47 protein-coding genes and 3 pseudogenes (1 of these 50 only partly in view) are annotated in these 57516 nt (G+C 73.7%); 22 read left to right on the forward strand and 28 right to left on the reverse strand.

The genetic code is table 11. From position 1 onward, the window contains the following. Positions 1–865, reverse strand: a pseudogene (locus AB0G08_RS04360) (hypothetical protein); the annotation flags it as partial. Positions 866–1010: 145 nt separating this feature from the next. Between AB0G08_RS04360 and AB0G08_RS04365 the strand changes: the two are divergent. Both AB0G08_RS04365 and AB0G08_RS04370 read left to right on the forward strand, forming a co-directional pair. After that, the gene (locus AB0G08_RS04365; RefSeq protein ID WP_132230849.1) at positions 1011–1649 is read left to right on the forward strand and encodes a TetR/AcrR family transcriptional regulator; all 639 of its coding nucleotides are present in this window, start codon (positions 1011–1013) and stop codon (positions 1647–1649) included. Between the two features lie 65 nt (positions 1650–1714). Beyond that, entirely contained in the window at positions 1715–1942 is a 228-nt protein-coding gene (locus AB0G08_RS04370) for a DUF3107 domain-containing protein (RefSeq protein WP_088960194.1), read from the forward strand. A gap of 61 nt (positions 1943–2003) precedes the next feature. On the opposite strand, the gene AB0G08_RS04375 is transcribed toward AB0G08_RS04370, so the two are convergent. Continuing rightward, a complete protein-coding gene (locus AB0G08_RS04375; protein ID WP_358082944.1) occupies positions 2004–2657 on the reverse strand; it encodes a ferritin-like fold-containing protein in 654 nt (217 codons plus the stop codon). A gap of 315 nt (positions 2658–2972) precedes the next feature. On the opposite strand from AB0G08_RS04375, the gene AB0G08_RS04380 reads away from it, so the two are divergent. The 3 genes from AB0G08_RS04380 (at position 2973) to AB0G08_RS04390 (ending at position 6646) form a co-directional block, all read left to right on the forward strand. Then, a complete protein-coding gene (locus tag AB0G08_RS04380) occupies positions 2973–4634 on the forward strand; it encodes a DEAD/DEAH box helicase (RefSeq protein WP_358082947.1) in 1662 nt (553 codons plus the stop codon). Between the two features lie 288 nt (positions 4635–4922). Further along, positions 4923–6095 (forward strand): SAM-dependent methyltransferase, encoded by a 1173-nt coding sequence (locus AB0G08_RS04385; RefSeq protein WP_358082950.1) that lies wholly within the window; start codon positions 4923–4925, stop codon positions 6093–6095. A 134-nt stretch (positions 6096–6229) separates the two neighbouring features. After that, positions 6230–6646: a helix-turn-helix domain-containing protein gene (locus tag AB0G08_RS04390; RefSeq protein WP_091627481.1), complete on the forward strand. Its 417-nt coding sequence runs from the start codon at positions 6230–6232 to the stop codon at positions 6644–6646. A gap of 82 nt (positions 6647–6728) precedes the next feature. On the opposite strand, the gene AB0G08_RS04395 is transcribed toward AB0G08_RS04390, so the two are convergent. Together AB0G08_RS04395 and AB0G08_RS04400 are read right to left on the reverse strand one after the other, a co-directional pair. Then, entirely contained in the window at positions 6729–7649 is a 921-nt protein-coding gene (locus AB0G08_RS04395) for a hypothetical protein (RefSeq protein WP_358083551.1), read from the reverse strand. A 382-nt stretch (positions 7650–8031) separates the two neighbouring features. Further along, a complete protein-coding gene (locus AB0G08_RS04400) occupies positions 8032–10227 on the reverse strand; it encodes a DEAD/DEAH box helicase (protein ID WP_358082953.1) in 2196 nt (731 codons plus the stop codon). Positions 10228–10386: 159 nt separating this feature from the next. Between AB0G08_RS04400 and AB0G08_RS04405 the strand changes: the two genes are divergently transcribed. Continuing rightward, positions 10387–11232 (forward strand): hypothetical protein, encoded by an 846-nt coding sequence (locus tag AB0G08_RS04405; protein WP_358082956.1) that lies wholly within the window; start codon positions 10387–10389, stop codon positions 11230–11232. A 76-nt stretch (positions 11233–11308) separates the two neighbouring features. Here the strand turns inward: AB0G08_RS04405 and AB0G08_RS04410 are convergent, their stop codons facing one another. Then, positions 11309–12472, reverse strand: coding sequence for a serine hydrolase domain-containing protein (locus tag AB0G08_RS04410; protein WP_358082959.1), 1164 nt, complete (start codon positions 12470–12472; stop codon positions 11309–11311). Between the two features lie 108 nt (positions 12473–12580). Here AB0G08_RS04410 and AB0G08_RS04415 point away from each other — a divergent pair, with 108 nt between their 5' ends. Continuing rightward, positions 12581–13057 carry a hypothetical protein gene (locus AB0G08_RS04415; protein ID WP_210832597.1) on the forward strand — a complete coding sequence of 159 codons (477 nt, stop codon included), beginning with the start codon at positions 12581–12583 and terminating at the stop codon, positions 13055–13057. A 153-nt stretch (positions 13058–13210) separates the two neighbouring features. On the opposite strand, the gene AB0G08_RS04420 is transcribed toward AB0G08_RS04415, so the two are convergent. From AB0G08_RS04420 to AB0G08_RS04440, 5 genes are read right to left on the reverse strand one after another with little or no spacing between them, the layout of a single operon-like run. Next, positions 13211–14338: a branched-chain amino acid ABC transporter permease gene (locus tag AB0G08_RS04420; protein WP_358082962.1), complete on the reverse strand. Its 1128-nt coding sequence runs from the start codon at positions 14336–14338 to the stop codon at positions 13211–13213. Next, the gene (locus AB0G08_RS04425) at positions 14335–15225 is read right to left on the reverse strand and encodes a branched-chain amino acid ABC transporter permease (RefSeq protein ID WP_358082965.1); all 891 of its coding nucleotides are present in this window, start codon (positions 15223–15225) and stop codon (positions 14335–14337) included. Before AB0G08_RS04425 ends, AB0G08_RS04420 begins: the two co-directional genes overlap by 4 nt. Then, entirely contained in the window at positions 15225–16007 is a 783-nt protein-coding gene (locus AB0G08_RS04430) for an ABC transporter ATP-binding protein (RefSeq protein ID WP_358082968.1), read from the reverse strand. The genes AB0G08_RS04425 and AB0G08_RS04430 overlap by 1 nt, the downstream gene beginning before the upstream one ends. A gap of 55 nt (positions 16008–16062) precedes the next feature. After that, positions 16063–16806, reverse strand: coding sequence for an ABC transporter ATP-binding protein (locus AB0G08_RS04435; protein ID WP_358082971.1), 744 nt, complete (start codon positions 16804–16806; stop codon positions 16063–16065). Between the two features lie 6 nt (positions 16807–16812). Continuing rightward, a complete protein-coding gene (locus AB0G08_RS04440; RefSeq protein WP_358082974.1) occupies positions 16813–18012 on the reverse strand; it encodes a substrate-binding domain-containing protein in 1200 nt (399 codons plus the stop codon). Positions 18013–18335: 323 nt separating this feature from the next. Here AB0G08_RS04440 and AB0G08_RS04445 point away from each other — a divergent pair, with 323 nt between their 5' ends. Then, positions 18336–19031, forward strand: coding sequence for a hypothetical protein (locus tag AB0G08_RS04445; protein ID WP_358082976.1), 696 nt, complete (start codon positions 18336–18338; stop codon positions 19029–19031). A gap of 274 nt (positions 19032–19305) precedes the next feature. On the opposite strand, the gene AB0G08_RS04450 is transcribed toward AB0G08_RS04445, so the two are convergent. Further along, complete coding sequence (locus AB0G08_RS04450) at positions 19306–20430, reverse strand: glycerophosphodiester phosphodiesterase (RefSeq protein ID WP_358082978.1); 1125 nt, start codon at positions 20428–20430, stop codon at positions 19306–19308. A 141-nt stretch (positions 20431–20571) separates the two neighbouring features. On the opposite strand from AB0G08_RS04450, the gene AB0G08_RS04455 reads away from it, so the two are divergent. Together AB0G08_RS04455 and AB0G08_RS04460 are read left to right on the forward strand one after the other, a co-directional pair. Beyond that, complete coding sequence (locus tag AB0G08_RS04455) at positions 20572–21906, forward strand: potassium transporter TrkG (protein WP_358082981.1); 1335 nt, start codon at positions 20572–20574, stop codon at positions 21904–21906. After that, a complete protein-coding gene (locus tag AB0G08_RS04460; protein WP_358082984.1) occupies positions 21896–22567 on the forward strand; it encodes a TrkA family potassium uptake protein in 672 nt (223 codons plus the stop codon). The genes AB0G08_RS04455 and AB0G08_RS04460 overlap by 11 nt, the downstream gene beginning before the upstream one ends. A gap of 11 nt (positions 22568–22578) precedes the next feature. Here the strand turns inward: AB0G08_RS04460 and AB0G08_RS04465 are convergent, their stop codons facing one another. The 7 genes from AB0G08_RS04465 to AB0G08_RS04495 form a co-directional block, all read right to left on the reverse strand. Then, a complete protein-coding gene (locus AB0G08_RS04465; RefSeq protein ID WP_358082987.1) occupies positions 22579–24258 on the reverse strand; it encodes a serine/threonine-protein kinase in 1680 nt (559 codons plus the stop codon). A 70-nt stretch (positions 24259–24328) separates the two neighbouring features. Further along, complete coding sequence (locus AB0G08_RS04470) at positions 24329–25882, reverse strand: fused MFS/spermidine synthase (protein ID WP_358082989.1); 1554 nt, start codon at positions 25880–25882, stop codon at positions 24329–24331. Between the two features lie 36 nt (positions 25883–25918). Further along, positions 25919–26965 carry a hypothetical protein gene (locus AB0G08_RS04475; RefSeq protein ID WP_358083554.1) on the reverse strand — a complete coding sequence of 349 codons (1047 nt, stop codon included), beginning with the start codon at positions 26963–26965 and terminating at the stop codon, positions 25919–25921. A gap of 194 nt (positions 26966–27159) precedes the next feature. Beyond that, complete coding sequence (locus tag AB0G08_RS04480; RefSeq protein WP_358082992.1) at positions 27160–27972, reverse strand: inositol monophosphatase family protein; 813 nt, start codon at positions 27970–27972, stop codon at positions 27160–27162. Beyond that, positions 27965–28417, reverse strand: a complete 453-nt coding sequence (locus AB0G08_RS04485) for a response regulator (RefSeq protein WP_358082995.1) — start codon at positions 28415–28417, stop codon at positions 27965–27967. Before AB0G08_RS04485 ends, AB0G08_RS04480 begins: the two co-directional genes overlap by 8 nt. Continuing rightward, on the reverse strand, positions 28414–30165 hold the full coding sequence (locus tag AB0G08_RS04490) for an ATP-binding protein (protein WP_358082998.1): 1752 nt from the start codon (positions 30163–30165) through the stop codon (positions 28414–28416). The genes AB0G08_RS04485 and AB0G08_RS04490 overlap by 4 nt, the downstream gene beginning before the upstream one ends. Then, on the reverse strand, positions 30162–31340 hold the full coding sequence (locus AB0G08_RS04495) for a fused response regulator/phosphatase (protein ID WP_358083002.1): 1179 nt from the start codon (positions 31338–31340) through the stop codon (positions 30162–30164). The genes AB0G08_RS04490 and AB0G08_RS04495 overlap by 4 nt, the downstream gene beginning before the upstream one ends. Before the next feature lie 307 nt (positions 31341–31647). Here AB0G08_RS04495 and AB0G08_RS04500 point away from each other — a divergent pair, with 307 nt between their 5' ends. Beyond that, positions 31648–34023, forward strand: coding sequence for a M28 family peptidase (locus tag AB0G08_RS04500; RefSeq protein ID WP_358083005.1), 2376 nt, complete (start codon positions 31648–31650; stop codon positions 34021–34023). Positions 34024–34115: 92 nt separating this feature from the next. On the opposite strand, the gene AB0G08_RS04505 is transcribed toward AB0G08_RS04500, so the two are convergent. The 6 genes from AB0G08_RS04505 to AB0G08_RS04530 form a co-directional block, all read right to left on the reverse strand. Next, a complete protein-coding gene (locus tag AB0G08_RS04505) occupies positions 34116–34583 on the reverse strand; it encodes a hypothetical protein (RefSeq protein WP_358083008.1) in 468 nt (155 codons plus the stop codon). Positions 34584–34713: 130 nt separating this feature from the next. Further along, entirely contained in the window at positions 34714–35361 is a 648-nt protein-coding gene (locus AB0G08_RS04510) for a response regulator transcription factor (RefSeq protein ID WP_358083011.1), read from the reverse strand. After that, positions 35358–36620 (reverse strand): ATP-binding protein, encoded by a 1263-nt coding sequence (locus AB0G08_RS04515; RefSeq protein WP_358083014.1) that lies wholly within the window; start codon positions 36618–36620, stop codon positions 35358–35360. The genes AB0G08_RS04510 and AB0G08_RS04515 overlap by 4 nt, the downstream gene beginning before the upstream one ends. 235 nt (positions 36621–36855) lie before the next feature. After that, positions 36856–37110, reverse strand: coding sequence for a Smr/MutS family protein (locus AB0G08_RS04520; protein WP_088987488.1), 255 nt, complete (start codon positions 37108–37110; stop codon positions 36856–36858). Between the two features lie 255 nt (positions 37111–37365). Continuing rightward, positions 37366–37734 (reverse strand): tetratricopeptide repeat protein, encoded by a 369-nt coding sequence (locus AB0G08_RS04525; RefSeq protein WP_358083017.1) that lies wholly within the window; start codon positions 37732–37734, stop codon positions 37366–37368. Between the two features lie 96 nt (positions 37735–37830). Further along, entirely contained in the window at positions 37831–38601 is a 771-nt protein-coding gene (locus AB0G08_RS04530; protein ID WP_358083020.1) for an ROK family protein, read from the reverse strand. A 75-nt stretch (positions 38602–38676) separates the two neighbouring features. Between AB0G08_RS04530 and AB0G08_RS04535 the strand changes: the two genes are divergently transcribed. The 3 genes and pseudogenes from AB0G08_RS04535 to AB0G08_RS04545 all read left to right on the forward strand — a co-directional run bounded on the left by AB0G08_RS04535 (position 38677) and on the right by AB0G08_RS04545 (position 41471). Then, positions 38677–40314 (forward strand): ABC-F family ATP-binding cassette domain-containing protein, encoded by a 1638-nt coding sequence (locus AB0G08_RS04535; RefSeq protein ID WP_358083022.1) that lies wholly within the window; start codon positions 38677–38679, stop codon positions 40312–40314. A gap of 38 nt (positions 40315–40352) precedes the next feature. After that, positions 40353–40598: pseudogene (locus AB0G08_RS04540) on the forward strand (hypothetical protein); the annotation flags it as partial. Positions 40599–40745: 147 nt separating this feature from the next. Further along, entirely contained in the window at positions 40746–41471 is a 726-nt protein-coding gene (locus AB0G08_RS04545; RefSeq protein ID WP_358083025.1) for a methyltransferase domain-containing protein, read from the forward strand. Positions 41472–41493: 22 nt separating this feature from the next. Here AB0G08_RS04545 and AB0G08_RS04550 read toward each other — a convergent pair whose 3' ends face one another. Beyond that, a complete protein-coding gene (locus tag AB0G08_RS04550) occupies positions 41494–42501 on the reverse strand; it encodes a LacI family DNA-binding transcriptional regulator (protein ID WP_358083557.1) in 1008 nt (335 codons plus the stop codon). A gap of 136 nt (positions 42502–42637) precedes the next feature. Here AB0G08_RS04550 and AB0G08_RS04555 point away from each other — a divergent pair, with 136 nt between their 5' ends. From AB0G08_RS04555 to AB0G08_RS04575, 5 genes are all read left to right on the forward strand, one after another. After that, positions 42638–44152 (forward strand): alpha-N-arabinofuranosidase, encoded by a 1515-nt coding sequence (locus AB0G08_RS04555; protein WP_358083028.1) that lies wholly within the window; start codon positions 42638–42640, stop codon positions 44150–44152. Between the two features lie 58 nt (positions 44153–44210). After that, positions 44211–45539, forward strand: a complete 1329-nt coding sequence (locus tag AB0G08_RS04560; protein ID WP_358083031.1) for an ABC transporter substrate-binding protein — start codon at positions 44211–44213, stop codon at positions 45537–45539. Between the two features lie 6 nt (positions 45540–45545). Next, complete coding sequence (locus AB0G08_RS04565) at positions 45546–46511, forward strand: sugar ABC transporter permease (RefSeq protein ID WP_358083033.1); 966 nt, start codon at positions 45546–45548, stop codon at positions 46509–46511. A 10-nt stretch (positions 46512–46521) separates the two neighbouring features. After that, positions 46522–47421, forward strand: coding sequence for a carbohydrate ABC transporter permease (locus AB0G08_RS04570; RefSeq protein ID WP_358083035.1), 900 nt, complete (start codon positions 46522–46524; stop codon positions 47419–47421). A 107-nt stretch (positions 47422–47528) separates the two neighbouring features. After that, on the forward strand, positions 47529–48431 hold the full coding sequence (locus tag AB0G08_RS04575) for a glycoside hydrolase family 43 protein (RefSeq protein WP_358083560.1): 903 nt from the start codon (positions 47529–47531) through the stop codon (positions 48429–48431). Between the two features lie 348 nt (positions 48432–48779). On the opposite strand, the pseudogene AB0G08_RS04580 reads toward AB0G08_RS04575, so the two are convergent. Continuing rightward, a pseudogene (locus AB0G08_RS04580) lies at positions 48780–50204 on the reverse strand (amino acid permease); the annotation flags it as partial. 320 nt (positions 50205–50524) lie between these two features. On the opposite strand from AB0G08_RS04580, the gene AB0G08_RS04585 reads away from it, so the two are divergent. Then, complete coding sequence (locus AB0G08_RS04585; protein WP_358083038.1) at positions 50525–52189, forward strand: family 10 glycosylhydrolase; 1665 nt, start codon at positions 50525–50527, stop codon at positions 52187–52189. 180 nt (positions 52190–52369) lie between these two features. Continuing rightward, positions 52370–52909 carry a phospholipase gene (locus AB0G08_RS04590; protein ID WP_358083040.1) on the forward strand — a complete coding sequence of 180 codons (540 nt, stop codon included), beginning with the start codon at positions 52370–52372 and terminating at the stop codon, positions 52907–52909. 76 nt (positions 52910–52985) lie between these two features. Here AB0G08_RS04590 and AB0G08_RS04595 read toward each other — a convergent pair whose 3' ends face one another. Then, positions 52986–55814, reverse strand: coding sequence for an adenylate/guanylate cyclase domain-containing protein (locus AB0G08_RS04595; RefSeq protein WP_358083043.1), 2829 nt, complete (start codon positions 55812–55814; stop codon positions 52986–52988). Positions 55815–56014: 200 nt separating this feature from the next. After that, entirely contained in the window at positions 56015–56236 is a 222-nt protein-coding gene (locus tag AB0G08_RS04600; RefSeq protein ID WP_357877936.1) for a zinc ribbon domain-containing protein, read from the reverse strand. A gap of 38 nt (positions 56237–56274) precedes the next feature. Here AB0G08_RS04600 and AB0G08_RS04605 point away from each other — a divergent pair, with 38 nt between their 5' ends. Beyond that, positions 56275–57516: the 5' portion of a lytic murein transglycosylase gene (locus AB0G08_RS04605; RefSeq protein WP_358083046.1), read on the forward strand. 471 nt of this gene lie beyond the right edge of the window; the window shows 1242 of its 1713 coding nt (coding positions 1–1242); its start codon is at positions 56275–56277; its stop codon lies beyond the right edge, outside the window.

Consider the following 57516-nt stretch of genomic DNA (forward strand, 5'->3'; position numbering starts at 1 on the left):
CGGCGACCCGGTCGCCGGCGGTCGCGCGGTCGCCGACGGCGGACGCGGCGTCGACCGGACGCTCGGCGACCGGACGCTCGGCGGGCGGCGGGAACTCGGCGGGCGGCGGGAAGGGGCGCGGCTTGGCAGCCGGCGGCTCCGGCGGGAGGTGGTCGCCCCAGCCGCGCGCCGTGCTCGCGGCGGACGGGGGGTCCTCGGCGGTGGCGCGGTCGACCGTCGGCGCGTGGAAGCCGGGCGGCACCTCGAAGCCGCTGGCGGCGGTGCCCACGGGCGGGACTTGGACGGCCGGGGGCGCCGACGTCGGCAGGCCGGGGTCGGCCCAGCGGGCCTGGCGCCCGGTCGACGGGTCGTCGGAGGAGCGCCGGTCGTCGGAGGAGCGCCGGACCGGACCGGGCTCGGGGTCGGTGAACCCGCGCCGCGGCCCCGGCGGCTCGTCGGCCGTCGGCGCCGGGCGCTGCACGGGCACCACCAGCCGGTCGTTGCCCGGGTCGCGGCGCTGCTCGCCGAGGATGCCGGGCGGGGCGCTCACCGGAGTCTGGCGGCCGGCCGGCGCGTCGTCGGCGTGGTCGACGCCGTTGACGTGGTGGCCGTTGACCCGGGCCGGCGGCTCGGCCCCGGCCCGCAGGCCGGGCAGCGGTGGCGGCAGGTCGCCGTGTCGCGGCGACGAGGCGGCCCACCCGGGGGTCGGATCGGGCGGCCCCCACGGCGAGGCCGGCTCGCGAGGGCCGGAGATGTCCCCGCCCCGGGACCAACTGGCCGCCGAGGGCGCCCACCCGCTGCCGGAACGGGCCAGGTCGTCCTGCGGACCCGTCCCGTCGCCGTGCTCTCCCGGGGTGGCGGCACCGGGTTGCCCTGTTTCACTCACCGCGCGCTCCTTGGTCGCCCCCGCTGAGGCTACCGTGTGGTGACAGTGGCGATAAGTTACAGCGGCGGGCCAATTCCGCGACGGGTCCCGGGCCCCGACCGGTTCGGGTGAAATGCCGGCTCGTACGAAGAACTCGGAGGTTCCCATGACCGCTGTGGGGAACGGTGCCCAGACCGCCGGCCGGCCCACCCGCCTGCCCCGTTCCGCGCGCCGCAAGCAGTTGCTCGCCGCGGCCCAGGAGGTGTTCGTCGCCCAGGGTTACCACGCGGCTGCGATGGACGACATCGCCGAGCGGGCGGGAGTCTCCAAGCCGGTGCTCTACCAGCACTTCCCCGGCAAGATGGATCTCTATCTCGCCCTGCTGGACACGCACTGCGACGCGATCCTCGCGAAGGTCGACGACGCCATGCGCGGCACCAACGACAACAAGGAGCGGGTCGGCGCGTCGGTGCGCGCGTACTTCGACTTCGTCGACCACGAGAGCGAGGCCTTCCGCCTCGTCTTCGAGTCGGACCTGCGCAACGACCCGGCGGTGCGGCAGCGCGTCGAGCGGGTGGAGCAGGGCTGCATCGCGGCGATCACCGACACCATCATCTCCGACACCGGGATCAGCCGGGCGCACGCCGAGCTGCTCGCCTCCGGCCTGGTCGGCGCGGCCGAGACCGCCGCGCAGTTCTGGCTGGCCCGGGGCCGGCAACTGCCCAAGGCCGAGGCCGAGGCACTGGTCGCCGCGCTCTCCTGGCGGGGCATCGCCAGCTTCCCGCTGCAAGGTGAGTCAGCCTGAACATCCGGCCCCGAGATCGGATAGCCTTCCCATCGGCGGCTCTTTCGCCCGAATGAGGAGGCACAGTGGAGGTCAAGATCGGCGTGCAGTACGCGCCCCGCGAGCTGGTCCTGGAGAGCGCGCAGTCGCCGGCCGAGATCGAGCAGATCGTGACCGACGCCTTCGGCAAGGACGAGGGCACCCTCTCCCTGACCGATGAGAAGGGCCGGCGGGTGATCGTGCCGGTCAACAAGGTCGCCTACGTCGAGATCGCCGAGGCGTCGCCGCGCGCGGTCGGGTTCACCGTCCGCTGAGTGGTCCGGTCGGCCGCGACGGGTGACCCGACGATCGCCCGTCGCGGACCGCCGGTCGCGGTCAGTTGTTCAGCCCGGCGGCGGCCATCCGCGTGGTGTGCGCCGCGGTCAGCCGTCGGAACAGCCCCGGCACGTCCACCCGCCCGCTCCGTGCGACGAGCGCGGTGAGCGCCCCCTGCTCGGCGGTGGCCACCCGGCCGGCCTGCGACAGCGCCTCGCCGACCAGTCGCCGCGCCCACATCGAGAGCCGGCCGGCCACCCTCGGATCGGCCTCGACGGCCGCCCGGATCTCCGCGACGGCGAAGTCGGCGTACGACGAGTCGTGCAGCACGTCGAGGACGAGCTGGCGGTCCGGCTCGGCCAGGGCCTCGGCGATCTCCCGGATGAAGTCGTCGGTGATGGCGTCGCCCACGTACGCCTTCGTCACTGCCTCCGCCCAGTCCCGCGGCTCGGTCGAGTCGTGGTACGCCTGGAGCGGCTCGACGTACGGCGCCATGGCGTCGTCGGGCAGCACGCCGAGCGCGGCGAGCCGGTCGGCCAGCCGCCGGTAGTTGCCGATCTCGGCGGCGGCCATCTCGCCCAGCGCCGCCCGCCGGCGCAGATCGGGGGCGAGGCGGGCGTCGACGGCCATCCGCTCGAAGGCGAGCAGCTCACCGAGGGCCACCAGGCCGAGCAGGTCGACGACGGCGCGGTCGGGCAGATCGGTCGCGGGCACGAGCGCAGGCTACCGCCCACCGGCAAACCGGTCCGGAGTGGCACAGGTCACACCGGTTGCCCCCGGCGTGTCGCGTGCGCATGGAATCAGGACGACACCGGGTCGGTTCAGGTAACATGGAGCAGTTGCCGCGGGCGCCGATTTGGCCAGACTGGTCCCACCGATCAGCCGGTCCGATCGAAGTGTGAGGCCCGCGGCGCGCGTGCGGCCCGGTCCGGCAAGGCGATCTGCCGCCGACCGTGTGGCCCGCGCCACACCGAACGCGCCCTGAGGACATGACGGGGCGCACCCACGAGAGGGCACCCCCAAATCCATATGAGCGAGCTGACTCAAGACCTCATGGACGGCCAGGAACTGGCCGCCACCGCTCCGGTGCGTCCGGAGGCACCCACCTTCGCCGAGCTGGGCGCGCGTCAGGAGACCGTCGACGCGCTGGCCGCGGCCGGCATCACCCGCGCCTTCGCCATCCAGGAGTACGCGCTCCCGATCGCGATGCGCGGCACCGACCTGATCGGCCAGGCGCCCACCGGCACCGGCAAGACCCTCGGCTTCGGCGTACCGCTGCTGGAGCGGGTCTTCGCGCCGGGCGAGGGCAGCGACGGCGTGCCGCAGGCGCTGGTCGTCGTACCCACCCGCGAGCTGGGCATCCAGGTGGCCAAGGACCTCGCCGCCGCGGGCAGCACCCGGGGCGTCCGGGTGCTGCCGATCTACGGCGGCGTGGCGTACGAGCCGCAGATCGACGCGCTGCGCAAGGGCGTGGAGATCCTGGTCGGCACGCCCGGCCGGCTGATGGACCTGCAGAAGCAGAAGCACCTGCGGCTGGACCGCGTCCACGCCCTGGTGCTGGACGAGGCCGACCGCATGCTCGACCTGGGCTTCCTCGACGACGTCGAGAAGATCCTGGCGATGCTGCCTGAGGACCGGCAGACCATGCTCTTCTCGGCGACCATGCCGGACCCGATCGTCACCCTCTCCCGGCGCTTCCTGCGCCACCCGGTGACGATCCACGCCGGGCACACCGCCGAGACCGGGCCCTCGCCGCAGACCCAGCAGCTGGTCTACCGCACGCACTCGATGAACAAGGTCGAGGTGGTGGCGCGCATCCTCCAGGCCGAGGGGCGCGGGCTCACCATGATCTTCACGCGGACCAAGCGGGCCGCCGACCGGGTCGCCGAGGACCTCGACTTCCGCGGGTTCGCGGTGGCCGCGGTGCACGGTGACCTCGGGCAGGGTGCGCGCGAGCGGGCGCTGCGGGCGTTCCGGGCCGGCAAGATCGACATCCTGGTCGCCACCGACGTGGCGGCCCGCGGGCTGGACGTCACCGGGGTCACCCACGTGATCAACTACGACTGCCCCGAGGACCAGGACACCTACACCCACCGGATCGGCCGCACCGGTCGCGCCGGGGCGACGGGCGTCGCGGTGACCTTCGTCGACTGGGACGACATGCCCCGCTGGCGCATCATCGACAAGACCCTCGGTCTGGAGATGCCGGAGCCGCCGGAGACGTACCACACGTCCCCGCACCTCTACACCGACCTGCACATCCCCACCGACGTCAGCGGCACCCTGCCGACCGCCGAGCGCACCCGCGCCGGGCTGTCGGCCGAGGTCGAGGAGGACCTCGGCGGCGGACGGTCCCGCCGGGGCGAGAGCGGCCGGGGCGCCCGGCGCGGCGAGCGCGGCGAGGGCCGTGGTCGCGGTGACCGCCGCTCGGGCCGCGCCGGCGGTGAGACCGACGCGCCGCAGGCCGACGCGCCGGCCAACGCCGCCGAGGAGGGCCCGCGCATCCCGCGTCGCCGCCGGCGTCGCCGCGCCGGCGAGACCGTCGCGGGCGAGCCGACCACGGTGATCACCGCCGAGGCCGGCGACACCCCGGCCGCCACCGAGGGCGAGGCCGCGAAGCCCCGCCGCCGCCGGCGCCGTCGTGGTGGTGGCTCCGCCGCCGGTACGCCGGCCGAGGCGACCGCCGACTGACCGTCGAACGTCACCCGAGATCCCCCGGACCGGTGCACCCGGTGCGGGGGATCTCCTCGTCCGGGCCGTGCCCCGCGCCCGGCGGGATCTCCCCGTCCGGGCCGTGCCCCGCGCCCGGCGGGATCTCCCCGTCCGGCCCCCGCGCTCCAGGCGCGGGCGGACTCGATCCGGCGGGCGGGCTCGATCCGGTCCTGCTCGCCGCGAACCACGCCGGGGAGAGCCCCCGTCGAACACCGTCGTCGGACCGCGCGCCGGAGAGACCGCCGGTCGACCAGGAAAGATGGAGCAATGCCCGAACCGCTGGACGCCGCCCTGACCGAGGTCCGGGCACTGCTGCTCGACCCGGCGCTCACCCGTGCGGTGGCCGCCGGACGCCGACGTGGACACCGCCCCTCGGTGGTCCGCGCCGAACTACGGCCGGTCGCGCTCAAGGCCGGCTCCCGGTTGCAGATCTCCACCTCCGACGGCTCCCGCCCGTACACCCGCAACGTGGCCCCCGGCCCGGAGGCGGACGCGGCGGTGGACGCGCTGCTGGCCGAGCCGTTCGGCAACTGGCACGTGGAGACGGCCGACGCGACGCTCCAGCTGCGGGTCACCAAGTCCGGCGAGGCGCAGGTGCACCGGGCCGCCGCGGCCCGGCCGGCCGCCGAGCCGGGAGGTCACGACCGGGCGAAGGAGTACCTGCTCGACCCCGGCGACCCGATCTTCGCCGAGATCGGCGGCTCGGCGGCGAAGCGGCGCCAGGTCGACGCGTTCCTGCGGGCGCTCGCGGCCACCCTCCCCGACGACCTGACCGGCCCGCTGCGGGTGGTCGACCTGGGCTGCGGCAACGCGTACCTGACCTTCGCCGCCTACCGCTGGCTGTCCCGGCAGGGGATCGACGTCGAGCTGGTCGGCGTGGACGTCCGGGAGGACCAGCGGCGGCGCAACACCGAGCTGGCCGAGCGGCTGGGCTGGGCCGACCGGGTCAGTTTCGTGGCCGGCACGATCGCCGACGCCGTCGTGGAGCCCGCCCCCGACCTGGTGCTGGCCCTGCACGCCTGCGACACCGCCACCGACGAGGCGCTGGCCCGGGCGGTGCGCTGGCAGGCCCGCTGGGTGCTCGCCGCGCCGTGCTGCCACCACGACGTCGCGGCCCAGCTGCGTGCGCGGCCGACCCCGGCGCCGTACGAGCTGCTGACCCGGCAGGGCATCCTCCGCGAGCGCTTCGCGGACGTCCTCACCGACGCGCTGCGGGCGGGGCTGCTCCGGCTGCACGGCTACCGGGCCGAGGTGGTGGAGTTCGTCGACTCCCGGCACACCCCGCGCAACCTCCTCGTCCGGGCCCGACGCACCGGCACCGCGCCGACCGCCGCCCAGCGCGCGGAGTACCGGGAACTCGTCGACCAGTGGGCGGTGACCCCACGGCTGGAGGCGCTGCTGCCGCCGGCGCCCACGCCGGAACCGGCCGCCCGGGTGTGATCCACGCCATGCCGCCCGGCGCGAAGTCCCGGCCACGGGCCGGTCTGGTCGATCAGTCAATTGCTTCCTTACCTTTCCGTACTACCCTCGGAGACGCACCGCCGGGTGCCGGCCGGGAGGGAAGGCCCGCAGGGATGGGTTCCGTAGAGGTTTCGCCGCAGATGGCCTTCGCACGTTTCGTGCGGCGCGCCATCGACGACGCCCGCGAGGAACGCGGCTGGACCGTCACCGACCTGGCGTCCCACACCGGCGTCGGTCGGTCGACCGTGTTCCGTTGGCTCGCCGGGGACTGGCAGGACTACCCCGAGCTGGCCAAGGTGCGCGGCTTCTGCGCCGCGCTGGACCTGCCGGTCGCGGCCGCGTTCCGCGCGCTCGGCCTGCCCGACGCCGGTCCCGCGCCCCGTCGGCGCGTCGACGACGGCCCGGTCGAGGCGGACGTCCGGGTGATCCTGCAGCGGCTGGCCGACCCGACCGTGCCGGCCGAGGAGAAGCACCACATCCGCGACCTGCTGCGCTACCTGGCCCGCCGCCCGATCCGCCGCGCCGGCTGAGCGTGCCGCCGGCACCGCGTCCCGCGAGCGGGGACATCCCCGTCGCCCGATCCGCCGCGCCCCCGGCGCCGACCCGGCGCCGTCAGGGCACGGTGAGCGTGAACTCGGCGGTCCGCACCACGCCGGCGACCTGGAAGTCCAGGTAGAGCCGGTACCGGCCCGGGTCGGGCGCGGTCACCCAGAACGTCACCGCCCCGTCGACCGGTTGCGGCTCGGGGTGGACGTGCAGGTAGCCGAGATCCCCCTCGCGCAGGGCGACCAGGTGCCCGTACGCGCCGAGGTAGCGCTCCAGCGCCGGGCGCCCGCCGGGCGATTCGACGCGGAAGGTCAGCGGCACGGTCACGCCGGCCTGCGGGGCGCCCTGGTAGCTGACGGTGAACCCGTCGGTCGTGGCCGAGGACGCCGCCGCCGGCAGCGGCCTCGGCTGGTAGCCGCCCGGCGCGGTCAGGTCGACCCCGAGGGTCACGGCGGTCTGCCGGCCGTCGTCGGCGAGCGCGGTGAAGTCGGCGTACGCCCGCCAGACCCCCGGCTGCGGCAGGGTCAACGGCACCGACCAGGTGCCGTCGGCCGCCATCGTCGGGTGCAGGTGCTGGTAGCCGGTCAGGTCGCGACGCACCACGATCAGGTGCATCGGCTTGTCGTGCACGACCGCGAAGCGGGTCACCGGACGGCGTTGCGCGTCCCGCACCTGGAAGCGCAGCTCGCCCGGGCGGCCGGCGGTGAACGCGGCGGCCACCGGGGCGAGGGTGTAGCCCGCCGCGCTGACCGAGAGGCCGCCGGCCTGCGCCGCCGCGGCCTGGTCGGCGCCGTGCTCGTGGGCACCCGTGCCCGGCGCGTGGCTGTGCCCGCCGAGGGCGCTGTCGGTTCCCGCCGCCGCGGACGGGCCGCCGCCGTCGAGCCGACCGAGGCCGAAGCCGAGCAGGACGGCGAGCACCAGCCCGCCGACGACCAGCGCCAGCCGGACGGTGCCCCGGTCCGGCACGGCCGACACGTGCTCCGGCAGGGCCGACACCTGCTCCGGGGCGGCCGTCGCACGCTCCGACGAGGCCGGCGCACCGTCCGGCGCGACCGATGCGTGGTCGGGCGCGGCCGACACCTGGTCAGGCACCGCCGCCGTCCCGCTCGCGGCCGGGCTGCTCATCGGTCATGCCGCCCACGCTACCGCCCCCCGGCGCCCCGCCCACCCGCCGGTGGCGCGGCGTGGCGACGGTCGCAGTCCGCTCCCGCCGGGAACTTTCCCGACCGGGCCGGCGACGACGTCGGCGCAGCTCAAGCGCCCGGCCGAGGGCTGCGCCCGACACCGTCGCCGCCGGTCGGGCCGTGTTGTCCCGGGGGCGGCTCCACCGGCCGCGACCCCGGCGACGGCCGGCAGGCGGACGGGTGGCTCAGCCGGCCACGGCCAGCGCGAGGGGCAGCACGTCGGGGGCGCCGGCCCGGCGCAGCTCGCGGGCGGCCATCGTCATCGTCCAGCCCGAGTCGACCAGGTCGTCGACGAGGAGCACCGGCCCGTCGAGCCCGGCGAGGGCGTCGGCCAGCTCGTCCGGCACGGCGAAGGCGCCGTGCAGGGCGCGTACGCGCTGGGCGCTGTTGCCCCGCGGGCCGCCGGCGGGCGCACCGGTCGGCGTCACCTGGCCGAGCAGCGGCAGCCGCCCCACGGCGGCGATCCGCTCGGCCAGCGAGCCGACCAGTCGGGGCCGGCGGCGCGAGCCGACCGCGACCACACCGACCGGGCGGCGCGGCCACCGCTCGTCGCCGTGCGCCCACGCCTTCAGCACCTCCACCACGGCGGCGGCCACGTCGTCGGGGACGACGACGTCCGCCGCCTCCGGCCCGACCAGGTCGCGCAGCCGGCCGCCCCACCCCAGGTCGGACAGCCGCCCCACCGCGCGCCCGGGCAGCGCCTGCTCCGCCGGGGCGATCCGCCCCTTCAGCGGTACGCCCACCGCCTCCAGCCCGGTCGGCCAGAGCTTCTTCGGCGCGATCTCCACCCCGGGCCGGCCGAGGAAGGTCTGCGCGGCGGTCAGCGCCACGTCCGACACGTCGGCCGTGAAGAGCGGGCCGGCGCAGCGGTCGCAGCGGCCGCAGTCGGCGGCCCCGGCGTCGTCCAGGCACTCGCGCAGGTAGCGCAGCCGGCAGTCGGGGGTCCTCGCGTACTCCCGCATGGCCTGCTGCTCGGCGGTGCGCGCCTCGGCGACGCGGCGTAGCCGGGCCTCGTCGTAGACCCAGGACTCCCCGGTGGCGAGCCAGCCGCCGCGCACCCGGCGGACCGCGCCGTCGACGTCGAGCACCTTGAGCATCAGCTCCAGTCGGGCCCGGCGCAGGTCGACGATCGGTTCGAGCGCCTGGGTGGAGAGCGGGCGGTCGGTGTGCAGGGCGGCCAGGACGGCGCGGACCTGCTCCTCCGGCGGGAAGGCGAGCGAGGCGAAGTAGCGCCAGATGGCGGCGTCCTCGGCACCGGGCAGCAGCAGCACCTCGGCGTGCGCGACGGCGCGGCCGGCGCGGCCGACCTGCTGGTAGTACGCGATCGGCGACGGCGGCGCGCCGAGGTGCACGACGAAGCCGAGGTCGGGCTTGTCGAAGCCCATGCCCAGCGCGCTGGTGGCGACCAGCGCCTTGATCTTGTTGTCCAGCAGGTCCTGCTCGGCGGCGCGCCGGTCGGCGTCCTCGGCCTGGCCGGTGTAGGAGGCGACGGCGTAGCCCCGGGACCGCAGGAACTCGGCGGTCTCCCCCGCCGCGGCGACGGTCAGCGTGTAGACGATGCCGGAGCCGGGGAGCCGGTCCAGGTGGTCGGCGAGCCAGCCCAGCCGGTGCGCCGGGCTCGGCAGCTCGACCACGCCGAGGCGCAGCGACTCCCGGTCCAGGCTGCCGCGCAGCACGAGGGCGTCGCCCAACTGCTCCGCCACGTCGGCGGTGACCCGGGCGTTGGCGGTGGCCGTGGTGGCCAGCACCGGGGTGCGCTCGGGCAGGTTGGTCAGGAAGGTGCGCAGCCGGCGGTAGTCCGGCCGGAAGTCGTGGCCCCAGTCGGAGACGCAGTGCGCCTCGTCGACCACCAGCAGGCCGGTGGTGGCCGCCAGCTTCGGCAGCACGGTGTCCCGGAAGTCCGGATTGTTGAGCCGCTCCGGGCTGATCAGCAGCACGTCCACGGCGCCGGCGTGGATCTCGGCGGTGATCTCGTCCCACTCGTCGAGGTTGGCGGAGTTGATGGTGCGGGCCCGGATGCCGGCCCGGGCCGCCGACTCGACCTGGTTGCGCATGAGCGCCAGCAGCGGCGAGACGATCACGGTGGGGCCGGCACCACCGCCGGGCCGCGCCCGCTCGGACGGCGGCGCGGCGGCGCCGCCCTGGTCGCCCGAGGGCGCCGAGGCGCCGCCCTGGTCGCGCTCGCGCAGCAGGGCGGTGGCCACGAAGTAGACCGCCGACTTGCCCCACCCGGTGCGCTGCACGCAGAGGACCCGACGGCGGTCGACCACCAGCGCCTCGATCGCCCGCCACTGGTCCTCCCGGAGCCGGGCGTGCTCGCCGGCCAACCGCCGCAGCACCGCCTCGGCCCGCTCCCGTACCGCCGTCCGATCCTGGCTCATCCGGCATTTCTACCAGTAACGACGGACGTTCCCGCCGGGCGAGAGCGGCCCGGGGAACGGCCGTCGGTCGGAGAACCGGACCAACGGGCATGATCCGGCGGCGCCGTCGTGCCAAGATCTGCGGCGGCAACAGTCGATCTGTGAAAGAGAGTCATGCGAATGACGCAGCGAACCGGCGCCGCCGGAAGGGTCCGGCGGGTCGCGACGGCCGCGGCCGCCCTGCTGGCCGCCACCTCCCTGGTGGCCGGATGTGGCGACGACGACTCCCAGGAGACCCCGACGGCCTCCTCCCCGACCCCGTCGGCCTCCCCGTCGGCCAACCCGAAGAGCACGCTCCTGGCCGCGGTGCCGACCGAGGAGGACCCGGCCTTCCGGTTCAGCGGCAGCGACCCGAGCGGCGCCGTCACCGGCGTGGTGGACCCGGCGGGCAAGGGCATGGACCTCACCGTGACCGAGAAGGACGAGGAACTCGACTTCACGATGAAGCTGTCCTTCCGCCTGATCGAGCAGCGCTCCTGGATGAAGGTGAGCTTCGACGGCGCCGAGCAGCTCAGCAGCATGCTGAAGCTGCCGAAGAAGTGGATGGAGCTCGACCACGCGAAGCTGACCGACCCGGCCAGCGTGCCGTACTACGAGGGCGCCGACCCGGGCAACACCGGCGCGATCCTCCGGGCGGCGGCAGACACCGTGACGGACCAGGGCGGCGGCACCTACGCCGGCACCGTGGACCTGACCCACGGCGAGCACGTGCGCCAAGCCATGGCGGACGCCGTGGACGTCGACGCGCTCGGCGCCGCGGCGAAAACGATCCCGTTCACGGCCGTCGTCGGGGCGGACGGGAACCTCACCTCGCTCGTCCTGGAGATCCCGGCGGCCGGCAAGAACAAGGCCACCAAGTACGTCGTGAAGTACTTCGACTTCGGCAAGGCCCCGGAGGTCGCCGTGCCGACGGGCAGCCAGGCGCAGAAGGCACCGGCGTCGGCGTACGAGCTGCTGAACGGCTGACGTACGAGGACACGGCGAGACGGGGTCGCGGTCGCACGAGGGGACCGCGACCCCGGTCGGGGCGAGCCGGCAGGGGTCAGGCCGGTTCGCGGGACACCACCGCCCGGACCGCCTCGACCAGGCTGGCCGTTCGGGGGTCCGGACCCATCGTGACGCGGAGCCCGCTCGTCACGTAGCCGAAGGCGATGCCGCTGGCCGGGTCGGCGTAGCCGAGCGAGCCGCCGTGGCCGGGAAAGCCGAAGGCGGTGGGCGACCACCACGGCTGTTCGGGCAGCGGCAGGCCGAAGCCGAGCGCCGGTCTGGTCGGCACCAGCAGCACCCGGTCGGCACCGCCGGCCTGTTGCCGGGTGGCGGCGTCGAGGGTGGCCGCGTCGAGGATCCGGACGCCGTCGACCTCGCCGATCAGCCCCGCGTAGAAGCGGGCCAGCGACGAGGCGGTGCAGATGCCGTTGACCGCGGGGATCTCGGCCGCCCAGGCACGCGGGTCGGCGAGGTCGAGCGGCGGGTCGGTCACCATCGTCGACCGGACCACCAACGAGGTCGGATCGGTGTACGCGGCGAGCGCCTCCGGGGCCGCCTCGGCGGCGGCGGGCGGGGCGACCGGCTGCTCGACGAGCCGGGCGACCCGGTGCGCCTCGGCGGCGGGCAGGCCGACCCAGAAGTCCAGGCCCAACGGTGTGGCGATCTCGTCGGCGAAGTACGTGCCGAGGCTGCGGCCGGAGATCCGGCGTACCACCTCGCCGACCAGCCAGCCGTAGGTCAGCCCGTGGTAGCCATGTGCCGTGCCCGGCGGCCAGGCCGGTGCCTGGGCGGCCAGGGCTGCCACGACCGGCTCCCAGGTCAGCGCCTCCGCCAGTGGAACCGGACGGTCGAGCACCGGCAGCCCCGCCTGGTGGGACAGGAGCCAGCGGACCGGGATTCCGGCCTTGCCGGCCGCCGCGAACTCCGGCCAGTACTCGGCCACGGGTGCCGCCAGGTCGAGCTGCCCGCGCTGGGCCAGCAGGTGCGCGCAGGCCGCCGGCACGCTCTTGGTGGCCGAGAAGACCACCTGGAGGGTCTCCTCCCGCCAGGCGCGGCCGGTGGCGGGATCGGCGAGCCCGCCCCACAGCCGGGCCACCTCCCGGCCGTGCCGGTAGACGCCGAGGGCCGCGCCGATCTCGGACCGCGTCTCGAAGTTCGCCAGGAACGCCTCCCGGACCGGCTCGTAACCGGGTGCCACGGTGCCGCTGACCACGGACATGCGCTCTCCTCTCGGGCATCGGGCCCGGACGACCATCAGCCCGGGCAGCCGCGTCAGGCTAGCCTGACGGAACCAGTCAGGAAACCCTGACGAGCATATGCTTGCGGGATGGCGGAGGCAGAGGTGCCGGGGCACGCGAACCTCATCGGGTTCCGGCTGCCGGACGGGACGCTGAGTACCGACGCCGCAGCACCCGCGACGGCCGTCGGCTACCGGGCCCGGTGCAGTTGCGGCTGGGTCGGCGCCAGCGACTATCCGGCCGCCGAGGAGGGCCGCTGGATGGCCACCTCCGAGTGGGGCGGACACATCCGGCCGGTCCTGGCCGCCACACCGCCCGGTTGGCTGCTGGGCCGTTCCGACACCCTCCGCGACAACGTCGCCGAGCTGGCCACCACCTGGCCGTTGCAGGCGCTCGGCATCCTCGCCGAGGTGGAACGCTGGCAGCGGCCGCTGATCGAGCGCGCCGTCGTGGCGGCGCGGGAGGCGGGGCTCTCCTGGGCCGAGATCGGCAACGCGCTCGGCATCAGCCGGCAGTCGGCGCACGAGCGGTTCCGCAACCTCACCCCGCCGAAGCCCTCCGCCTGATCGGATCCGCGGGCGCGACCCCGCGCACGGCGCAGAGCGGGCGCGGTCGACGCCTGCGGGCCGCCGGCCCCCGTCCACGCGCAGGCCCCGCCGATGCGGAGCTGTCGCCGGCCAGCGGCAGCTTCATCATCGACGGGGCCGGGGCCCGCGCCGTCAGGGGCGGCGGGACGGGGCGCGCAGGGAGTGCCGCAGGAGCGCCAGGCGCGGGGCGAGGCTGGCCAGGCCGCCGGGGAAGAAGTAGACGGCCAGGATGAAGACCGTGCCGAGCACGAAGAGCGGCTGGGACAGCGGGTTGCTCAGGAACGCCGGCAGGGCCTCCACCGCGTCGGACGTGCCGAACGCGACCAGCCGGTGGTCCAGGTACATGTAGAGGATCCCGCCGATCACCGGGCCCCACCGGGTGCCCGGCCCGCCCAGCACCACCATGACCAGCAGCGCCAGGGTCCACTCGGAGGAGGTGATGTGCGGCGAGGCGCCGCCGACGATCAGGACGTAGACCACGCCCCCCGCCGCCGCCAGGCCGCCGGCCAGGGTGAACGCCACCAGCTTGAACCGGTACGGGTCGAGCCCCAGCACCCCGATCCGCCGCTCGTCGTCGCGCAGGCCGGCGAGCACCCGCCCGGTCGGCGAGCCGGAGACCCGGTGCACCACGAAGACCACCACGACCAGGTACGCCAGCGCCAGCCAGTAGAGGTTGACGGTGTTGGTGACCCCGACCAGCCCCTCGGGCAGCCCGGACACGTCCAGCGGCAGCCCCTCCTCGCCGCCGGTCAGCCCGCCGAAGTCGCGGGCCACCAGGATCGCCCCGACCTGGGCGAAGGCGAGCGTCACCATGGCGAAGGCGATGCCGACGGTACGCAGCGCCACCGCGCCGAGCAGCGCGGCGAGGATCGTCCCGCCGGTGATGGCGAGCAGCGCGGCCTGCCAGAGCGGCAGTCCCGCCTTGGTGACGAGGACGTCGGTGCCGTACACGCCGGCGGCGAAGTAGAGGGCGTGCCCGAAGGAGAGCATGCCGGTCCGCCCGAAGAGCAGGTCGTACCCGGCGGCCAGGCCGCCGAACACCAGGCAGACGGCGAGCAGTTGCAGGGTGCCCGGGGAGTTCAGCGCCCCCTCGAAGACGCCCGGCAGGTGCAGCGTGGAGTAGGGCAGGATCAGCGCGACCACCAGCGCGACCAGCGGCAGGTACGGGCGCAGCCCGTGCCACCGTCGGCGCCCCGGCGTCAGCTCGTCGGGCACCGCCGCGGGCGGCGCCGGAACCTCGGGGCTCTTGACCTCGGTCATGCCGTTGCCACCTTTCCGGCGATGCCCTGCGGGCGCAGCAGCAGCACCACGGCCAGCAGCGCGACCACGCAGATGTCGCCCAGCCCGGAGGTGCCGTAGTAGTTGACGAACTGTTGGGTGAGGCCGACGGCGACCGCCGCGTACGCGGACCCGACGACCGAGCCCATCCCGCCGATGACCACGACGATGAACGCGAAGATCAGCAGCGAGCCGCCCTGGCCGGGCGAGACGGTGCCGAAGTAGACGCCGCCGAGCGCGCCGGCCAGCGCCGCCGCCGCCCCGCCGATCGCGAAGACCAGGGTGAACGCCTTGCGCACGTCGATGCCGAGCGCGGTGACCATCTCCCGGTTCTCCACACCGGCCCGGATCACCAGGCCGTAGCGGGTCCAGCGCAGGAAGGCCAGGATCGCGCCGAGCACCAGCACCGCGGCGATGATCAGCAGCAGGCCGCCGTTGGGCACGTTGGCGCCGAGGATCGGCGTGACCTGCCGGGTCCACTCGGGGCGCGGGAACGGCCGGGCGTCCGCGCCCCAGGTCGCCTGGAGCAGCGCCACGCCGGCCAGCGAGAGCCCGACGGTGACCAGCACCTGCTCGATGGTGCGGGAGTAGAGCGGCCGGATCAGCACCAGCTCGACCAGCACCGCCACCAGCGTGCCGGCGGCCACCCCGAAGGCGACCGAGACCACGAAGCCGAAGCCGTCCGACCCGGCGCCGGGCAGGTTGCCCGCCGCCCACCACGTCCCGTACGCGCCGACGCCGAGGAAGACGCCGTGCGCGAAGTTGAGCACGTCGGCGAGGCCGAATACCAGGGACAACCCGCTGGCGACCAGGAAGTAGAGCGCCGCCAGGCCGAGCCCGGTCAGCGTCAACAGGATGACGGTGTCCATCAGTGCTGGTCCTTCCTCGCGCCTGCGGGGCTCGCAAGCTCACTCCGCGCGCTCGGCGCGTGCCCCTCCGCCGAGCCCACGCCCAGCAGCGACCTGGTCAGGGCGGTCTCCAGCAGCAGTTCCTGCGCGTTGCCGGTCCAGGCGACCCGGCCGGCGGCCAGCACGACCGCGTCCCGGGCGAGCCGCCGGACCACGGCCAGGTTCTGCTCGACCAGCAGCACCGGCACGGATTCGGCGACCCGCTCCAGCACCTCGGCCACCTCGGTCACCACCTTCGGCGCGAGCCCCTTGGTCGGCTCGTCGACCAGCAGCAGCCGGTTGTCGTTGAGCAGCACCCGGCCGATCGCGAGCATCTGCTGCTGCCCGCCGGAGAGCGAGCCGGCCCGTTGCCGTCCGCGCCGGTCCAGCTCCGGGAAGAGCGCATAGACCTTGTCGTACGCCGGGGTGCTGCCCCGCCGCTCGGCGAGCCGGAGGTTCTCCGCGACGGTGAGCCCGGCGAAGACGCACCGGTCCTCCGGCACGTAGCCCAGCCCGCCGCGGACCAGCCGGTGGGTGGGCCGGGCCAGCAGGCTCTGCGCGCCCATCCGGACGGCGCCCCGCACCTCGCCGGCGGGCGGGGTGAGGCCGACGATCGCGCGCAGCGTGGTCGTCTTGCCCACGCCGTTGCGCCCGAGCAGGACGGTGACGCCGGTCGGGGCGACCGTGAAGGACACCCCCTGGAGGATGTGCAGCCCGGCGATCCGGACCGACAGGTTCTCCACGCTGAGAATGGGTTCCATCATGAGCCGCCCTTCGTTCGCGACTGCGGGACTCGCAAACCCGGCTCATTCCTCGCGCTCACAGAGCCTCCCCCAGGTAGGCCTCTTGCACGGTGGGGTTGGCCATCACCGTCTCCGGGGTGTCGCAGGCCAGCAGCGCGCCGTGGTGCATCACGGCGATCCGGTCGGCCAGCTCCAGGATGACGTCCATGTGGTGTTCGACCATCAGCACCGACCGGCCGCTGTCGCCGGTGAGCGAGCGGATCACCGAGACCAGCTCGGGCACGTCCTCCGCGCTGACCCCGGCCATCGGCTCGTCGAGCAGCATGACCCGGGGCTCCCCGGCGAGCAGCAGGGCGATCTCCAGCTTCCGCTTCTCGCCGTGGGCGAGGGTGCCGGCGAGCGCCGTACCCCGGTGGGCGAGGCCGACCCGGTCGAGCGCCGCGTCGGCGGCGACGGCGACCTCCCGGTCGGCCGCCGCCCGCCGCCACAGCTTCATCGAGCCCCCGCGGTGCGCCTGCACGGCGAGCCGGACGTTCTCCCGCACGCTGAGCGAATCGAAGACCGAGGATGCCTGGAAGGTACGGCCGAGGCCGAGACGGGCCCGCTTGTGCGGCGGGAGGGAGCCGATGTCCGCCCCGTCGAGGGTGATCCGACCTTCCGTGGCCCGGCGTACGCCGGTGATCAGGTTGAACAGTGAGGTCTTGCCGGCGCCGTTGGGCCCGATGACGCCGAGGAACTCCCCGGGCGCCAGGTCGAGGTAGACGCTGTCGACGATGGCGACCTCACCGATCCGCCAGGTCAGACCGCGGGTGGCGAGCATCCGGTGTCAGCCCTTCATCGCCACGGCCGGCGGCGCGGACTCGTCCCCGGTCAGCGCCTTCTGGGCGGTGGCCGTGAACGCGGTGCCGCTGCCGGTCAGCTTGGCCTGGAACATCGGCTGGAGCAGCGCGTGGTCCTCGGCGCGGATGGTCATCTTGCCCTTGACCCCGTCGAAGCTCCAGCCCTCCAGCGCCTTGACCATCTTTTCGACGTCGTCGCCGCCCTCGGAGATGGCGCGGACCACCATCTGCGCGGCGGCGAAGCCGTCCGGGTGGAACAGGTCGACGGTGCCGACCTTGGCCTTCAGCGCCTGCACGGCCTCGTTGTCGGAGGCCCCGTCGAAGTAGTGCGACAGGAAGGAGATCTTGCTGCCGGCGGCACCGAAGGTCGGCCACGAGGCGCGGATGTCCAGGCCGGTGACGACGGTGGTGGAGGAGAGCACGCCCTGCTGGTCGAGCGTCTGCCACATGGCGGGGGCGGTGGTGCCGGCCCAGGCGACGAAGAGCAGGTCGGGCTTGGCGGACTTGATCTGGCTGGCGAACGGGGTGAACTCGGTGGCGCTGGCCGGCGCCCGGACGCTGCTGACGGCCGCGCCCGCGCCGCCGATGACGGCCTTCACTGCCGCCTCGTTGGCGTCGCCGAAGGCGCCGTCCTGGGCGAACACCACGACCTTCTTGCCGGCCGGGTCGCCGATGAACGACTTGGCGGTGACCACGTCCTGGTACGACTGCCGCCCGGACCGGAACGTGTACTTGTTCGCGCCGGTCACCGCGTCGGTGGCGGCGGGCCCGGAGATGAAGAGGACCTTGTTCTGCGCGGCGATCGGGGCGACCTGGAGGGCCACACCGGAGGCGGTCGAGCCTGCGATGATCTTGTTGCCCTTGCCGATCAGGTCCTTGGCGGCGGAGACCGCCTTGGCCGGGTCGCCCGCGTCGTCGACCTCGGTGACCTCGACGGCGCGGTCGCCCACCTTGTTGGTGCCCTTGGTGGCGAAGTCGAGGCCGGCCCTGAAGCCCTCGATGTACTGCTTGCCGTAGCTGGCGAGGGCTCCCGACTGGGAGTAGACCAGGCCAACCTTCACCGGGGCGGCGCTGTCGCCGCCACCGGAGGCGGTGTCCTGCGGGCTGCCACAGGCCGTGGCGGCGAGCGCCGCGGCCATCATCGTGGCGGCGGAGAGGAACACCCGCCGCGTCGTCCGGACCGTCATTGCGACTCCACGTGAGGACTCGGAGGTAGGGAACTCATATGACGGCTCACGCTAGAAGTGACGTCACCCACGGGCTATGTGGTCGAAACACACAAGTAACAGGGGTGGGGTGGTCACCCGTACCAGCGGTCGGCACGCGGCGCGGGGAGCGCGGGATGCCGGTGGCGGCCCCTGCCATCGGCGAATCCCCTCATGTGTCGGGCCCGGACACCGCGACGGATGAGCCTTCCGAATATCGCGAAAGGGATAAGTCGGCGGGAATCGGTGGCTTAGCCTCGATCGGAAAGCCCATCAACCGTATAAAACTCGCATGGGGGACGAAAGTGAGAGTTCGACTCGTTCGGCTGGTCGCCGTGGGGGCGGCGGCCGGCGCGATGCTCCTCGGCGCCGCCGGGACCGCCCAGGCGCAACCGCAGCCGCAGCCGGGTACGCCGATCAGCATCAACCCGGGCAACGTGCCGACGACGGCGGCCGAGGCCTCGCAGATGTGCGACGAGGAGCTGGGCGGAGGGCCGTACGAGGACCGCGACGTCTTTGTCTTCAACCTCCCCGACGTCGAGCGTGACTTCCTCTCCGTGACCGCCACGTTCGACATCCCGGACGACGGCACCGCCACGATCACGATCCCCGGCGACGACAGCGCGATCGTGCGGCAGGGCACCAGCAAGGCCTGGGTGATCGTGCCCGAGGGGTGGACGCTCGTCAGCGCCACCGCGGTGGTCACCGGCGAGCCGGAGCCAGGGTTGCAGTTCGTGCTCTCAAACGCCTGCGCGGCGAGCCCCAGCCCGACGGCCAGCCCCACCGGCAGCCCGACGGCCAGCCCGACGGCCAGCCCGACCGTCAGCCCCACGGCCAGCCCCACAGCCAGCCCGACGGCCTCGCCGACCAGGAGCGAGCTGCCCATCACCGGTGTCTCGGGCACCGGCAGCCTGCTCCCGATCACCGCGCTCGGCCTGGTCGCGGTCGCCCTCGGGGCCTTCTTCCTCGTCACGCACCGCAGGCGGAACACCACCGGCTGACCCGTCGGCCACACGTTGGCGACGGCGTCGTGCGAACGACCCGGGTGACGGGGGCGGTTCCTCAGGGAGCCGCCCCCGACCTCGTCCGCGCGTCCGCCCGTCCCCGCTGGATCGCCTGCGACATCAGCTCGACAGGCGCGAGGCGGGGCACGCCGTGCTCACGGCCCGGCACGTCCGTCACGTCCGCCGCCACCCCCCGGGCGGCGATCCGGGTTGCGGCACCGGCCCGCCGCCCCGTGACAGGGGGCGACGGGCCGGCGAGGGCGGCGGGAGGTCAGCGCCGGGCGAGACCCTCCCGGGCGGCGACGGCGGTGTCCGGGTGGTCGGTGAAGACGCCGTCCAGGCCGAGGCCGAGGAACAGCTCGTACTCGGCCTGGATGTCGCCACGGGCGTTCGGGTCGGTGCCGATCCGCAGGTCGGCCGGCAGGAACTGGTTCTCCGCCCGGAACGTCCAGGCGTGCACGATCAGCCGCTGCCGGTGCGCGTCCCGGACCAGGGTGGTCGGGGCGAGCAGCTTGCCGGCGGCGTCCCGCGGGACGATCAGGTTCTTGTGCGCCCCGACCCCGTCGGCGTACGAGGCGATCCACTTCAGGCCGGCCGGCTTCGCCAGATCCTGGTAGGTGCGGGCGTCGCCGGCGGCGGTGAAGTCGTACGGGCGGCCGGTGGCGTCGAGGAGCTGCGCGAGCTTGACGTCGATCATCCGGTCCAGCTTGCGGAGGTTCGCCGTCTCGAACGACTGGATGATCACCGGGGAGTGCCGGTGGGTCAGCCCGTTGCGCCGCAGCACCTCGACCAGCGGCTCCTCCAGCGGCAGCCCGATGGACGCGAAGTAGGTCGGGTGCTTGGTCTCCGGGTAGACGCCGATGGTCCGGCCCCGTGCCCGCCCCTCGGCCCGGGCCAGGTCGACGACCTCCTGGAGGGTGGGCACCTGGAACCGGCCGTCGAAGGCGGTGTTGGCGACGCGCACCTGGGGCAGCCGCTCCTTGGCCCGCAGCGTCCGCAGCTCGGCGAGGGTGAAGTCCTCGGTGAACCAGCCGGTGACCGTGACGCCGTCGATGCTCTTCGTGGCCCTGCGCGCGGCGAACTCGGGGCGGGCGGCCACGTCGGTCGTACCGCTGATCTCGTTCTCGTGCCGCGCGACCAGCGCGCCGTCGCGGGTGGCGACCAGGTCCGGCTCGATGTAGTCCGCGCCCTGCCGGATCGCCAGCCGGTAGGCCTCCAGGGTGTGCTCGGGCCGGTAGCCGCTGGCGCCCCGGTGGGCGATCACGAGGGGTCGGTCCGTCGCCCGGGCCCGCTCGGCGGCGGGCGCCGGGGCGGCCGAGGCGGTCACCGTCGGCACGGCCACGGCCGCCGCGAGCAGGGCGCCGGCAACACCGAGGGCGGAAAGGGTACGTCGCAACGCCGTCTCCTTGTCGTCGAGGAATCCGCCTCAGCAGACAGGCCCGGATTGACGGCGAGTTGGTCGGCGCCTGGCCGGCGGGTGAACCCTCGGGATGCGGGTTTCCACACCGGAATCACGGCGGAAAAGGAAGATTGTCTGGTGCGCCGGCTTCTTCGTCACCCCGTGCGGCTCGTGCCGCTCGGCTTCCTGGTGACGATCCTGGTCGGCACCGTGCTGCTGATGCTGCCCTGGGCCACCAGCGAGCACCGGCACACCCCGTTCATTACCGCCCTGTTCACCGCCACCTCGGCGGTCTCGGTGACCGGGATGTCGGTGGTGGACACCCCGAACTACTGGAACGAGTTCGGTCGCGTGATGATCACCGTGCTCACCCAGGTCGGTGGCCTCGGCATCGTGACCGGTGCGACCCTGGTGATCCTCGTGGTGGCCCGGCGGCTGGGGCTGCGCAGCCGGCTGCTGGTGCAGGCCGAGACGGCCGAGTTCGGCATCGGCGACGTACGCCGGCTGCTGCTGCGCATCGCCGGCCTCGCGCTGGTCTGCGAGGCGGCCATCACCGCGGTCCTGACCGCCCGGCTGTGGATCACCTACGACTACCCGTTCGGCCGGGCCCTCTGGAGCGGCGTCTTCCACGCCGTCCAGGCCTTCAACAACGGCGGATTCGCCCTCTACACCGACAGCCTGATCGCCTTCTCCACCGACGCCTGGGTGACGGTGCCGCTCTCGGTCGGCACCATCGTCGGCGGGCTCGGCTTCCCGGCGTTGTTCGAGGCGGTCCGGGAGTGGCGACAGCCGAGCCGGTGGGCGATCGCCACCAAGCTGACCGTCTGGGGCAGCCTGACGCTGCTGGTGGTGGGCTTTTCCGGTCTGCTGGTCATCGAGTGGGCCAACCCGCGCACCCTGGGCATCTACGCGTGGCCGGACAAGCTCCTGGTCGCGTTCGCCCAGAACGCGTTCATCCGCACCGGCGGCTTCAACGTCGTCGACGTGGACGGCCTGGAGGAGGAGAGCTATCCCCTGGTCATCGCGCTGATGTTCATCGGCGGCGGCAGCGCCAGCACTGCCGGCGGGATCAAGGTGACCACCTTCTTCCTGCTCGCCTTCGTCATGTGGGCGGAGCTGCGGGGAGAGCCGGACGTGACGGTCGGGCACCGCCGGGTGGCCACCGCCAGCCAGCGGCAGGCCATCACCGTCGCCCTGCTCAGCGTCGCGCTGGTGGCCGCGGGCACGGTGCTGCTGATCTTCATCACCGAGGGGCTGCCCTTCTACGCGGCGCTGTTCGAGGTGACCTCGGCGCTCACCACCACCGGTCTCAGCGTCGGGGTCGCCACGTCGCTGCCGGAGAACGGGCAGCTCGCCCTGATCATCCTCATGTTCGTCGGCCGGATCGGGCCGCTGACCCTCGGGTCGGCGCTCGCCCTGAACACCCGCCGGCGGCTGTACCGCTACGCGGAGGAGCAACCCATTGTCGGCTAGGAAGAAGACGGACGAGGGCAGCGTCGTGGTGATCGGACTGGGCCGGTTCGGGTGCCACCTGTCCGGCGCGCTGACCGCGCTGAATCACGAGGTGCTGGCCATCGACCGCAACGCGGACCAGGTGCAGCGGTGGTCGGCGCGGCTCGACCGCGTCGTGCAGGCCGACGCCACCGAGGAAGGGTCGCTGCGTCAGCTCGGCGTGGCGGACTTCGGCCGGGCGGTGGTCGCCATCGGCGCCTCGCTGGAGGCGAGCGTGCTGACGGTGCTGGCGCTGGCCGAGCTGGGCGTACCGCAGATCTGGGCCCGGGCCACCTCGACGAAGCACGCCAAGATCCTGGACTCGGTCGGCGCGCACCACGTGATCTTTCCCGAGGCGGAGACCGGCGAGCGGGTGGCCCACCTCATCGTCAGCAGGATGCTCGACTTCATCGAGTTCGGCGACGACTTCGCCATCGCCAAGGTGTGCACCCCGGAGTCGATGGTCGGTCGGCCGCTTGCGGAACTGACGCCCACCGAGCGCCACGCGGTGCGGGTGGTGGGCGTGAAGCTGCCCGGGGAGCGCTTCCGGTACGCCACGGACGCCACCGTGATCGCCCCGGGCAGCATGCTGATCGTCGAGGGGGACATCGAGCAGGTGCAGCGGTTCGCGGAGCTCAGCTGACCCCGGCGGGCTCAGTCGTCGTCACCGTCGTCACCGTCCTCGTCCCTTTCCCTTTCCGTTTCCTGGCTTACTTTTTTTCCACCACCCGACCCCTTGCCCTTGCCGGAGTTGTCGGACTTGGCCTTCGACCCGCCGGAGCTGCCGCCCGAACTCCCGGCGGACGTGCCGGCCTTCTTCGCCGGGGTCCTGGCGGCCGGAGCCCTGGTGGCGGGCGCCTTGGTGGGTGCGACGGCGGGTGCCGCGCCGGCCACCCCGGCGACCTGCGCCGCGCAGGACTCGTCGCCGAGGCGGAACTCCAGCGGCAGCGGGTTGACGCCGGTGTGGCGGCCGGTCAGGGTCAGCTTCTCCGACGCGCCGGAGGCCAGCGCGGCGCGTTCCGGGGCGGGCTCCACGAGCACCGTCTGCCCCTGCTGGCGCACCGCGACCGGCGCCGCCTTCGTCACCGTCTGCTGGCCCGGGAAGGTGAAGCTCAGCCGCCAGTCGCGCAGCTCCCGCCGGCCGGTGTTGGTCAGGGTCAGCTCGGCGGCGAAGTCCTTGCCGGAGTCCTTGTTCAGCGTGTACGCGACCCGGCAGGACGGCGGCGCCTCCGCCCCCATCCGCGCCTCCGTCGGCTGGTCGATGCCGCCGCTGGCCGGGCTGCGGGAGGTGAAGCCCCACAGCCCCGCGGTCACCGCCACCAGCCCGGCGGCGGCCACCCCAGCCTCGATCCGCCGGCGCCGGGTCGCCGCGCGCCGGTTGCGCGTACGCGAGAACGGCAGCGCGTCGGTCGCGGCGGACCAGGGCAGGATCGTGGTGCCGGCGGCGGCCAGCGCGGCCTCGTCCACGGGCCCCGCCGGGGAGACCGGCACCGGGGCGATCATGCCGGCGGCCTCGGCGAGCGTCCGCGCGACCTCGGTGGTGGCGGGGCGTTCCCCGGGGCGCTTGGCCAGGCAGCGGCCCACCAGCTCGCGCACCTCGTCGGGCAGCCCCGGCACCGGCGGCATCGGCTCCGGGTCGTTGTACATGTGCGCGCGCAGCATCTGGGTGGTGGTGCTCGCCTGCCAGGGCAGCCGGCCGGTGAGCATCCGGTAGAGCAGCAGGCCGACCGCGTACACGTCGGTGGCCGGGGAGACCTGACCGTTGTCGAGCCGCTCCGGGGCGAGGTAGGCGGGCGTGCCGAGCAGGGTGCCGTCCGGCCCCTTCTCCTTCTCCCCCACCAGGGCGGAGATGCCGAAGTCGACCACCTTCACGCCGGTGACGGTCAGCATGACGTTGCCCGGGGTGACGTCGCGGTGCACCACGCCCCGGGCGTGCGCGGTGGCCAGCGCCGAGGTGACCTCCGCGCCGATCGTCACCGCCTCCCGCCAGGGCAGGCTGCCCCGGCGCAGCCGGCCGGTCAGCGACTCGCCGTCGACCAGCTCCATGACGACGTACGGCACGGTCAGGCCGACCTGCTCGGACTCGCCGTAGTCGTAGACGTTGGTGATGTTGGGGTGGCACAGCCGGGCGGCGGCCTGCGCCTCGATCCGGATGCGGTGCCGGAACGCGCGGTCGGCGGCCAGCCGCGACGCGAGCACCTTGACCGCCACCTGCCGGCCGAGCACCTCGTCGTAGCCGCGCCAGACGACGGACATCCCGCCCGCCCCGAGCTGCTCGATCAGCCGGTACCGCTCACCCAGCAGTTGTGCGCCGTCCCGGATTGCTCCACCCATGGGAGTCGTTGTTGCCCTCCAGCGCCCCGGCTACACCTCGACGGTCGGAATCGGTCAGCGATTCACCCGTTCAGGCGGTGGCGAGGAGCTGGTCCACGGGCGCGTAGTCGTCGGTCAGCACCAGCGCCTCGCCGACGAACGCGGTGAGGTCGGCGCCCGCCAGCAGGCTGACGTCCTCCCGCAGCTCGGCCAGCCGGGCGCGGGTCGCCGCCAGCGGCAGCGGGGCGTCGGAGGCGACGATGAGGAAGTTCGAGCCCTCCCGCCCGGCGAGCGCCGCCGCCGGGGCGATCAGCGCGACGTGCCGGAACTCGGCGGCGACGGTGGCCAGCTCGCTGCGGATGAAGCGCAGCGGCGGGTAGTCGATGACGTTCTGCACGTAGACGCCGCCCGGGCGGGTCACCCGGCGGACCTCGGCTGCCATCTCCCGGGTGGCGAGGTGCCAGGGCACCACCAGGTGCCCGAACGCGTCGCCGACCACGAGGTCGCGGCTGTCGGTGGCCTCCCCGGCGACCAGCATCCGGGCGTCACCCACCACCGCCCTCAGGTCCGGCCCCTGGCGTACGCCGAGCTGACGCTCGCCCAGCTCCACCAGCCCGCCGTCGATCTCGAACACGACGTTGTCCGTGCCCGGCCGGGTGGCGGTCAGGTAGCGGGGCACCGTGAACCCGCCGCCGCCCAGGTGCAGCGCGTCGAGCCGCTGCCCCTTCGGGGCGACCACGTCGGCCACCGCCCCGATCCACCGGGTGTACGCGTACTCCAGGTGGGTGGGGTCGGCGAGGTCCACGTACGAGTGCTGGGCCGAGTTGAGCAGCAGGGTGCGGCCGGAGTCGCGGCCGGGGTCGGCCTCCACGCTGGCGCAGTGGTAGGCGGTCTCGATGTCGCAGGGGTTCGGGGCGACCGTGGTCAGCCCGGCGCCGACGAGGCCGAGCACCGCCAGGGCGGCCTTGGCGCGAGCGGGGCCGGGCAGCCCCGCGGCGTCCTGGCGGCGCAGCCACACCCCGAGGCCGAGCCCGGTGAGCCCGAGCGCGGCCGCCAGGGCGAACAGGATGACCGTGCTGGGCAGCGCGGCCACCAGCACGAACCCGGTACCCAGGGTGGCCGTGATCCCGCCCAGCGTGCCGATGCCGGAGAGCCGGCCGACCACCTGGCCGGTGCGCCGCAGGTCGGCGAGCTGGAGCTTGACCACCAGCGGGGTGACCGCGGCGAGCAGGGCCGCCGGCACGAAGACGGCGAGCGCGACGAGCAGCAGGATGGCCGAGGCCGCCCCGCCGCGCAGCACCTCACCGGCGTACCGGACGACGGGCAGGGTGACCGCGGTGGCGATGCCGGCCAGCACCAGCGCCGGGGCCAGCAGGGCCCGCGGGTTGCGCCGGTCGGCCAGCCAGCCGCCCGTCCACGCCCCGTAGGCGATCGCGGCCAGGGCGATCCCGATGACCGAACTGGTCACCTGGAGGGTCACCCCGACGTACGGCCCGACCAACCGCAGCGCGACGGTCTCCAGCACCAGGACGGCGCCGCTGGAGAAGAAGACCAGGAACGCGGCGAGGCCGTTGGGCAGGGCCAGGGCGGACGTCGCCGCCGGCCGGGCCGGCGGGACCGTGACGTCGGAGGATGGGGAGCTCACCCGCGCGATGGTACGCAGGAAAACTGGGCCGTCGGGTCAGTACATCGAGAGATGAACATGGTTCGTGTGGTCGGCGGCGGGGCTGCCGCTGCCGCCGTACGCCCGCCAGCCGGTGCCGGGGTGCCAGATCTGCCGGTACCAGATCACGTAGAGCACGCCGAGCCGGCTGGCGTTGCGCACGTGCCAGGCGGCGAGGCTGTCCCCGTACGCCTTGTCCCCGCCGGTGGCGGTCTTGTCCTCGAACCCGCCCGTGGCGGCCGAGAAGTCGCAGGCCCGACCCTTGGGGTGCTCGCCGGAGCCGCCGCTGCGGAAGCAGGAGACGTGCCGCTTGTAGCCGGCGGCCTGGGTCTGCTTGAGGGCGTTGAGCGTGCGCGGAGTGATGCAGCCGGAGGTGGTCGGGTCGTTCACGGAGCAGGACTCCGACGGCCAGGAGCCGTCCGAGTTGCGGGGGGCCGGCCTCGCCGAGGAGGAGTTGGCGCCGCTGAAGCCGCCGCTGCTGCCCGAGCTGACCGCCGCGAGCGCCGCCTCGGCCTCCTTCTTCTTCTTCGCCATCACCGCGAGCTGCTTCTTCTGCTCCCGGACCTCGGTGTCGATGCCGATCTTGGCCTGCCGCGCCTGCTCGCGCGCCTCGGTCAGGCTGCGCAGCCGCCTGCCGTCGCGCTGGGCCATCAGGTCGAGGCTGGCCGCCCGCTCCAGGAACATCTCCGGCGAGGCGCTGTTGAGCAGCATCGACGTGGGCGTCAGCCGGCCCAGCCGGTAGGACTGGGCGGCCACCTCACCGACCTGCGCGGTCAGCTCGACCAGCCGGGCCTCCAGTGCGCCCAGCTGCCCGGTCAGCTGCTTCTGCCGGGCCTTGGAGTTGTCCAGCTTGCCCTTGGCCTCGATGTGCGCCTTGGCGGTGGCCTCCAGGGCGTCCCGCAGCTTCTTGGTGCCCCCCTCGTTGGGCTCCGCGTACGCCGGCACGGCACCGCCGCCGCCGAAGAGCAGCGCCACGGCGACGAGCAGGGCGATCAGCGGGCGGCGGGCACGCCGCCCGGCCGGCAGGGCGATCAGCGGGCGGCGGCCCTGACGCCCGACGGGCATGGTCCTGCGCACGAGAGCATCCTTCCGTCGGCCGCCGGCCCCGGATGACAACACACGGCGCGGCGGCGGCCCCCGCCGGGCGCCGGTCGGCGGCCTGCTGGCGAAGACCGGCGGTCAGGATACCGGACGGAGCACGGCGGACCAGGCCCGCGAACACCCCGGCGGCCGAACATCCACGCGGTGTCGCGACGGCGTCACGTACCGCCGAGCAACGCCTCGCGTACCTCTGCCCAGATCCGCTCGCTCGCGGCGACCAGGAGGCCGTGGCCCTCGTCCGCCGGGCGGTAGTCGGTGCCGTCGAAGCGCCGGGCGACCCCGCCCGCCGCCCGGACCAGCAGGGTGCCCGGGGCGTGGTCCCACGGCAGGGTGCTCCAGAAGAGCACGAACTGCTGGTCGCCGGTGAGCACGTCCAGGTATTCCCGGCCGGCGCAGTGCTGGCCGGGGAGCAGCTCGCCCAGCCGCTCGCCGCCCGCCTCGACCCGCGCCCTCGACGCCGCCGGCAGGAAGCGGGACATCGCGACGCCGCGCAGCGTGTCGAGCGCCGGCGCGCCCTCGTCGGTCCGCACCGGCCGGCCGTCGAGCCAGGTTCCCTCGCCGGCCCGTGCGACGGCCAGCGTCCCGGCGAGCGGGTCGAGCACCCAGGCGGCGGCCGGCTCCCCGTCGGTCAGCAGCGCCACCATCAGCGCGAAGGGCTGCCGGCCGGCGGCGAAGTTCGAGGTGCCGTCGACCGGGTCGACCAGCCAGACGTCGCCGGAGCCGCGCAGGTGCTCCAGCAGGGCCGGGTCGTCGGCGACCGCCTCCTCGCCCACCACGACCGAGCCGGGGCGCAGCCGGCGCAGTGCCACCGAGATCACCTCTTCGGCGCGACGGTCGGCGACGGTGACGAGGTCGCCCGGCGCCTTCTCGCTGACGTCGGCGTCGTCGAGCTTGCGGAAGAGCGGAAGCACGACCTGGTCGGCGGTCTCGCGCAGCAGACCACCGACGTCGTCGAGCAGGGTGTCAGCCACGCGGCGGCAGCTTGACCACGCTGACGAAGAACTCGTCGATCTGCCGGACCACCGAGATGAAGCGCTCGAAGTCCACCGGCTTGGTCACGTACGCGTTGGCGTGCAGCTGGTAGCTGCGCAGGATGTCCTCGTCGGCCTGGGAGGTCGTCAGCACCACGACGGGGATCCGGCAGAGGTGCTCGTCCTTCTTGATCTCCTCCAGCACCTCCCGCCCGTCGCGGCGGGGCAGGTTCAGGTCGAGCAGGATCAGGTCCGGCTGCACCACGTCGGCGTACTGGCCCTCCCGCCGCAGGTAGGCGAGCGCCTCGGCGCCGTCGGAGACGACGGTCAGCCGGTTGCGGAGCTTGTGCTCCTCGAACGCCTCCTGGGTCATCAACACGTCACCCGGATCGTCCTCGACCAGCAGGACCTCGATCGGGCTCTTGCCGTCCGCCGGCGCGGTCATCCCACCGTCTCCCTCATGTCACCCGTTCTACCGCCTTCCGGCGCCCGGTCGGGCCCGTCCGTGGTCTCCGTCTCGTCGGCACGCCGGCCGGCCTGCTCCGGGGTGCCGCCCGTGCCGGCCTCGTCGCCGTCCCCGGTCGCGGCCTCCCCGGTCACGGCCTCCCCGGCCGCCGGCTCCTCCGCCGACGCGGCAGCCGCCTCGACGTCCTCGGGGAGCGCCGGGAGGGTGAAGCGGATCGCCGTGCCCTCCTCGGTGTCGGTGTCCACCCAGACCCGGCCGCCGTGGTATTCCACGATCTTCTTGACGATCGCCAGCCCGATCCCGGTGCCCGGGTACGCGTCCTTGGCGTGCAGCCGCTGGAAGATGACGAAGATCTTGTCGGCGAACTCCGGCTCGATCCCGATGCCGTTGTCCTGGCAGCTGATCTCCCACTCGTCGCCCACGAGGCGGGCCGAGACGTGCACCTTCGGGGGCACGTCGGGGCGGCGGAACTTGACCGAGTTGCTGACCAGGTTGGCCAGCAGGTTGGTCAGCAACGGCTCCTCGCCACGGATGACCGGCAGTTCGTCCCAGGTCAGCTCCGCGTCGGCGTACTGCCGGGCCGCCTCGGTCTGACCCGCCACGTCGCCCATCACCTTGTTCATGTCGACCTCGGTGAAGCCGGTGGTGAGCCGGCCGATCCGGGAGAAGGCGAGCAGGTCGTTGATCAGGCGCTGCATCCGCTGCGCGCCGTCGACCGCGAACGCGATGTACTGGTCGGCCCGCTCGTCCAGCTGCCCCGCGTAACGGCGCTGGAGGAGCTGGCAGAAGCTGGCCACCTTGCGCAGCGGCTCCTGGAGGTCGTGCGAGGCGACGTACGCGAACTGCTCCAGGTCACGGTTGGAGCGGGTGAGTTCCTCGGCCTGCTTCTGGAGCTGGCCGTTGACCCACTCGATCCGCTCCCGGGCCTCCCGTACCTCGGCCAGGTCCTTGGCGATCTTGCGCCGCATCGCGTCCACGTCCTCGGCGAGCCGGAGGAACTCGGGTGGACCGTCGCCGGCGATGCCGTGCTGATAGTCGCCCTCGGCCACCTCGCGGACCTGGTCGGCGAGCCCGGTCAGCGGGCGGATCACCATCCTGTCCAGGGAGACCAGCAGCATGCTGCCGGCGATGATCACCACCGCGACGGCGACGATCAGCAGGACGACCAGCAGGTTGCTGGTCCGCCTGACGTCCTCGGCGCTCTCCTGCCGGGCCTCGAAGATCTCGAACTGGAGGCTGTCCAGCGCGCCGCGGACCTCGTCGAACTGCTCCCGGGACCGGTCGGTGATGAGCGCCTGCCCCGCGGCGGTGCCGTTCTGCTGCGTCGTGGTGACCACCGGCACCGCCACCGCCTGGCGCCACTCCTCGGCCCGCTCCTCGACCACCCGGAGTTGCTGCCGGATGTCCGGGTAGTCGCCGAGCAGCCGCTGCATCGAGGCGACCAGGTCCTGCTCCCGCTTCCGCCCGGCGTCGTACGGCGCCAGGTCGGCCGGGTTGCCGCTGACCGCGTAGCCGCGCACCGCGGTCTCCTGGTCCAGCAGCGCGTTCAGCACCTCCTGCGCCTGCACCCGCAGCGGCCCGGTCTTGTTCAGGATCGCGTCGATGTGCGTCCGGTTCTTCGCCGCCACGGCCACCGCGCCACCCGCCAGCCCGATCAGCAGGAAGGCGACGACGGTGAGCAGCGCGACGACCCGTTGCCGCAGGGTCCAGTCGCGGATGCCCGTCACCGGCCACCGCCCCGGCTGACCAGCAGCATGGCGACGTCGTCGGCGAGCGGACCGCCGTTGATCTGCTCGGCGCGCCCGACCAGCCAGGCCGGCAGCTCGGCCAGCGGCACGGCGAGGGTCGCCTGGTCGGCGAGCAGTCCGCTGAGGCCGGGCACGTCGAGGCGCTCGTCGCCCTCGCCGATCCGGCCCTCGATCAGGCCGTCGGTGTACATCAACAGGGACCAGTCATCGGTGTCGAACTCCAGGTCGTAGGCCACGGACCGGCGGGGTCGTACGCCGAGCAGCAGGCCGCCGGGTGCCGGAACCGGCACCACCTTGCCCCCGGCGAGCAGCAGCGGCGGCGGATGCCCGGCCAGCCGGACGGTGGCCCGGTTGGCGTCGAGGTCCAGCCGCACGGTGGCGACGGTCGCGAAGATCTCCTGGAGCCGGCGCTCGCTCATCAGCACCTGTTCCAGCGCCGGGAGCACCTCGTCGTCGGGCACGCCGGCGAGGATCAGCGCGCGCCAGGCGACCCGGAGCTCGACGCCGAGGGCCGCCTCGTCCACGCCGTGCCCGCAGACGTCGCCGACGATCAGGTCGAGCCGGTCGGGTCGGGTCTGCACCACGTCGTAGAAGTCGCCGCCGATCAGGGCGGCGTGCCGGCCGGGCCGGTAGAAGGTGTGCACCGCGACCTCGTCGGTGGTCATCAGCGGCTGGGGCAGCAGTCCCCGTTCGAGGCGGGCGGACTCGGCCTGGCGCAGCTCGACCTCACGCAGCCGCCGGGCGTTCTCGTCGGCCCGCTTGCGCTCCACCGCGTAGCGCAGCGCCCGGGTCAGCAGCACCCCGTCGACCTGGCCCTTGACCAGGTAGTCCTGGGCGCCCTCGGCGACCGCGACGATGCCGAGGTGCTCGTCGGAGCGGCCGGTCAGCACGCAGACGGCGGCGCCGCTGGACATCTCCAGCACCTGACGCAGCCCGTCGAGGCCCTGCGCGTCGGGCAGGCCCAGGTCGAGCAGGACGCAGTCGACGCCCATCACGCGCTGCCGCGCCTCGCTGAGGCTGGTCGCCACCAGCAGGTCGATCATCGAGTTGGTCTCGGCGAGCAGCTCACCGACCAGGAAGGCGTCGCCCTCGTCGTCCTCGACCAGCAGCACCCGCAGCCGCTCGCCGGGGGGCAGGTTGGGATGACGTCCCATGCCGCCGTGCGGATACGGCACGACGGAGGAACCGGCCAGGCCGGTCCCCCGGTACGGCCGGGTCACCGCCGCGAGACGCGGGAGATCGCTGGTGATGTCGGGCTCCTTCCGAGTGCCCTGCTGATCCTGTATTAGACAACGTTCGCACACAACACGACGGGCTCCGCATGCGCGGGAATGGGTCGGATCACTACGCGGCGAGGGGCAAAGCGGACGTGTGCGCTCTCCCGCCGTCGTCGGGAGTCCCGCTGACGGCCGCCGGGGTGCAGGATGATGCCCACCTGAGACCCGTTTTCGAGGAGACCCCGTGGGCGCACCCCCCACCCGCCCCGCCGACCGGGCGCTGGCCCGGCCCCGTCGCCGGTTGACCGCCGCCGCGGCGGCGCTCGCCGCGCTCGTCGCCGTCGGCGCCGGCACCCTGCTCGACCTGCGCACCCCCGCGCCGCGCCCGGCCGACGCGCCGCCGGGCGAGTTCAGCGCCGCCCGGGCGTACGCGCACGTCGAGGTCGTCGCCGCGCGGACGCACGTGGCGGGCAGCCCGGCGAACGACCAGGTCCGCGCGCACGTCGAGGGGGTGCTGCGCGGCCTCGGCCTGGAGACCGAGGTGCAGGACACCGTCGCGCCCGAGGCCGGCCAGCTCAGCGGGGCGGCCGGCGGGGCCACCCTGGCCCGGGTGCGCAACGTGGTGGCCCGGCTGCCCGGCACCGCCCCCACCGGGAAGGTCTTCCTCGTCGCGCACTACGACTCGGTGCAGTCCGGGCCGGGCGGCAACGACGACGCCGCCGGCACCTCGGCCATCCTGGAGGTGGCCCGCGCGCTGGCCGCCGGCCCCCGGCCGCGCAACGACATCGTCTTCGTGCTCACCGACGCCGAGGAGGCGTGCCTGTGCGGGGCGGCGGCGTTCGCGTCCAGCCACCCGCTGGCCGCCGACGGCGGCGTGGTGCTCAACCTGGAGGCACGCGGCTCCACCGGCCCGGTGATCATGTTCGAGACCTCGCGGGACAACGCCGCCCTGGTGGACGCCTTCGGCCGGGCCGCGCCGCACCCCGTGGGCACCTCGTTCGCCGTCGAGATCTATCGCGCGCTGCCCAACGACACCGACTTCACCGCGTTCCTCGACAACGACTTCGTCGGGCTGAACTCGGCGTACATCGACGGCGGGGCAATCTACCACACCCCGCTGGACACCCCCGCCGCCATGGACCGGGCCAGCCTCCAGCACCACGGCGACAACGCCCTCGGCCTCGCCCGCGAGTTCGGCCGGGTCGACCTGACCGCGTTGGACTCCGGGCACGACGCCACCTACTTCCCGGTCCCGGGCGGGCTGGTGCGCTACCCCGGCTGGCTGGTCCTGCCGCTGGCGCTGCTGGCACTCGCCGCCGTGGTGGCCCTCGGCTGGCTCGCCCGGCGGCGGGGCCGCGTCACCGGGGGCCGGCTCGCCGCCGGGTTCGGGCTGGCGCTGCTGCCGCTCGTGCTCGCCCCGCTCGCCGCGCAGCTGCTCTGGGCGGCGGTCAGCGCGCTGCGGCCCGGCTACGCCGAGCTGCTCGACCCGTACCGGCCGACCTGGTACCGGCTGGCCGTGGTGGCGCTCGCCGCCGCCGTCCTGTTCACCTGGTACGCGCTGCTCCGCCGCCGGGTCGACCCCGCCGCCCTCGCCATCGGCGGGCTGGGCTGGCTGGCCGTGCTCGGGGTGCCGCTCGCCGTGCTGGTGCCCGGCGGGGCGTACCTGGTCACCCTGCCGGCCCTGGCCGGCGCGCTGGCCGGGCTGGTCGCGCTGCGCACGCGGATCGACGGTCCGTGGCCGGTGGTCGCGTCGACCCTGGCCGCGGCGGTGGCCGTGGTGATCCTGCTGCCCACCGTCGTCCTGCTCTTCCCGGCGCTCGGCATGGCGATGGGCGGGGTAGCGGCGCTGGTCGCGGTGCTGCTCGGCCTGGCCGCGCTGCCGGTGGTCGACCTGCTGCACCCGCAGGCCGGCGGGCAGCGCGGGCTGGTCGCACTGCGCGCGCGCCGGCTCGGCGCGCTGCCGGCCGTCGCCGCCACGCTGGCGGCCGTGGTCCTCGCCGGGGTCGGGTTCGCCGTCGACCGCTTCGACGCCGCACACCCCGCGCCCACCCACCTGATGTACGCCCTCGACGCCGGCACCGGACAGGCCCGCTGGCTCAGCCACGAGGAGGACCCGCAGCCCTGGACCGACGGCTACGTCGACGGGGTGACCGAGGTCACCGACTTCCCCGGCCTGGGCGACGCCGAGCTGCGCGCCGGCCCGGCGCAGGCGGCGAACCTGCCCGCCCCGAAGCTGGAGGTGCTCGCCGACGCCACCGCCGGCCCCGAGCGCACCCTGCGCCTGCGGCTGGTCCCCCAGCGCCAGGTCCGCCTGACCACCCTGCACGTGGACGCGGCGACGGCGACGGTGCTGCGGGCCGAGGTGGCCGGCCGCGCGGTGCCGGTGGAGCCCGGGGAGGGCCGCTGGGGCTTCGGCCTGGTCTTCCACGCCCCGCCACCGGAGGGCGTCGAGGTGACGCTGACCGTCGCGCCGAAGGCGGGGCAGGTGGCGCTGCGCGCGATGGACGCCAGCGACGGCCTGGCCGCCCTGCCCGGCTTCCGGCCACGCCCGCCGGACGTCGGGATCGTGGGCTCGCACAGCTCGGAGATGCTGGCCGTGGCCCGCACCTATCCGCTGTAGGTGGCGGACGGCTCCGCTCCGGGGCAGGCGGCGGGTGTGGCTCGGGGATCGGTCGTTGCCGAGCCGCACCCGCCGCCTGCCACGTGACCAGCTCAGCCGCGGGTGACCGTGACCTCGGCGGTGAAGGCACCGCTGCCGTTGCCCGGCGCGTCGTCGTTGATCCGCAGGTACAGCGGGCTGCCGGAGCCGTAGTAGGTGAACGTCGTGCCGGTCCCAACGTAACGGTAGTTGCCGTTGGTCTTGGCCAGCAGCGAGAAGGCGCGGGCGTTCGTCATCGGGAACTTCGAGTCGCCGGCCATGTTCGTCCAACCCTGTGGCCCGTTCTGCCCGGTGAGCCACACCCCGGACCAGATCGACCCGTAGGCGCTGATCTGGACCCGGTCGCCGTACTGCAGCCAGCAGCCGGAGTTGACGTCGTACGACGCCTCCTCGACCTGCTTGGTCTCCTCGCAGACGACGGTGCTGGTGACCGCCGCCTGTGCCGGCGTCACACCGACCAGCGCGCTGCCTGCCACGGCCGCCGCCACCGCGAAGCGGGCCGACACCTTTGCGAACCTCACGTTGTCCCCCTTCAATTGCTTGCCCTTACTGAGATCAACAGTAGGAATCCGAAGGTCAGGGCACCTCAGTGCCAGCACGTAATTGATGTCGGCCCAGCGTCATTGCTGTCGGCCTGGCGTCGGTGCGAGGTCAGTCCGACAGGAAGGTCAGCACCGCGAGCACCCGCCGGTGGGTGTCCGGCTCGTCGACCAGCCCGAGCTTGGCGAAGATGCTGCGTACGTGGGTCTCGACGGTGCGCTCGGAGAGGTGCAGGTCGGCGGCGGTGCCCAGGTTCGTCCGGCCTGCCGCCATCCGGGCCAGGATCTCCCGCTCACGCGGCGACAGCATGCCGACGCCACCTGACACGCGAGGGCGGCGCAACAGCCGCTCGACCACGATCGGGTCGATCGCCGTGCCTGCCGCCGCGACTTCGCGCACGTCCCGAAGGAACCTGGCGACATCGGTGATCCTGTCCTTGAGCAGATAGCCGACCCCGCCGCCGGGCTTCTGGAGCAGGGCCAGAGCCTCCCGGTGCTCCAGGTGCTGGGACAGCAGCAGCACGGCGACACCGGGGTGACGACGGCGTACGGCCAGCGCTGCGCGGACACCCTCCACGGTGAAACTTGGCGGCATGCGGATGTCGACGATCGCGATGTCCGGCTGGTGCTGGGCGACAGCGGCCAGCAGTTGCTCGCCGTCGCCAACCTCAGCCACGACGGTGATGCCGTGCCGCTGAAGCAACAGCGCCAGGCCGCTGCGCAGCAGTACGGAGTCGTCGGCCAGGACGGCCCGGGTCATGACGCCGCGAGGGGCAGGACGGCGCGTACCGCCGTGCCACGCCCCCGGGTGCTCGACACCCGCAGGGTCCCGCCGCACGACTCGACACGCTCCCGCAGGCCGTGCAGCCCTCCACCCGGCACCGCGAGCGCGCCGCCGATCCCGTCGTCGTGGACGGTGACCTCGACCCGGCCCCCGCTGGCGGCGAGCGTGACGGACACCCGACCCGCCCGGGCGTGCTTCTGACTGTTCGTGACCGCCTCCATGGTGACGAAGTAGGCGGCGACCGCGACCGGTTCGGGCAGCGTGAGGTGGCTGACCCGATCGTCGACCAGGACCGGGAGCGCGGCCCGCTCGGCGATGGCGGCCACTGCCCCGGACAGGCCGTGGCACACCAGGGCCGCCGGGTTCATGCCCCGGACGAGATCACGCAGATCGGCGATCGCCTGCTCGACCTCCGACGCGCCGCGCGCAACCAGCGCGGGATCGTCCTGCCGCAGCATCATGGCGGCGGCGAGCAGCCGCTGTTGCACTCCGTCGTGCACGTCACGCTCCACCCTGCGGCGCTCCCGATCGCGAGCCCGGCGCAGATGGCGGCGCTCGACGCGGTGCATGCTGAGCGCGGCCCCGACCGGGATCAGCGCCGCACCGAGGGCGTAGAGGGCGGTCGGCCAGTGCCCGGAGCCGTAGGTGACAGTGCTGAGCATCGCCGTACACAGGCCGTTGGCTGCCAACGCGGCCCAGAACGGGGCGTACACGTGCCGTTCGGCGCGGTCGGCCTGGCGATACCGCACGATGAACAACCCGGCGAGGAACACGCCGACCAGCGGATAGGACAACGCCCGCAGGTGCAGGAGGTGACCGATGCTCAGCGTCCCGGCTGCCAGCGCCCCGGCGACGAGCACCGGCCAGTAGGCGTAGCCGGCCGCGGCTATGAGCCGCTCCCACCGTCCCCGCAGTCGGCCCGACGACACGACGAGACCGGCGTGCAGGTGCATCGGGTCGTGCACGATGCTCAGCATCATGCCGGCGGCGAACAGGGAGGGCAGGGTGACGCGACCCCAGGCGTCCAGCAGCCACGCCAGGCCGCAGGCCACCAGCAGCAGCCCGATGCGGTTGTCGGGGCGCTCCCGCCACAGCCGCAGTCCCACCTCGACGTGCAGGACCCCGGTGACCGCGAGACAGGCCAGCTCCCAGGGATCCATCCAGTACAGCGCCAGCAGCGGTCCGCACAGCAGCGTTGCGGTCGCAACGCGGAGCGGCCACCGTAGAAGTTCCATGGATCATGATGTTGCCGCGTGGTCGCAAGCATCGGTGAAGCTGCGTCGGCAGCCCGACTCACGGCGATCGGCTGGTCGGCTTCGTCACGGCCTCCCCGACATACCGTGGGGCAGGGCCCTGGCCTCTGGCGGCTGAACATCGCCGCCGACGCGCAGCGCGACGGTTTACGGCCGGTTCGCCACCGAGGTCGTGTGCGGAAGATCCGCGCCCGGGGCAGCACCCGGGCTCTTCCAGCTACTTCCAGCGGAAGTGGACGAAGAGGCGGCCGAAGTTCTTCGAGTCCTTCTCGACGCGGTGGTAGAGCTGCTTGACGTCCTTCTGGTCGAGGAAGCGCAGCACCCGCTTCTTGAGCTGGCCAGAGCCCTTGCCGGGGATGATCTCGACGAGGGTGGCCTTCTTCGCCACCGCCTCGTCCATGATCCCGCGCAGGGCCCGGTCGATGTCCTGGCCCTTGTTGAAGATGTCGTGCAGGTCCAGCTTCAGCTTCATCGCGCACCCGCCGGCAGCTCACGTCCCATGCCGCCGATGGTAGGCCGCCGACGGTGTCGACCGCGATGGACGCCAACACGCACGGGTGGAACACCACGAGTGTCATCAGGCCCGTTCGACAGCCATGGCGTTCCACTCGTTGCGAAAGCTAGCCGCCGGCGCCCGGCGTTGCGCTGCGCCCGGTGACGACGACGGGGCAGCCCTGTCGAGCTGCCCCGTCCGTGCGCCCGCGCGTGGGCGCCGATCCCGCCGCCGTCAGCGGTTGCCCTCGACGCGGGTCTGCACCCGGTCCAGGGCGGCGCGGTAGTCGTCGTTGCCGCTGTGCATGGCCGCCGCGATGCGCAGGTGCCGCAGCGCGTCGGCGTGCCGGTTGAGCCGCTCCAGTGTGCGGCCCAGCACGTGGTGGGCGTAGTGGTCGGCGGGGTCCCGGTCGATCAGCTCCCGCAGCTGCGCCTCGGCCCGGTTGAGCTGGGCCGACTGGAAGTACGCCCGGGCCAGCAGCTGCCGCACCGAGGCGTTGCCGGGCTCGGCCGCCACGATCGGTTCGAGCAGCCGGGCCGCCCCGGTCGGGTCACCGGCCTCGAAGAACATGGTCGCCCGCCGGTACTCGGCCAGAAGGTCCATCCGACCCACCCCCCTCGTGTCGCGCCACTGTCCCGACGCTGGCACAACATCCGCCGTACCGCGACTGTTCCCGGCGGGGAACCGCGCGGCGGGGGGTCAGGTGGAGGCGCCGTGCCGGCCGGCGGCCAGCTCCCAGGCGCGGACGCCGCCGACGATGCCGGCGGTGTTGGGCACCACCACCACGTCGTCGCCCATCCGGGCGAGCTGCTCGGGGCGGATCAGCCGGGAGTTGCCCCCGCCCAGGTAGAGCCGGTCCCAGCGGAACACCGGGCGCAGCCCGTCCACGACCTGCCGGATCCGGCGGGACCAGAACGCGTCCCCGAGCCGGCGCCGCTCCGGCTCCCCCACGTAGGTGTCGTAGGTGGTGTTCCAGCGCACCGGGGCGTGGGACAGCTCCAGGTGCGGGGCGAGCACCCCGCCGTCGAAGAGCGCGCTGCCCAGCCCGGTGCCGAGGGTCAGCACCAGCTCGCAGCCGGTCCCGGCGACCACCCCGGCGCCGTGCACCTCGGCGTCGTTGAGCACCAGCGCCGGCACCCCGAACGCCTCGGCGAGGGCGGTCCGGGCGTCGTACCCGGTCCACTGCGCGACCAGGCCGGGGTCGACCTTCGAGCGGGGGCCGGAGCGGGTCACGTAGTGCGGGGTGGCGACCACCACCCCGTGCCGGATCATGCCCGGCAGGCCGACGGTGAGCCGGTCCGCCGTGGGCAGCCGGCCGCCCAGGTCCAGCAGCGTCTTCACGAAGAGCGCCGGCGGCAGGGGGTACGGGGTGGGCACCCGCAGCGGCCGGGCGCGCATCGTGCCCGTCTCGTCCAGCACGGATGCCTTGATCCCGCCGCCGCCACAGTCGATCGCCAGAGTGGTCACCACCCGAGCAGTGTGCCGCGTGCCTCCGGGACGTGGCGCCTGGGTGGGTGATCGGGGGCGGGATAGGGTCGGGGGTTGATGAGCGCGACGATGATCGTCAAGGGGCTGGCCGCGGGGCACGGGGACCGGGCACTGTTCGCCGGGCTGGACCTGGTGGTCGCACCGGGGGACGTGGTGGGGCTGGTCGGTCCGAACGGGGCGGGCAAGTCGACGCTGCTGCGTACCCTCGCCGGATTGCTGCCGGTGGAGGCGGGCAGCGTGACGCTCAGCCCGCCCACGGCGAGCGTCGGGCACCTGCCGCAGGAGCCCGAGCGGCGGCCCGGCGAGACCGTGCGGGACTTCCTGGCCCGGCGCACCGGGGTCACCGCCGCGCAGGCGGCGCTGGACGCGGCGACGGTGGCGCTCACCGACGGCGCCCCCGGCTCCGACGACGCCTACGCCGAGGCGCTGGAGCGCTGGCTCGCCCTCGGCGGGGCGGACCTGGAGGAACGGGCCGAACAGGTGGCCGCCGAGCTGGGCCTCACCGTCGACCTGGAGCACCCGATGACCGGCCTCTCCGGCGGTCAGGCGGCCCGGGCCGGGCTGGCCTCGCTGCTGCTCAGCCGCTACGACGTCTTCCTGCTCGACGAGCCGACCAACGACCTGGACCTGGCCGGCCTGGAGCGGCTGGAGGAGTTCGTCACCGGGCTGCGCGCCGGCACGGTGCTGGTCAGCCACGACCGGGAGTTCCTCGCCCGCACGGTCACCCGCGTGCTGGAGCTGGACCTGCACCAGCAGCAGATCCGGCACTACGGCGGCGGCTACGCGGGCTACCTGGAGGAGCGCGAGGTGGCCCGCCGGCACGCGCGCGAGGACTACGAGGAGTACGCCGACACCCGGGCCGGCCTGGAGGCGCGGGCCCGCACGCAGCGGGCCTGGATGGAGAAGGGCGTGAAGAACGCCCGCCGCAAGGCCACCGACAACGACAAGATCGGCCGCAAGTTCCGCGCCGAGGCGACCGAGAAGCAGGCGGCCAAGGCCAAGCAGACCGAGCGGCTGATCGAGCGGCTGGAGGTGGTCGAGGAGCCGCGCAAGGAGTGGGAGCTGCGGATGGAGATCGCCGCCGCGCCCCGCGCCGGCGCCGTCGTGGCCTCGCTGCGCGACGCCGTCGTACACCGGGGCGGCTTCACCCTCGGCCCGGTGACCCTCCAGATCGACTGGGCCGACAAGGTGGCGGTGACCGGGGCGAACGGCTCCGGCAAGTCCACCCTGCTCGCCGCCCTGCTGGGCCGGCTCCCCCTCGACTCGGGGCACGCCGCGCTCGGCCCGGGCGTGGTGGTCGGCGAGGTGGACCAGGCTCGCGGGCTGTTCCTCGGCGATGTGCCGCTGATCGACGCGTTCGGCGCCGCCGTACCGCAGCTGTCGCCGGCGGACGCGCGGACGCTGCTGGCCAAGTTCAACCTGCGCGCGGGGCACGTGCTGCGGCCGGCGGCGACCCTGTCGCCGGGCGAGCGGACCCGGGCGGCGCTGGCGCTGCTCCAGGGGCGCGGGGTGAACCTGCTGGTGCTGGACGAGCCGACGAACCACCTGGACCTGCCCGCCATCGAGCAGCTGGAATCGGCGCTGGCCAGCTACCCGGGCACGCTGCTGCTGGTCACCCACGACCGGCGGATGCTCGACGCCGTGACCACCAACCGGCGGCTGCGGGTGACCGCCGGACGGATCGCCGAAGATTGATCCGTGCCGACCCGCTCGCGGCGGGTGAGAATGACCTCATGCTCAAGTGGGAGTACGCGCTGCTGGTCCGCCGCCGCCAGGCGGCCACGAACGACATCGGCTGGGAGGTCGTCTTCGTCTGGTACGGCCCGGACGGCTCCATGGTCGACGTGACGCCCTACGGCGACACCGCGCTGGCCCACCTCAACCGGGCCGGCGACCAGGGCTGGGAGCTGGTCGCGATGAGCGAGGACCCGTCCCTGCCCGGCAACAACGAGCTGCACCGCTACCACCTCAAGCGGCCCAAGCCGGCCGCGCCGCCGCCCCGGCAGCGGATGCGCGGCGGCGGACGCCCGCGCCGGACGATCAGCGGCTGACCCCGCCCGCCCGCCTCCGGCCGCCCTGGCATAACGGCCGGGGATCCGGGTATCGGCCGGCGGGAGGTGGCCCCGATGGTCGCGCTGGCACAGCACCCGCCCTCGGCCGAGCGGCTGCGGGCGATCGACGGATTCCTCGCCGAGGCCTGGGTCGACCAGGCCCGGCACGACGACCGGCTGCGCGACCTCGCGGTCGAGGTGCGCTTCGACCGGGGGGTGGCCCACGTCAGCGGGGAGGTCGCCGAGGAGGCCGAGCTGCGGCTGGTCCGGGACCGGGTCGGCCGGCTCGCCGGGGTGCTCGGCGTCTGGTGCCGGGTACGCGTCGGCGCTCGCCACCCGGTGGTGGTCGACCTCGGCTGTGGCGCCACCAAGCAGTGGCCGGGCAACCTGGGGCTGGACATCTTCCCCGCCCCGGGGGTGGACGCGGTGGCGGACCTCTCCGGCTCGCTGCCGCTGGCCGACGACTCGGTGGACGTCTTCTTCGCGGTGCACATCCTGGAGCACCTGATCGACTTCCTGCCGCTGGTCGACGAGTGCCACCGGGCGCTCCGGCCGGGCGGCGTGCTGCATGTGATGAGCCCGTGGTGGCGGCACGTGAACGCCGTCGCCGACCCGACCCACGTCCGGCTGCTCGACGTGCAGACGGTCAAGGGGATCTGCCTCCAGCGCCCGCCGGGCACCCCACGCTGGTATCCGCTGCACGTCGGCTGCGACGGCGCGTCGATCTTCGCCGACCTCACCCCGCTGCCTGCGGACGCGGACGGCCCCAACCCCGCCCACCTGGCCCGCTTCTTCGACTGACCCCACCCCTGGCCCCGGGGGGTCAGCGGCCCAGGGTGCTTTCGCGGGGGGTGAGGCGCCAGGGGGCCGAGAGCTCCCGTGGCGGGGCGGTGCGGTCGCCGTCGATGCGGCCGGCGAGCAGTTCCACCGCCAGCCGGGCGATGCGCTCCTTGTCCGGCGCGATCGTGCTCAGGGTGGGCACGGAGAAGCGGCCGTCCTCGATGTCGTCGAAACCGGCCACCGCCACGTCCTCGGGGACCCGCAGGCCCGCCTCGTGCAGGGCGCGCAGGACGCCCAGGGCGAGGGTGTCGTTGAAGCAGAAAACGGCGTCGGGGCGTACGCCGGAGGTCAGCAGGCCGCGCATCGCGGCGGCGCCGTCCGCGCGGTGCCAGGCCGGCGCGGGCGCCACCAGCCGCTCGTCGTACGCGAGGCCGGCGTCGGCCAGCGCGGCGGTGTAGCCGGCGAGCCGGAGCCGGGCGCTGGCCCCCTCCGGGGTGCGTTGCGAGCCGATGGCGGCGATCCGGCGGCGACCGAGACCGGCCAGGTGGGCGGTGATCTCCCGGGCGGCGCTCACGTTGTCGATCCCGACGTGGTCGGCGGGGCCGTGGTCGACCCGCTCGCCGAGCAGCACCATCGGGGTGCCGGCCAGCCCGGTGAGGTCCTCGGCGGTGAGCGCCAGCGGGCTGAAGATCAGCCCGTCGATCAGGTGCTCGGTGATGCCCGACGCGACCACCCGCTCCTGCTCCCGGCCGCCGCCGGTCTGGTCGATCAGCACCGTCCAGCCCAGCTCGGCCGCGGCCGTGACGACGTGCCGGGCCAGCTCGGCGAAGTAGGGGATGTCCAGCTCGGGTACCGCGAACGCGATGACCCCGGTGCGCCCCTTGCGGAGGTTGCGGGCGGAGAGGTTGGGCCGGTAGTTCAGCTCGGCGATGGCCTTTTCGACCCGGGCGCGGGTGTCGGGCCGGACGTGCACGTAGCCGTTGACCACGTTGGAGACGGTCTTCACCGACACACCGGCCCGCTCCGCCACGTCCTTGAGCCTGTGCCGCACCACGTCGCCTCCCCCCATGGGTGCGCACTTTACCGCGTAGGGGCCTCTTTACAACGTTGCTTACAACGTTGTAGAAACCAGGAGCACCGGGTGACCACGGTCACCCGGGACCGGCAACGAGGAAAGGTGGCACCCCTTGCGGACCGCGCAGCTCACCATCGACCCGGCCTTCGCCGTCGGACCGGCCGACCGGCGACTCTTCGGCTCGTTCGTCGAGCACATGGGCCGGTGCGTCTACGGCGGGGTCTACGAGCCCGGGCACCCCGCCGCGGACTCGCGGGGGCTGCGCCGCGACGTGCTGGAGCTGACCCGTGAGCTGGGTGTGTCCGTGGTCCGCTACCCCGGCGGCAACTTCGTCTCCGGCTACCGCTGGGAGGACGGCGTCGGCCCGGTCGGCGACCGCCCCCGCCGGCTCGACCTGGCCTGGAAGACCATCGAGACCAACGCCTTCGGGCTCGACGAGTTCATGACCTGGGCCACCGAGGCGGGCGTCGAGCCGATGATGGCCGTCAACCTCGGCACCCGGGGCGTGCAGGAGGCCTGCGACCTGCTGGAGTACACCAACCATCCGGGCGGGACCCAGCTGTCCGACCTGCGCCGCAAGCACGGCGCCGAGGAGCCGTACGGGGTGCGGCTCTGGTGCCTGGGCAACGAGCTGGACGGGCCCTGGCAGGTCGGCCACAAGACCGCCGACGAGTACGGCCGGCTGGCCGCCGAGACCGCCCGGGCCATGAAGATGGTCGACCCGTCGATCAGCCTGGTCGCCTGCGGCAGCTCCAACCGGACGATGTCCACCTTCGCCTCCTGGGAGGCGACCGTGCTGGAGCACACCTACGAGCACGTCGACTACATCTCCGCGCACACCTACTACGACCCGTCCGACGGCGACCGGGCCAGCATCCTGGCCTCCGCCGTCGACATGGACAACTTCATCCGCGAGGTCGTCGCCACCGCCGACCACGTGGCCGCCAAGCAGCGGCACCGGCGGAAGCTCAAGATCTCCTTCGACGAGTGGAACGTCTGGTACCAGTCCCGCCTCCAGGCCGACCTGGACCGGCGCGGCTGGGTCGAGGCCCCGGCGCTGATCGAGGACGACTTCACCGCCGTCGACGCGGTGGTGGTCGGCGACCTGCTGATCACCCTGCTGCGGCACGCCGACCGGGTCGGGGTGGCCTGCCAGGCCCAGCTCGCCAACGTGATCGCCCCGATCCGCACCCGCACCGGCGGTCCCGCCTGGCGGCAGAGCATCTTCCACCCGTTCGCGCTGACCGCCCGGCACGCCCGCGGCACGGTGCTGCGTACCGAGCCCGTCGGCCCGACGTACGAGACGAAGCGGTACGGCGAGGTCCCGGTGCTCGACACGGTCGCCGTGCACGACGAGGAGACCGGCGAGCTGACCGTGTTCGCGGTCAACCGGGGCGAGACCGACCTCCCCCTGGACATCGACCTGCGCGGCCTGCCGGGCCTGTCCGGTCAATCCCACCTGAGCCTCGCCGCCGGGGACGACCCGACGGCGACGAACACCGAGGCCGAGCCCGACCGGGTGACGCCCCGGCAGCTGCCCGACCCCACCACCGACGGCGGCCGGTGCTCCGTGCGCCTTCCGGCCGTCTCCTGGAACGTGCTGCGCTTCTCCCCCGTCGGTGGCTGACACCGCACCGGTCCTGAGCAGGCACAATTCATCCCGTCCCCCAAGGAGCAAAATCCCCATGATGCAGAACGAAATGAGCCGGCGGCGCCTGCTCAGCCTCGGCCTCGGGCTCGGCGCCGCGGCCTCGCTGACCCTGGCCGGTTGCGGCGGTGGCGACGACGACGCGGGCCCGGCGGCCGGCAACGGCGGCAAGGACTACACCGGCCCGAAGGTGGACCTGAAGCTGTGGAACGGCTTCACCGGCGGCGACGGCGACATCTTCAAGGCGCTGGTCAACCAGTTCAACACCGAGCACCAGAACATCGCCGTCTCGATCGCCACGTACCAGTGGGAGGACTACTACAACAAGCTCCCCGGCGCGGCCTCCAGCGGCAGCGGCCCGGACATCGCGGTCATGCACATGGACCAGCTCGCCACCTTCGCCGCCCGCGGCGTCATCACCGAACTGGACGACGTCGCCAAGACCCTGGAGCTCTCCGAGGGCGACTTCGCCCCCACCGTCTGGAAGGGCGGGCTCTACAACTCCAAGCGGTACGGCATCCCGCTGGACATGCACCCCCTCGGCTTCTACTACAACAAGGGGGTCATGCAGAAGGCCGGGCTCGACCCGAACAAGCCGCCGACCACGAAGGACGACTACACCGCCGCGCTGACCGAGCTGAAGAAGTCCGGGGTGCAGGGCTTCTGGGTCAGCCCGTTCCAGTTCACCGGCGGCATGACCTTCTACTCCCTGCTGCACCAGTGGGGCGGCAGCGTCTTCGACGCCGAGGCCACGAAGGCCACCTTCAACTCGGACCAGGCCGTCGAGGCGTGCACCTGGCTGACCGACCTGATCAAGCAGGGCCACTCCCCGGCCAACGTCGGCCAGGACGCCGACTACCTGGCCTTCAAGAGCGGCAAGAACGCCTTCAACTGGAACGGCATCTGGCAGATCAACGACCTGAAGAAGAGCCCGGACATCCAGTGGGGCGTGGCGCCCCTGCCGCAGATCGGCACGCAGCCGGCCGCCTGGGCCAACTCGCACAACTTCACGATCGTCAAGCAGCGGGCCAACGACGCCAACAAGGTCTCGGCGGCGAAGGTCTTCATCAACTGGCTCAGCCAGCACTCCCTGGACTGGGCCAAGGGCGGCCAGGTACCGGCCCGCAAGGCCGTCCGGGACAGCGCCGACTTCAAGGCGCTGACCGAGGTCAACGCCCTCGCCCCCGAGCTGGAGTACGCGGCCTTCCCGCCGGCGGCCCCGGGCCTCGGTGAGGTCATGACGACCTTCTACAACTCGTTCAACGAGGCGGCGCTGGGCAAGAAGTCGCCCAAGCAGGCGCTGGACGACGGGGCGGCCAAGGCGAACAAGCAGCTGGAGGACAACCGCAAGAAGTATGGGAGCTGAGCTCCCGTGGCGGACGTGATCGAGGCGGGGGCGGCGCGTGGTGACGCGCCGCCCCCGGCGGCCGACGCCGCCCGCCCGGGCGCCCCGGCGCGCCGGGCCGGGCGGGCGACGCCGTACCTCTTCCTCGCCCCGTACCTGCTCCTGTTCGGGGTCTTCGGCCTGCTGCCGATCCTGCTCGGTCTCTGGCTCAGCGTGCACCAGTGGGACTTCCAGTTGCCCAACCGGCCCTTCGTCGGGCTGGACAACTACCAGGAGCTCTTCTCCAGCGACTCGGCCGTCTACGGCGACTGGTGGCAGAGCGTCCGGGCGACAGCGATCTTCACCGTCTTCGCGGTGCCGCTGCTGGTAGTCGTCCCGCTCGGGCTGGCGCTGCTGCTGAACCGCTCGTTCCCCGGCCGGACCTTCTTCCGGGCGATCTACTTCGCGCCGTACGTGCTGGGCGTGGCGGTGATCGGCCTGCTCTGGCGCTTCCTGCTCGACGCCAACCTGGGCCTGGTCAACCGGCTCGCCGGCATGGTCGGGCTGCCGGCCGACACCCCGTGGGTGACGGACGTGCCGTGGGCCTGGGTCTCGCTGGTCGGGGTGACCGTCTGGTGGACCTCCGGCTTCAACGCGGTGATCTACCTGGCCGGGCTCCAGGACATCCCGCAGGAGCTGTACGAAGCGGCGAAGGTGGACGGCGCGACCGCCTGGGAACGGTTCCGGCACGTCACGCTCCCCGGGCTGCGTCCGGTGCTGCTCTTCGTGGTCACCACGACCGTGCTCGCCTCGGCGAACGTCTTCGGGCAGTCCTTTTTGATCACCCAGGGCGCGCCGGGCACCGAGACCCGCACGGTGGTCTGGTTCATCGTCGAGGAGGGGCTGCGGGACAACGACGCCGGCCGCGCCGCCGCGATGAGCATCGTGTTCGCGCTGATGCTGGCGGTCGTGAGCATCGCCAACTTCCGCTTCTTCCGCTACCGGGAAGACTGAGGGGACCGCCATGACGACGCCCACGCGCACCACGCGCGCCCCCGTGCCGACCCGCGCCGGAGCCCCGGCGACCGGCCGCGCCCCGGGGACCGCGCTGCGCCGGACCGCGCTCTACGCCACCCTGGTCGCGCTCGCCCTGGTCTTCCTGCTGCCGCTGGTGTGGATGGTCATCACCTCGCTGAAGACCTACACCGGGGCACAGCAGATCCCGCCGAGCTGGCTGCCGGACCCGATCTCCGGGTACGGCTACGAGCAGATCCTGAACAACTCCGCCAACCCCGTGCTGCGCTGGTTCGTCAACAGCATGCTGGCCGCCACCGCGCACGCGCTGCTGGTGCTGGCGACCGCCTCGATGGCCGCGTACGCCCTGGCGCGGATGCGGTTCCGGGGCCGCGGGGTGCTCTTCGCGCTGATCGTCGGGACGCTGTTCATCCCGCCGACCTCGCTGATCATCCCGAACTTCCTGATCGTCGACGAGCTGAACTGGATCGACACCCTGACCGTGGTGATCGTGCCCGGGGCTGCGAGCGCGTTCGGGGTGTTCTTCCTGCGGCAGTTCTTCCTCTCCCTGCCCCGGGAACTGGAGGAGGCCGCGGTGCTGGACGGGGCCAACCAGTGGCAGATCTTCTGGCGGGTGGTGCTGCCGCTGTCCAAGCCGGCGCTGGCCACCCTGGCGGTGCTGTCGTTCCTCACCAACTGGAACGACTTCCTCTGGCCGATCTTCGTGCTGTTCAGCCCGGAGACGCTCACCCTGCCGCCGGGCCTGGGCCTGCTCCAGGGCTCCTACGTCACCGACTACCCGGTGATCATGGCGGGGGCGGTGCTGGCCAGCGTGCCGGTGCTGATCCTCTTCGTGCTCGCCCAGCGGCACATCATCCAGGGCGTCTCCCGCAGCGGCCTGAAGGGATGACGGTCGGGATCCGGTGGCACGGCGCGGCGGCGGCGCTCGCCGCCGCGCTGCTCGCCGCCGGTTGCGGTGGTGCAGATGAACCTTCGAGCACGGGAGACGACGCGCGCATGTTCACCAACCCGGTCGTACGCACCGACGCGCCCGACCCGCAGGCGATCCGGGTGGGCGACACCTGGTACCTGTTCCACACCAACGCCGGGGGCCGCAACGTCCCGGTGCTCACCTCTGCGGACCTGGTCGACTGGTCCCCGGCCGGGGACGCGCTGCCGGAACTGCCGGCGTGGGCGGACGCCGGGAAGACCTGGGCGCCTGAGGCGATCGAACTGGCCCCGGACCGGTTCGCGCTCTACTACACCGTCGCCGGGCACGAGTCGGGGCGGCAGTGCGTCGGACGGGCCGTGGCGAGCGTGCCGCAGGGGCCGTACCGGGACGACTCGACCGGGCCGCTGATCTGCCAGGCGGAGCTGGGCGGGGCCATCGACGCCAGCCCGTTCCGGGACGCCGACGGCAGCCTCTGGCTGCTGTGGAAGAACGACGGCAACGCCATCGGGGTGGACACCTGGATCTGGTCGCAGCGCCTCTCGGACGACGGGCTGCGCCTGGTGGGCGAGCCGACGAAGCTGCTGAAGCAGACCGAGCCGTGGGAGGGCACCCTGATCGAGGGCCCGTTCCTGCACCGCCAGGAGGGCAGGCTCTTCCTGTTCTTCGCCGCGAACGCCTACGACCGCGCCGAGTACGCGGAGGGCTACGCGGTCTGCGAGTCGCCGGCCGGGCCGTGCGTGAAGGCCCCGGAGAACCCGATCCTGAAGACCAACGAGGTCGCCTCCGGGCCGGGGCACGCCTCGATGGTGGTCAAGGACGGGCGCACCTGGCTGCTCTACCACGCCTGGCCGCCCGGCCAGGAGGGCACCGTCGACCCGGGCCGCCAGGTCTGGCTCGACGAGGTCGTCTGGACCGACGGCAAACCCGTGGTCAAGGGCCCGACGGCGGGACCCCAGCAAAGGCCCTGACCGGGGACCTTCTCCGAAGGCGGCCGGCCGCCCGGCAGACCGCACGCACGACTCGGAGACACCGACAGCGCGGCACCCGACAGGATCGGGTGCCGCGCTGTCCACGTACACCAAAGCAAGCGCGACCGAACCGCGGCGGCCGACCCCGGAGGGTTTCCGGGGAGCCCGGCCCGCGCAGGGATCAAGCCTGACCGCCCGGAGCGGGCCGGGCTCCCCGGAAACCCCACCCACGTCGAGCCGCACCCCCACCCGCGTCGAGCCGGACCCCCGCCCGAGATCAGACGGAAGCCGGTTCCCGGGAGTCGGCGGGCGAGGAACGCCGGGCGAGAGCCGGTTCTTCCGGTAGCCGTAGCCGAAGTAGATCACCACGCCGAGCAGCATCCACGCGGCGAACCGCAGCCAGGTCTCCACCGACAGGTTCAGCATCAGGTAGAAGCAGGCCAGCGCCGAGACGATCGGCAGCACCGGGGAGAACGGCACCCGGAACGGCCGGTCCAGGTCCGGGCGCTTGCGCCGCAGGATCGGCACCGCGACCGAGACCAGCACGAACGCCGCGAGCGCGCCGATGCTGACCAGGTCGGCCAGGGCCGACAGCGGCAGGAGGCCGGCGAGCAGCGCGACCGCCACCGTCATGACGGCCGAGATCCGGTACGGGGTGCCCCAGCGCGGGTGCACCTTGGCGATCGACGGCGGGATGAGCCCGTCGCGGCTGATGGCGAAGCCGATCCGACCCATGGCCACCAGGTCGACCAGGATCACGCTGGTCAGGCCGGCGACGGCGGCGATGGAGACGAGGATGCCGGCCCACTCGGCGCCGACCGCGTTGAAGGCCGCCGCGATCGGGGCGCCCCGGTCGATCTCGGTGTACGGCACCATGCCCACCACGACAAGCGAGACGCCGATGTACAGCACGGTGGAGATCAGCAGCGTGCCGAGCAGGCCGAGGGTGAGGTCCCGGCGGGGCCGCCTCGTCTCCTCGCCGAGGTTGGCCACCGCCTCGAAGCCGGTGTAAGCGAAGAAGACCACCGCGGCGGCGCTGAGCACGCCCACGAAGCCGAACACCGAGGGCTCCAGGCCGAAGAGCGCCTGGGTGACGGGCTGCTTGATGCCGTCCTCGCTGCCGTCGGCGGGCTTCGCCGGCGGGATGAACGGGGTGAGGTTGCCGGCCTTCACGAAGAACAGGCCGGCGACCACGATGAAGACGCAGATGGCGACCTTGACCAGCACCAGCAGGTTGGTCACCCGGGCGGACTCGCGGATGCCGACGATCGCCACGACGCCGAGCAGCAGCACGATGCCGATCGCGCCGACGTTGACGACGCTGCCCTCCTCGCCGAACCAGGCGGTGGGGAGGCCGACGAGTTCCGCCAGGTAGCCGGACCAGCCGCGCGCCACCACCGCCGCGCCGAGGGCGAACTCCAGCAGCAGGTCCCAGCCGATGATCCAGGCGACGATCTCGCCCATCGTCGCGTACGCGTAGGTGTAGGCGCTGCCGGCGGTCGGGACGCTCGACGCCAGCTCGGCGTAGCAGAGGGCGGCGAGCAGGGCGACCAGGCCGGCGATGGCGAACGAGACCACCACGCCGGGACCCGCGCTGTCCCGGGCCTCGATGCCGGTGAGCGTGAAGATGCCGGTGCCGATCACGATGCCGATGCCGAAGCCGGTGAGGTCGCGGGCGCCGAGCCGGCGCTTCAGGCCGGGCCCGCCGTCGTCACCGTCGGCCTCGCTCTGCGCGATGACGTCCCCGATCGGTTTGGTACGCAGCACGGACACGTGTCACCCCTCCCACCGCCCGGACCACCCCCGTGGCGGCCGGTGACCGGCGATGCTACCCAGGGCGGACCCCCCTCAACCCCCACGTCTCGGGTCATTAGGGTCACCACCCGGCGTGTGCGTCCCACCACGGTGCGCCCCGTGGGCCCGGCCACAGGGAGGAGCCGGTGTCGACGGACGGATCGATCCCGTCCAGACTCTTGCGCAGAGCCCGTGACGTGTGAAAATTTCCTACCAGCGGCAGATTGCCAACGGCGAATCTTGCCGTCTGCGCCGCGATCCACCCCTGACACGGGAGCCCCAACGAAGGGACACACCGCATGAAGGCAACTCGGCTCGGAGCCGCCGGGCTGGCCGCCGCACTGCTCGGCGCGCTCGTCGCCGCCACCCCGGCGAGCGCGGCGCCCGACACGGCGACCACCGCCGCCTCCACCACCACCTGCGTCACCGACCCGGCCACGCCGAAGCGACAGTTCCGGGCCATGTGGATCTCCTCGGTCGTCAACATCGACTGGCCGAGCAAGGCGTCCCAGACCTCGCCGGACCGCGTCGCCACGCAGCAGGCCGAGTACCGCCAGCTGCTCGACCTCGCCGAGCGGCTCAACCACAACGCCGTGGTCGTCCAGGTCCGGCCGACCGCCGACGCGTTCTGGCCGTCGCCCCACGAGCCCTGGTCGGAGTACCTGACCGGGGTCCGCGGCGAGGACCCGGGCTGGGACCCGCTGAAGTTCGTGGTCGAGGAGGCGCACAAGCGGAACCTGGAGTTCCACGCCTGGTTCAACCCGTACCGCGTCTCCATGCCCGCCCCGGGCGGCGCCGGCGCCGACATCACCAAGCTCGCGCCGAACCACCCGGTGCGCGAGCACCCCGAGTGGACCTTCGCCTACCCGCCGGCCGGAGTCGCCGGCAGCCGGCTCTACTACAACCCCGGCATTCCGGAGGTCCGCGAGTTCGTGCAGACCGCGATGATGGACGCGGTCAAGCGGTACGACGTCGACGGCGTGCACTTCGACGACTACTTCTACCCCTACCCGAGCGGCACCCACCAGGTGCCCGACGACGCCACCTTCGCGGCGCACAACCGGGGCTTCACCGACAAGGCCGACTGGCGGCGGGACAACATCAACCTGCTGGTCCAGGAGATGAACGCCAAGATCAAGGCCGAGAAGCCGTGGGTGAAGTTCGGCGTCAGCCCGTTCGGCATCTGGCGCAACCAGTCGGCCGACCCGCTGGGCTCGGACACCACCGGCAGCCAGTCGTACGACATCATCTCCGCCGACACCCGCAAGTGGGTCAAGGAGGAGTGGATCGACTACATCGTGCCGCAGCTCTACTGGTACATCGGCCAGTACCCGGCCGCCGACTACGCCCGGCTGGTGCCGTGGTGGGCGGACGTGGTCAAGGGCACCCGGGTGCAGCTCTACATCGGGCAGGCCGACTACAAGAGCGGTGACCCGGTCTACGGGCCGTTCTGGCAGAACCCGCGCGAGCTGTCCGACCACCTGACGCTCAACCGGGCGCACCCGGAGGTCCTGGGCAACATCCACTTCTCGGCCGTGCAGGTGCGGGCCAACCGGCTCGGCGCGACCGACATCTACGCCGCCGAGCACTACTCCCGCCCGGCGCTCATCCCGACCATGCCGCACCTGCCGAAGAAGCCGCTGCTCATGCCGGTGGTCACCGAGGCCGCGCGGCAGGACGACGGGGTCCACCTGAGCTGGCGCCAGCCGGCCGATGGAGTGGGCCCGCTCGGCACCGCCACGTCGTACGCGGTCTACCGCTTCGACGGGGTCGGCCTGGCCGACCGGTGCGACTTCGCCGACGCGGCGCACCTCGTCGACACCGTCCGCGCCGACGCGGCCACCCGGACCCAGTCCTGGGTGGACACCACCGCCGAGGCCGGCAAGCGGTACACCTACTACGTGACCGCGCTCGACCGACTGGCGAACGAGAGCCCGGCCAGCCCGCCGGCGTTCGTCCGCTGACGTCCCACCGGATGCCCCGGGTGCCTCTGGCGCCCGGGGCATTCGTCTGTTTCGACGCCTGTCACCAAATGTCGGCGGGCACCGCACCGCGGGGACCGATCCATGATCGACACTGTTCGGCACTCCGGTGACCCGCCGGTAACCCCCCGTCCCACCCGCATATCCCCCGCGGAGGTACCCGTGCCCAGACGCCTCACCACCCTGCTCGCCTCGGCCGCGCTCACGATGCTCTTCGTCTTCGGGGTCTCCTCCCCCGCCGCCGCCGTCACGACCACGCAGAAGCTGTCCGTCCTCTCCAGCTGGACGCAGACCAGCGCCACCAGCTACAACTCCTGGAACTCCGGCCGGCTGAACAAGGGCGCCTGGGCGGCGTACGGCTTCGACTGGTCGACCGACTACTGCTCGTCGAGCCCGGACAACCCGCTCGGCTTCAACTTCACGCTCTCCTGCTACCGGCACGACTTCGGCTACCGCAACTACAAGGCGATGAGCCGGTTCTCGGCGAACAAGGCCCGCCTGGACAGCGCCTTCTACGCCGACCTGAAGCGCGTCTGCGCCACGTACAACACCGTCGTGCGGCCCGCCTGCTACAGCCTCGCCTGGACGTACTACCAGGCCGTCAGCGCCTTCGGCTCCGTCGCCGCCGTGCAGCAGGCCGACATCGACCGCGCCGCCCGGATGAAGGCCGACGCCGAACGCCGCGCCGCCCTGCGCGGCTGACCCACCCGTACCGTCCAGGGGTTCGCGTCCCCGGCCCGCCCGGGCGACGCGGACCCCGACCGGCGGGCCCCCGTCGTCAGGCGTGACCGGTGTGGTGGCGGCGACGGTCGGGGGTGACGGGCTGGCGGGGAGCCACGCGGGCGGGACCGGCGGCGAACCTCGCCGAGCCCACCGCCAGGTCCGGGTGCTCGACGGCGAGGGCCAGCGCCGCCGCCTCCTCCAGCCCCAGCTCGGTCCCCTCGCCGTACGCGCCGTCGAAGGTCGCGTCGCCCAGCTCCCGGCGCAGCTCCCCCTGCCGCTGCGCCCAGTACCCGCCGTAGATGCCCGGGGCGCAGCGCATGCTCGCCCGGATCGCCCCCGCCGCGCCGAACAGGCGGGCCGCCGTCAGCCCGTCGCCGCCGGCCGCGCAGCGCACCGCCATCGCGTTCAGCGTGTCGCAGGCCCGACCGTGGAAGCCGTGGCTCATCCGCGACCGCAGCGCCACCTGAAGATGCTCGTGCGCGGCGACCAGGTCACCGCGCGCCAGGGCGACCATCCCGAGCAGCATGTCGACCGAGCGCCGCCCCCGCTCCACCGGGCGCGCCGCCTCCACCGGCCGGGCCGCGCCCAGCAGCTCGGCCGCCTCGTCCAGGGCGCCCCGCCGCCAGAGCAGCTCGGCCAGGCTGAACACCCCGAAGAGCGCGTCGCCGAGCACCTCCTGGCCGGACGCCCAGTCGATCACCTCGCGGCAGATCCGCTCGGCCTCCGCAAACTGTCCCATGTCGACCAGCGGGGCCGCCCGCCCGGCGAGCACCCGGGCGAGCAGGCCCGCGTCGCCCGCCTGCCGGGCCGCCGCCTCCGCCCGCTGGGAGTAGCGCAGTTCCTCGGCGAACTCGCCGTCCGCGCCGGCGTGCAGCGAGTGCATGTGGTACGCCGCCGCCAGCTCCGCCTCCGGGATCCGCTCCCCCGTCTCGGCGATCCGCCCGTACAGCCGGAACAGCCAGAGCCGCCCCTCCCGGGCCAGGCCCCGCTCCCGCCACCACTGGTCGAGCCCCCCGGCCAGCCGCAGGCCGGCCCGGGCACTGCCGCCCGTGGCGCACCAGCGCAACGCGGCGCGCAGCTCGCCGGCGAGCGGGTCGAGGGCGTAGAGCGAGAGGGTCACCGGCCGCCCGTCCGGGCCCAGGTGGGCGCGCTCCAGCGCGTGCCTCGACCACGCCACGTGCCGGTTGCGGGCCGACCTCTCCTCCCCCGCCTCCACCAGCCTCCGCGCCGCGTACGCCCGGATCGGGTCCAGCATCCGGTAGGTGCTGCCCGAGGCGTGCGGCTCCGCCAGCACCATCGACTTGTCGACCAGCACCGAGAGCGGATCGAGCGGATCGTCGCCGAGCAGCCACTCCACCGTCGCCAGGTCGACCGGGCCGGCGAAGACCGCCAACCAGCGCAGCAGCCGGGCGGCGCGCGGCCCCAGCGTGCGGTACGACCAGGTCACCGTGGCCTGCATGGTCAGGTGCCGTTCGGTGGCGGGGCGCTGCACCGCCCGGACGCCCGGGCCGGGCGACGCCAGCCCCACGGCCGTCGCCACCGGGTCCCGCGGGTCGTCCGACCGGCCCGGCTCCACCGGGGGCGGGTCCGGGTCCTCCCGGCCCGCGTCCAGGGTGCCCAGCACGTCGTCGAGGCGCTCGGCGAGCTGCCCGACGGAGAGCACCCGCAGCCGGGCGGCGGCCAGCTCGATGGCGAGCGGCAGCCCGTCCAACCGCCGCACCACCCGGCGCAGGTCGGCCGACTCGCTCGGGTCCGGCGGCCGGCCGCCCCGGGCCGCCGCCGTCCGGTCCAGCAGCAGCGCGACCGCGTCGCTCTCCGCCCCGTCCGCCGGCGGGTCGACCGACAGCGACGGGATCCGCCAGACCACCTCGCCCGGCAGGCCGAACGACTCCCGGCTGGTGGCGAGCACCCGGACGCCCACCCCGCCGGCGAGCAGCCGGGAGATCACGTCGGCCGAGGCGGCCGGCTGGGCGTCGCAGGTGTCCAGGAGGACGAGCATCCGGCGCGCGGCCGCGTACTCCACCAGCGTGTCGACCATCGGGCGGCCCGGCTCGGGACGCAGACCGAGCACGGCCGCGACCTCGAACGCCACCAGCCCCGGGTCGGTGACCGCGGCGACGTCGACGATCCAGACACCGTCCGGATGGGACTCCACCAGGTCGACGGCGAGTTCCACAGCCAGCCGGGTCTTGCCCGCGCCGCCCGCGCCGAGGACGGTGACCAGCCGGTGCGTCTCCACCAGCCGCCTCAGCTCGGCCCGCTCGGCGTGCCGGCCGACGAACGAGGTGACCGGGGTGGGCAGGTTGTGCGCGGTCGCGTCGGCGGTGCGGGGCCGCGGGAACTTCCGCTCCAGACCCGGAGCGACCAGTTGGAAGAGCCGCTCCCGGTCGTCGAAGCCGCGCAGCCGGTGCAGGCCGAGGTCGAGCAGGGACGCGCCGGGCGGCAGCGGCTCCACGTGCCGCGCCGTCGACCCCGAGCAGAGCACCTGACCGCCGTGGGCGGCGGCGGCGACCCGGGCCGCGCGGTGCACCTCCGGGCTGACGTACTCGCCGTCGCGCGGCTCCGCCCAGCCGGTGTGCAGCCCCATCCGGACCCGGGGCACGGCGTCGGCGGTGGGCCACTCGTGGCTGGCCAACGCCCGTTGCGCGGTCAGGCAGGCGGTCAGCGCGGCGGTCGCGTCGCCGAAGGCGAGGAAGAAGGAGTCCCCCTCGGTCAGCAGCTCCGCGCCCTCGGTCGCGGCGATCGTGCGGCGCAGCAGGCGGCGATGCTCCCGCAGCACCGGCCGGTAGTCCGCGCCGAGCAGCTGGGCCAGCCGGGTGGAGCCCTCGATGTCGGTGAAGACGAAGGTCACCAACCCGCTCGGGAGGTGGATCCGTGGCGACATGGTGGAACCTCCGCCCGTGACGTCGGACTCATGCTGCCTGATACCGGACCATCACGCATCGTGAGAACGGTCGGCCGGGCCCGGCCCGGGAAGCCGTCCGGCCCCCCGGTGGCCAAGGGGGCGCGCCGACGGGCGTCGGGGCGGACGAGGAACCGGCCCGGTGCGGGCGGCCGAGGCGGGACCGACGGCGGACCCGCCGGTCAGCAGCCGCAGCCACCGCCGCAACAACCACCGCCGGCCGGCGCCGGCGCGCCACCGGCCGCACCGCCGCCGCCCCGGCCGGTGACCGCGACGGTGGAGAGGAGCTTGACCGTGTCGGCGTGACCCGCCGGGCAGGACGCCGGCTCGGCGGCCTGCGTCATCGGGCGGTTGACCTCGAAGGTGTCGCCGCAGGCGCGGCAACGGAACTCGTACCGGGGCATGGCACCAGGGTACGACCGGTCCTGACGTACGGGGGGACATGGGTGATACTCAACTTGTGGTGGACGGCGAGGACAGGACGAACCTTCGGCCCCTGCGGCCGGCGGCCCCGATCGACGGGCCGCTCGCCGGTTCCGGCGCCGCGCCCGAACCCGCGCGGCGGTTCCCGCGTCCCCGCCGCCCCTGGCTGAGGTCCGCGACCACCCCCGATGCGGATACCCCGGCGCCGTCCGCTCCCGCGCCCGCCGAGCCGGCGTCGACGCCGGCCGCGTCCTCCGCACCGGAGCCGACGACGACCGAGTCGACGCCCACCGCCGAGCAGCCCGGCGCCCCCGACGGGCCCGCCGCCGCGAAGCCGACCGCCGAGGCAAAGCCGGCCGGCGGGACCGCCGCCGAGGCGAAGCCGGACGAGAAGCCCACCGCCGAGGCCAGGCCGTCGGACGGGACCGCCGCCGACGCCAGGCCGGGCGAGAAGCCCACCGCCGGGGCCAAGCCGTCGGACGGGGCCGCCGCCGAGGCGAAGCCGGCGGACACGGCGGGGACGGGCGACGAGCCGGCCGCCGGCACCAAGCCGGCCAGGGCCGGGAAGCCGGACGACGGGACCGGCACGGCCGCGAAGCCGGGCGACGGGACCGCCACCGCCATGGCCGCGAAGCCGACGGACGGGACCGCCGCCGACACGAAGGCCGGCAGCGCGGCGGCCGGGGCGAAGACCGGTGACGACACCGGCGCCCCGTCGGGCGCGGGCGACCTCGCGAAGACGAAGACCGACCTGCCCGCGACGAGACCGGCCACCGGACCCCGGCGCCGCCGGGTGCAGTTCGCGCACGCCGTTCGCAGGCCGCCGCACCGCATTGCGATGACCGCCGCCCGCGCCACCCGGGAGTGGTCGCGGCGGCCCAGCGGCCGGCTCACCCTGCCCGGGGTGTTCCTGCTCGCCCTGGTCGCGGCGACTGCCGCGGCGGGCGCGCTGTTGGTGCCCGCGACGGCGCGGGGACCACGTCCGGTCGCCGTCGACGCCACTTCCGCCGCGCCGACCACCGTTCCGCAGGGGCCGCTGCCGGGCGGGACGCCGCTGCCCGGCGGGTCGCCATGGCCCGGCGGGTCGCCCCTGCCCGGCGGGACGGCGCCGCCGCTCGGCACGGTGCCGACCGGCCCGCCCGTCGGCGGGAGCACCGGCCGGCCGTCGGACGCGCTGGCCGGCTGGGCCGCCCAGGTGGGACCGAAGGTCGGCATCTCGCCGGTGGCCGTGCAGGCGTACGGCTACGCCGAGGTGGTGCTC

The sequence above is a fragment of the Micromonospora sp. NPDC023644 genome (assembly GCF_040640115.1).
Lineage (GTDB): Bacteria > Actinomycetota > Actinomycetes > Mycobacteriales > Micromonosporaceae > Micromonospora.

Coding starts and splice junctions, on each gene's coding strand:
- AB0G08_RS04365 (WP_132230849.1), top strand. CDS start 1,011: ATGACCGCTGTGGGGAACGGTGCCCAGACCGCCGGCCGGCCCACCCGC.
- AB0G08_RS04380 (WP_358082947.1), top strand. CDS start 2,973: ATGAGCGAGCTGACTCAAGACCTCATGGACGGCCAGGAACTGGCCGCC.
- AB0G08_RS04385 (WP_358082950.1), top strand. CDS start 4,923: ATGCCCGAACCGCTGGACGCCGCCCTGACCGAGGTCCGGGCACTGCTG.
- AB0G08_RS04390 (WP_091627481.1), top strand. CDS start 6,230: ATGGGTTCCGTAGAGGTTTCGCCGCAGATGGCCTTCGCACGTTTCGTG.
- AB0G08_RS04400 (WP_358082953.1), bottom strand. CDS start 10,227: ATGAGCCAGGATCGGACGGCGGTACGGGAGCGGGCCGAGGCGGTGCTG.
- AB0G08_RS04405 (WP_358082956.1), top strand. CDS start 10,387: ATGACGCAGCGAACCGGCGCCGCCGGAAGGGTCCGGCGGGTCGCGACG.
- AB0G08_RS04410 (WP_358082959.1), bottom strand. CDS start 12,472: ATGTCCGTGGTCAGCGGCACCGTGGCACCCGGTTACGAGCCGGTCCGG.
- AB0G08_RS04415 (WP_210832597.1), top strand. CDS start 12,581: ATGGCGGAGGCAGAGGTGCCGGGGCACGCGAACCTCATCGGGTTCCGG.
- AB0G08_RS04420 (WP_358082962.1), bottom strand. CDS start 14,338: ATGACCGAGGTCAAGAGCCCCGAGGTTCCGGCGCCGCCCGCGGCGGTG.
- AB0G08_RS04425 (WP_358082965.1), bottom strand. CDS start 15,225: ATGGACACCGTCATCCTGTTGACGCTGACCGGGCTCGGCCTGGCGGCG.
- AB0G08_RS04430 (WP_358082968.1), bottom strand. CDS start 16,007: ATGATGGAACCCATTCTCAGCGTGGAGAACCTGTCGGTCCGGATCGCC.
- AB0G08_RS04435 (WP_358082971.1), bottom strand. CDS start 16,806: ATGCTCGCCACCCGCGGTCTGACCTGGCGGATCGGTGAGGTCGCCATC.
- AB0G08_RS04440 (WP_358082974.1), bottom strand. CDS start 18,012: ATGACGGTCCGGACGACGCGGCGGGTGTTCCTCTCCGCCGCCACGATG.
- AB0G08_RS04465 (WP_358082987.1), bottom strand. CDS start 24,258: ATGGGTGGAGCAATCCGGGACGGCGCACAACTGCTGGGTGAGCGGTAC.
- AB0G08_RS04475 (WP_358083554.1), bottom strand. CDS start 26,965: ATGCCCGTCGGGCGTCAGGGCCGCCGCCCGCTGATCGCCCTGCCGGCC.
- AB0G08_RS04485 (WP_358082995.1), bottom strand. CDS start 28,417: ATGACCGCGCCGGCGGACGGCAAGAGCCCGATCGAGGTCCTGCTGGTC.
- AB0G08_RS04495 (WP_358083002.1), bottom strand. CDS start 31,340: ATGGGACGTCATCCCAACCTGCCCCCCGGCGAGCGGCTGCGGGTGCTG.
- AB0G08_RS04510 (WP_358083011.1), bottom strand. CDS start 35,361: ATGACCCGGGCCGTCCTGGCCGACGACTCCGTACTGCTGCGCAGCGGC.
- AB0G08_RS04515 (WP_358083014.1), bottom strand. CDS start 36,620: ATGGAACTTCTACGGTGGCCGCTCCGCGTTGCGACCGCAACGCTGCTG.
- AB0G08_RS04520 (WP_088987488.1), bottom strand. CDS start 37,110: ATGAAGCTGAAGCTGGACCTGCACGACATCTTCAACAAGGGCCAGGAC.
- AB0G08_RS04525 (WP_358083017.1), bottom strand. CDS start 37,734: ATGGACCTTCTGGCCGAGTACCGGCGGGCGACCATGTTCTTCGAGGCC.
- AB0G08_RS04535 (WP_358083022.1), top strand. CDS start 38,677: ATGAGCGCGACGATGATCGTCAAGGGGCTGGCCGCGGGGCACGGGGAC.
- AB0G08_RS04545 (WP_358083025.1), top strand. CDS start 40,746: ATGGTCGCGCTGGCACAGCACCCGCCCTCGGCCGAGCGGCTGCGGGCG.
- AB0G08_RS04560 (WP_358083031.1), top strand. CDS start 44,211: ATGATGCAGAACGAAATGAGCCGGCGGCGCCTGCTCAGCCTCGGCCTC.
- AB0G08_RS04570 (WP_358083035.1), top strand. CDS start 46,522: ATGACGACGCCCACGCGCACCACGCGCGCCCCCGTGCCGACCCGCGCC.
- AB0G08_RS04575 (WP_358083560.1), top strand. CDS start 47,529: ATGTTCACCAACCCGGTCGTACGCACCGACGCGCCCGACCCGCAGGCG.
- AB0G08_RS04585 (WP_358083038.1), top strand. CDS start 50,525: ATGAAGGCAACTCGGCTCGGAGCCGCCGGGCTGGCCGCCGCACTGCTC.
- AB0G08_RS04595 (WP_358083043.1), bottom strand. CDS start 55,814: ATGTCGCCACGGATCCACCTCCCGAGCGGGTTGGTGACCTTCGTCTTC.
- AB0G08_RS04600 (WP_357877936.1), bottom strand. CDS start 56,236: ATGCCCCGGTACGAGTTCCGTTGCCGCGCCTGCGGCGACACCTTCGAG.